Origin of the sequence: Streptomyces sp. NBC_00503, assembly GCF_036346895.1 — a bacterium.
GTDB lineage: Bacteria > Actinomycetota > Actinomycetes > Streptomycetales > Streptomycetaceae > Streptomyces.
The window spans coordinates 341,291-398,961 of the sequence record NZ_CP107855.1 but is presented as its reverse complement, the minus strand read 5'-3'; the positions used below and the strand labels follow the sequence as shown (position 1 = coordinate 398,961).

Below are 57,671 nucleotides of genomic sequence, written 5' to 3'. Positions count from 1 at the left end.
TACGGTCCTCCAGCTCTGCCCGCCGCCGGTGTTCGCCACGGCGAAGCTGCCGATCGGGGCGTTCGTGCGGCTGTCGAGCCGGACCTCGATCAGCCCGCTGACCCCGCCCGCGGCGCCGCTCGCGACACGCCCGTAGAACTGGGTGGCCGGTCCGCCGGAGCCGAAGTCCACGCCCTTGTACAGGGCCCAGTCGCCGTTGCCGAGGGCGGTCAGGTCCTGGCCGCCGCCGGTGTCCGTGGTGGTCTCCTTGGCGGTCCCGGCCTGGCCGTCGTACGACTCGGCCTGGATGGCGGCGTACGCGCCCCGGCCACCGGTCGGCGGGGTGGTGGGGGGCGTCGTCGGAGGCGTGGTGGGCGGGGTGGTCGGGGGAGTCGTGGGAGGAGTGGTCGGCGGGGTGCTCGTACCGCCCGTGGACTGCAGTACGGAGACGTAGTCGACGACCATCGGGTGGCCCGGCTGGGTCCCGGCGTCGGGCCCGCCGCCGAAGGCCGCCGGGAAGGCCCCGCCCATGGCCACGTTGAGGATGATGAAGTACCCGTGGTTGGTGGCGTTGGTCCAGGTCGCGGCGTCCACCTGGTTCGCCCGTACGGTGTGGAAGACCGCCCCGTCGAGGTAGAAGCGCATCTCCTCCACGGCGGTGGACCGGTCCCACTCCACCGCGTAGGTGTGGAAGCCGCCCTGGCAGGTGGTGCCGGTGCAGACGCGCTGGCCGCCGATGCCGGTCGTCTCGTTGCACGGGCCGCCGGGGCTCGTGCCGCAGTGCATCGTGGCCCACTCGTTGTTGATGCCCTGGACGTTCTCCATGATGTCGAGCTCGCCGATGCCCGGCCAGTTCCACCAGTTGCCGCGGTAGGGCGCGCCCAGCATCCAGAACGCCGGCCAGTACCCCTTGGCCGCGTCGCCCGTGACCTCGGGCATCTGGATACGGGCCTCCGTGCGCAGCTTGCCGCCCGCCGGGGGCTGGAAGTCGGCGCGCTTGGTCTCGATGCGCCCGGAGGTCCAGTTGCCGGCCGCGTCGCGGCGCGGGGTGATGCGCAGGTTGCCCGCGCCGTCGAGGGAGACGTTGGCGGGGTCCGCGGTCATCGTCTCGACCTCGCCGGTGCCGAAGCCGCCCGGTCCGCCGGGGTAGCTGGTGCCGGTGGTGTACAGCCAGTTCGCGGCGTTCACCGCCGAGCCCGAGGCCCCGTTGAAATCGTCGAGGAAGACCTGGGACCAGCCCGCCGGGACGGCCGGAGCGGCGAGGGCGGCGGGGGAGGCCGGGGCGGTGGCTCCCGCGGGCAGGGTGACGGCCGCGGCGGCCGCGGCCGCCATCGCCATGGTGCTCAGGGCGGCGATGAAGGCCCGCCGGACGGGCCGCCGTCCTCTGCCGGAGGCCGCAGGGCCGGAGATCGCAGGGCCGGAGGCCGCGGGGGTGGATCGCGTGGGAGGCGTGGGGCGCATGGGTGCCCTCTCTGAGGCGGTGTGGGGGAGGCGCGGTACGTGGGGGATGCGGGAGTGAGGAATTCCGGTACGGGGCGGGGCCCGCTTGAGAGCGCTCTCAAAGCCCGCGGTGGTCACTGTGCTCCCCGGCCAACGGGCCGTCAAGGGATCGGGCCGGGAAACCCTTCGGGGCCGGTCCGACTAGTGCCCGGAGACGCGGTGACGCAAGGCCGATTACGGCCGTTCCGTCGATCGTTCCCAACTAGGCAGGCCCTCTTGTGAGTTGGGTCCCAGGTCCCAACAATGCGCATGACAACCGGAGGATCTTCGGTTGCATCGTCATCAGAGGGGAACCCCCACAATGAACAAGCCTCTCGCCGGCGCCGCGTTCGCTCTGCTCCTCACCGGAGCGGCGGCGGCCCCGGCCGTAGCCCAGGCACCCCGGGACACCACGGTCGCGCAGGCCGTCACGGTCAACTACGCCGGCACGGTCGCGCTCAGCAACTGCTCGGGCTCCGTCGTGCGCGTGCCCAACTCGCTGCCCACCGACCCCGCGCTCGTCCTTTCCAACGGCCACTGTCTTGAGTCGGGCATGCCGGCCGCGGGCGAGGTCGTCAAGGACAAGGCGTCCAGCCGCTCCTTCTCGCTGCTGAACGCCTCGGGCACCAAGGTGGCGACGCTGCGCGCGAGCAAGATCGCGTACGCGACGATGACCGACACCGACATCTCGATCTACCAACTGACCAAGACGTACGCGCAGATCAGCAGCCAGTACGGCATCAACGCACTCACCCTGAACGATGCCCACCCGGTGCAGGGCGCCGCGATCAAGGTGGTGTCCGGGTACTGGAAGCGCACGTACAGCTGCAACGTGGACGGGTTCAGCTACCGCCTCAAGGAGGGCGAGTGGACCTGGAAGGACTCGCTGCGCTACACCTCGGCCTGCAACACCATCGGAGGGACCTCCGGCTCGCCGGTGATCGACACGGCGACGGGCAAGGTCGTCGCCGTGAACAACACCGGCAACGAGGACGGTGAGCGCTGCACGGTGAACAACCCGTGCGAGGTCGACCAGAACGGTGTGGTGACGGTCCGCCAGGGCATCAACTACGCGGAGCAGACCTACATCATCGTCCCCTGCGTGGGACCCGGCAACAAGATCGACCTGGCCCTCGCCGGCTGCACCCTCCCGAAGCCGTAGCGGCCCGGGCCCCCGCGCCCGAGGCCTCGTACGCGCAAAAGGCGTCGGGGCCCGCCCGGAGAACCGGACGGGCCCCGACGCCGAGGTCTGCGCAACCGCGCGGTACCGCCGGTGCGTCAGCCCTTGGGGACGACGACGACCACGGTGGCGCACACCTTGTCGGCGAAGGTCTGCTTCTTCACATCCCACAGCGGGAACAGCCAGCCGATGTAGCAGGCGGCGGAGTCCAGGATGTGCGCCAGCCGGCGAACGAAGGCCATGCCGAAACCGAGGACGGCCCCGTCGGACTCGCGGCGCAGGCTGATGCCGACGACGCCCTTGCCGATCGTCTGCCCGGTCGAGCCCTCCTTGTACAGCTGGAAGATGGCCATGCCGATGGCGTAGAGCATGGCGACCAGGCTGAGGATCACGAGGAAGGCAGCCGGGTTCTCGTCGCCGCCCGTGAGGAGGCTCGCGAGGATCATCGGGCCGGCGATGATCAGGACGTCGAGGATGAGGGCGGCGGCGCGCAGGCCCCAGTGCGCCAGCGGCGGCATCCCGGCGCCCGGCATGCCCGGCGCGCCGGCCGGCGGGTACGCGCCGTAGGGCTGCTGGGGAGGCATGCCCATGGGCGGCTGCTGCTGCGGGTAGCCGTACTGCTGGGGGACACCCTGCGGAGCCTGCTGGGGGTAACCGGGCTGTCCCTGCGGGGGGTAGCCGGGCTGACCCTGCGGGGGCTGCTGGCCGTAGGGGTTGTTCGGGTCGCCGAAGCTCATGGCGAAGTTTCTCCAGGGTGTGACGGGGACGGGCGGTCCGTGCGGAAGGGCGCCGAGGAACGAGCGGTCGGTCCCTGCGCATCCGCGAACCTGCGGCCCATCGTGTTAGTAACATCGGTCACTTGTCCAATCCGTCGCCTCGCCTTCCTGCGCCGTCACACCAGAGGGCCCGCAACGGCACGGAGTCCCGGACCCCGACTTCGGGTCCGGGACTCCCGGGGCCACTTCGCTGACCGCCACCTACAACGACCGGACGGCTCCGGGGTCACCGCCGCGCGGGGACCCCGTACCATCGGGCGTCCTGCGGCTACTTCGGCATCAGGACGGTGTCCACGATGTACACGGTGGCGTTGGCGGTCGGGACGTTGCCGCACACGACGGCTGCGGTGCCGTTGACCTTGTAGGAGTCACCCGAGCCGGCCGTGGTCACCTTGCCGGTCTCCAGCGTGGTGTAGGAGCCCTTCTCCAGCTGCTTCGGCGTCAGCTTCTGGCCGACCACGTGGTACGTGAGGATCTTGGTCAGCGTGGCCTTGTCGGCCAGGACCTTGTCCAGGTCGGCCTTCGGAATCTTGGCGAAGGCGGCGTTGGTCGGCGCGAACACCGTGATGTCCTTGGCGTTGTTGAGGGTGTCGACCAGACCGGCCTGCTTGACGGCGGCGACCAGGGTGGAGAGCGCCGGGTTGTTGGACGCGGCGGTGGCGACGGGGTCCTTGGCCATGCCGTCGAAGCTGCCCGCGCCTTCCTTCGGCACACCGGCGCACGCCGGGCCGAAGGGCTGGTCCATGGCCATCGCGGCCGAGGGGTCGGCGGCCGGGGCCGAGGCCTGCGTGCCCACCGCGGCGGCCGGTCCGGCGGCGGAGTCCTCGCCGGATTCGGAGCAGGCGGCCAGCGCGAAGGGCAGTACGGCGGCCGTCGCGACGGCGAGGGCGGTACGGCGGAAACGAAGGGTGCTCATGGTGTTCTCCAGTGAAGGGGACGGGTTGGATCTCGGAAGGGGTAAGGGAGCCGGTCAAGTGGTGACCGGTGGCCCGCTGTTGACGGCCGGATGGCGCGTCGGGCCGCGGGTGGTCAGCCGGCGGTGACGAAAACGCTGTGCCAGCCGCTCGCGCCGTCGGGGATGGTGCGGGTCCGCCGCTCGGTCTGGACCTCGCCGGTGCCGTCCGTGGCGCGGACGGTCAGGTGGTGGCCGCCGGACGTGGTCGGCCAGGGGAACGACCACTGCCGCCAGGTGTCGGAGGTGGCCTGCTCGGCGAGGCGGGCCTCCTGCCACGGCCCGTCGTCCACGCGGACTTCGACCCGCCGGATGCCGCGGTGCTGGGCCCACGCCACCCCGGCCACCGTCACGGTCCCGGCCGGGACCCGGCCGAAGGGCTTGGGCGTGTCGATCCGCGCCTGCGTCTTGACCGGGGCCCGGCGCGCCCAGCCGCGCTTGACCCAGTACGGGTCGTAGGCATCGAAGGTGGTCAGCTCGATGTCCTGGATCCACTTGCAGGCGGAGACGTATCCGTAGAGGCCGGGGACGACCATCCGGACCGGGAAGCCGTGTTCGAAGGGGAGGGGCTCTCCGTTCATGCCGAGCGCGAGCATCGCGTCGCGGCCGTCCAAGACCTCCTCGACCGGGGTGCCGAGCGTCATCCCGTCCACCGAGCGGGCGATCAGCTGATCGGCCCGCCCGCCGTCCGACGGCGCTCTGGCGCCCGCCTCCCGCAACAGGTCCGACAGGCGTACGCCGAGCCAGCGCGCGGAGCCCGCGTAGGGGCCGCCCACCTCGTTCGACACACAGGTGAGGGTGATGTCCCGCTCGATCAGCGGTCGTTGGAGGAGATCGGCGAAGCTGTAGGCGCGCGGGCGGGAGATGCCCTTGCCGTGGATCCGCAGACTCCAGGTGTCCGCGTCGATCCTGGGGACGACGAGGGCGGTGTCGACACGGTAGAAGTCCTGGTTCGGTGTGGTGAAGGAGCTGACCCCGGGGATCGGGAGCCCCGCCCCGGAGGGGATCGCCGCCGCCGCGGAGGCCGGGGCGGGCAGTCGCACGGCGGCCCGCGAGGCCACCGCGCCCCGGCCCCGGCGGCCGGTCAGGGACCGGCCCAGGGCGCCCGCCCCGGTGGCGGCGAGGGCCGTGGTGACGGCCGCGACCAGGAAGCCGCGGCGGTTCCAGGGTCCGGGCGGGCGGGGGGAGGCGTCGGCGCCGTCGTCGATGCCGTCGCCGTCGCCGTCGCCGACGGAGAGCTGGCCGGGGACCTCGGTGGGAGCCTCGGCGGGAAGGCCGCTCACCCTCCCCACCAGCAGGAACAGCACCAGGGATCCGGCCACGGCGCCCACCAGGGACGGCAGGACGTCGCCCGCACCGGCCGAGTCGGGCCGGCCGAGCGCCGCCCCCGCCCCCAGGAGGCCGAAGGCCAGGATCCCGGCCGCCCCCGTACGGCGGTGGCGCAGGGCCGTCATCCCCAGCGCGGCGGCCAGCAGGCCCACGGTGGCGAGGATGCCGAGCTGGAGGACCAGCTTGTCGTTCTCGCCGAAGGTCCGGATCGCGAAGTCCTTGAGCGCCGGGGGAGTCCGGTCGATGGCCGCCCCGCCGATCACCGTGACCGGTCCGGCCTGCGGCCGTACCAGCGAGGCGGTCAGCTCGGCGGCCGCCAGCGCCGCGTACCCGGCCAGCAGGCCGCTCAGCGCGCCGAGTGCGAGGCGCTTGACGGTCCTTCGGTTGATGCTCACAACGGTCATTCGGCGCGGTGGCCGCGCCGGATGGGTCGGTCATCCGATCAAGCGAAGAGAGGTCTTCGGGTTGACCTGTCCCCTCCGACGCGGGCGGCGGCGCCGACGGCCACCGCCCGCGTCGGATCCCGGTTGGTCATCGGGCCCGGATTTCCCCGAATGGACGCCCCTTCGCGCGTACGTGGGCCAATCCGAGCGGGCCCCGGCTCCGAAGAGACAGCGAGAGACCGAGACGGCCAGAGACCAGGACCTTGCGTACGCCTGCCCCGAAGGATCGTTCATGCGATGGATGGACCGACGCGACCCCCTCCCGGCCCCGGCGTGCGCGCCCGGGTCCACCCGCACCCGGGGGCCGCTGAGGTGAACCCCGAGAACCTGCGCTTCCTCGGCCAGGGCCAGGGCCAGGGCGCCTGCCCCGTACCGCCTCCGGGCCAGGGCCCCGGCCCCGGCGCCGCCAGGGCAGCCCTCGTCGAGCTGATGGCCCGCGTGGCGCACGGAGACCAGGACGCCTTCTCCGCGCTCTACGACGCCGTCGCCGGAACCGTCTTCGGCATCGTGGTCAAGGTCGTGCGCGACCGCGCCCAGTCGGAGGAGGTCGCCCAGGAGGTGATGATCGACGTGTGGCGCCAGGCCGCCCGCTTCCGCCCCGACCGGGGCAGCGTCATGACCTGGGTCGCCACGATCGCCCACCGCAGGGCCGTGGACCGGGTCCGCTCCGCGCAGGCCGCGGCCAACCGCGAGCACGACGCGGGCGTCCGCGAACGGGGCCGGCCCTTCGACGAGGTGAGTGAACAGGTGGAGGACCGCCTGGAGCGCGACCAGGTCAAACGGTGCCTGCGCGGGCTGACCGAGCTCCAGCGCGAGGCCGTCACGCTCGCCTACTACCAGGGGCTGACCTACCGGGAGGTCGCTGAGACCCTCCAGACCCCGCTTCCCACGATCAAGACCCGGATGCGCGACGGACTGATCCGGCTGCGCGACTGCATGGGGGTGACCACATGAAGCACGAACACGAAGACGAACTGCACACCCTCACCGCGGCCTACGTACTCGACGCCCTCGGCCGGGACGAACACGAGGCGTTCTCCCGGCACCTGGCCCACTGCGCGCCGTGCTCCGGGGACGTCGCCGGGTTCTCCGCCACGGCCGGACGGCTGGCCGCCGCCGTCGCCCTCGCGCCTCCGCCGCACCTGAAGGCGGCCGTGCTCGCCCGCATCGAGACCGTACGCAGGCTGCCTCCCGAAGTCGGAGTCGGCAGAGCGGCCGGTTTCCTCGACCGGCTCCCGCGCAAGGCCGGTGCCTTCGTGGTCGCCGCCTCCCTCGCCGGGGCCGCGCTCTTCGGCGGCGCCGCCGTCCGGCAGAGCGGCCGGGCGGACCAGGCCCGGCAGGAGGCGGGCCGGCTGACCGCGCGGAGCCAGGAGCTGAGTGCCGTCGTCACGGCCCCGGACGCCCGGACCGTCCACGGCCGCACCAGCTCGGGAGCCGCCGCCACCGTGATCACCTCGGCGGCCCGCGACAAGGCGGTGTTCCTCACCGACCGGCTGCCCGCCGCGGGCGCGGGCAGGACGTACCAGCTGTGGCTGGCGGACCACGGCAGGATGCGCCCGGCCGGGTTCCTCACCGGCGACGGGGCGGCGGTGCTGGACGGCGGACTCGGGACGGCCTCGGCGGTCGGCCTGACCCTGGAGCCGACGGGCGGATCCCCGCAGCCCACCACCCGCCCCCTGGTGCTGCTCAACCTCCCCGCGTAGGCGACCCGCCGGGGCCCACGAGGGGACCACGAGGGTTCACCACCACGGCCCTCCCGGGTCTGGTCTCCGGCCCGGGCCGAGAGGATCATGAGGGGGCGCCGGTGCGAAGGGGCCCCGGCGCCCGCCACCGAACCCAGGGGGTCCATGTGCCGTCCGTCGAGTCGAGCTACGCGTCCGGGGCGTGCGGGGTGCCGCTGCTGGGGGACACCATCGGCGAGAACCTCGACCGCACGGTCCGCAGGTTCCCGGGACGGGACGCCCTCGTCGAGATGGCGACCGGGCGCCGGTGGACCTACGCGGAGTTCGCCGCCGACGTGGACGCCCTCGCGCTCGGGCTGCTGGACCTCGGCATCGTCAAGGGGGACCGGGTCGGGATCTGGGCCCCGAACCGCGCCGAGTGGACGCTCGTTCAGTACGCCACGGCCAAGATCGGCGCGATCCTCGTCACCGTGAACCCGGCCTACCGCTCCCACGAGCTGGAGTACGTGCTGCGCCAGTCCGGGATCCGGCTGCTGGTGGCCGCGGACCGCTTCAAGAGCTCCGACTACGCGGCCATGATCGAGGAGGTCCGGCCGCGCTGCGCGACGCTGGAGTTCACCGCCCTGCTCGACGGCCCGCTCTGGCGCTCCCTGCTGGAACGCGGCCGCCGGGGCGACCCGGCGGACCTGCTCCGCGCCCAGGCCGCGCTGAGCCCCGACGACCCGGTGAACATCCAGTACACCTCGGGGACCACCGGGTTCCCCAAGGGGGCGACGCTCTCCCACCACAACATCCTGAACAACGCCTTCTTCGTGGGCGAGCTGTGCCACTACACCGAGCGGGACCGGGTCTGCATCCCGGTGCCCTTCTACCACTGCTTCGGCATGGTCATGGGCAATCTCGCCTGCACCAGCCACGGCGCGGCCATGGTCATTCCCGCCCCCGCGTTCGAGCCGGGCGCGACCCTGGCCGCCGTCCAGGACGAGTCCTGCACCTCGCTCTACGGGGTCCCCACCATGTTCATCGCGGAGCTGGCCCATCCGGACTTCGGCTCCTACGACCTCTCCAGCCTGCGCACGGGCATCATGGCGGGCTCGCCCTGCCCGGTGGAGGTGATGAAGGAGGTCATCGACCGCATGGGCATGCGCGAGGTCTCCATCTGCTACGGAATGACGGAGACCTCGCCGGTCTCGACCCAGACCCGGGTGGACGACTCGGTCGAGCGCCGGGTCTCCACCGTGGGGCGCGTCGGACCGCACCTGGAGGTCAAGGTCGTCGACCCGGCCTCCGGCCGGACCGTCCCGCGCGGCGAGCCGGGCGAACTGTGCACCCGCGGCTACTCGGTCATGCTCGGCTACTGGGACCAGCCCGAGCGCACCGCCGAGGCCGTGGACGCGGCGCGCTGGATGCACACCGGGGACCTCGCGGTCATGGACGAGGACGGCTATCTGAGCATCACCGGCCGGATCAAGGACATGGTGATCCGCGGCGGCGAGAACCTGTACCCGCGCGAGATCGAGGAGTTCCTGCACGCGCATCCGGACGTCATGGACGTCCAGGTGATCGGGGTGCCCGACCCGAAGTACGGCGAGGAGCTCATGGCGTGGGTGCGGATGCGCGAGGGTGCCGAGCCGCTGACCGCGGCGGCCGTGCGCGCCTACTGCGAGGGGCGGCTGGCCCATTTCAAGATCCCGCGCTACGTGCACGTGGTGGACGAGTTCCCGATGACGGTGACGGGCAAGATCCGCAAGATCGAGATGCGGGAGATGGCGGTGCGGCTGCTCGACCCGAGGGACGAGTCGTGAACATCTGGCGAGCAATTGTCATGAACATCTATGGAAGCGGTTACGAAACGGTCCGCACTCTGCGGAATCCCTCATTCCTGTACTAGGAACTCTTCCGGAGATCGTGTTCCGCGATCCGAAGACACATGGGGGACCACGAATGAGCCGTTTCGGCATCCGCGCCAACACCGCCGCCGCGATCGGGCTGGCCGCGGTGGGCGCGCTCACCCTGACCGCGTGCAACGACGACGACCCGGGTGCGGCGAAGACCTCGCCCCCGGCGGCCTCCTCGTCGGCGTCGGCCTCGGCCTCGCCGAGCGCCGCACCCGCGAGCTCCGCTCCGGCGACCGGCGGGGCGACCGGTGGGGCGGGCGGCGGCGAGACCGCGAAGGCGGGGCAGAGCTTCAAGATCGGGCAGCCCGCGCAGTTCCCGTTCACCTCGGGCAGCACCAAGGGCACCATCGCGCTCACCGTCACCTCGATCGAGGAGGGGGTCCCCGCGGACCTGGCCCCCTTCAAGCTCGGGGACAAGGTGAACGGCATGGTGCCCTTCTACGTCCGCTACTCGGTCAAGAACACCGGCTCCACGGACCTGTCCTTCGCCTCCGTGGGCCACATCAAGGGGCTGCTCCCGGACGGCACCGAGGCCCAGGACCTCATGGTGATCGGGAAGTTCGAGAAGTGCCCGAACGACTCGCTGCCCAAGGGGTTCACCAACGGCCAGAGCGCGACCGGATGCGCGGTCGCGCTGGCTCCCTCCACCTCGGTGAAGGTCACCGGCGCCGAGTACTGGGGCGACCCCTTCACCCTGGGCAAGGGCAAGTCCCTCACCTGGAAGTAGGCGCCGACGGCCGACGTCCGTCCCGTCCCGCCTCGGCAGGACGGGACGGACGCCGGCCGGTTGCCGCCGCCGGTCAGTTGCCGGCCGGGGCGCCCTTGCCCGCTACGGTGTTGCTCGTGACCGCGCCGTCGGCGCCGGCCAGGGTCACCGCGTGCCGGACCCCGTCGGAGCCCAGGACCACCACGCGCCACGCGCTGCCGCCGCCCTCCTGGGCGACCACGCGCAGGGCCTCGGCCTTGCCGCCGGGCACGGCGGCCTCCGCCTTCTGAAGGGCCTGCGCGGCCGGGAGCCCGGGCAGCGGCACGGGCGCGTTGTCCGGCCGGTCCACGACCACGCCCTCCTCGCGACCCGCCTTGCCGCCCCGCTCCGAGCCGTCCTTGCCGCCCTGCTCGAACCTCCCGCCCTTCCCGTCCTTCAGGCCCTTCTCGCCCTTCGGGCCGGGCCGGCCGGGCGCCGGCGCCATCCGCGGGCCGTCGCCCCTGCTCTCCACGTCGAACCGGTCCCACGCCCGCTCCGCGTGCGTGCGTCCGTGGTCGTGCTCCACCACCGCCGCGGCGACCCCCGCGGTGCCGGCCGCTGCCGCCACCACCAGTCCGAGGGCCACCCAACGGGCCCGGCCCTCACGGGTGAACCGGACGAACCGGGCACCTCGCCCCGGGGCCTTGCCGGTCGCCCCGGCAAAGGTGTCGGCGGTGCCCTCGCCCTGGCCCGCCGGGTATTCGGGCGGCTGGGGAGTGGACTGAGTCATCTGGATGCTCCTCGCGTTCTCCGGGCAACCCGCCCGGCTCGGCCGATCCTGCGAGCAAGACGCTGAAGCTCCGCTGAAGCGAGCTGAAGAACCCTTCAGCAAGCCGGCGGCCCGACCTGAGAACCTTGCCTCATGCGCGTACTGGTGGTCGAGGACGAGCGGCGGCTGGCCGCGGCTCTGCAACGGGGTCTACGGGCCGAGGGCTTCACTGTGGACACGGCCCACGACGGACCGCAAGGCCTGTGGATGGCCGGTGAGCACGACTACGACGCCATCGTGCTCGACATCATGCTGCCCGGCCTCAACGGCTACCGGGTCTGCGCCCGGCTGCGCGCGGCCGGCTGCGAGTCCGGCATCCTCATGCTCACCGCGAAGGACGGCGAGTACGACGAGGCCGAGGCCCTGGACACCGGAGCCGACGACTTCCTCTCCAAGCCCTTCTCCTACGTGGTCCTCGTGGCCCGGCTGCGCGCCCTGATCCGGCGCACCGGCCGCCGCAGCCCGCAGGTCATGGAGTTCGGCGACCTCCTCGTCGACCCCGCCCGACGGATCTGCACCCGGGGCGGCGTCGAAGCCCGGCTGACCTCGCGCGAGTTCGCCGTCCTGGTGCACCTGGCACGCCGGGCCGGGGAGGTAGTGCCCAAGCGGGACATTCTCGACAATGTCTGGGACACCGCCTACGAGGGCGACCTCAACGTGGTCGAGGTCCACGTCAGCGCCCTGCGCCGGAAGATAGACGCGCCGTTCGGCCGGGCCGCCGTGGAGACCGTCCGGGGCGCCGGCTACCGGCTGGCGGCCGACGGTGGCTGAGTCCCACGGGCGCCGGCCGCGCGAAGCTGCGTACCGGCCGCGCGAAGCTGCGTACCGACCGCGCGAAGCGGCGTACCGACCGCGCGAAGCGGCGTACCGCCTGCCCGAGGCGGCGTACCGGCTGCGCGAAGCGGCGTACCGCCTGCGCGAGGCCGCGTACCGGCTGCGCCCGAGGTCCGTCCGCGCCCAGGCCACCCTCGGCGCCTCCGCCGTGGTGGCCCTCGCCCTCGGCGCGGCCTCCTTCGCCCTGATCGGGGCGCTGGAGACGAATCTGACGGAGAGCGCCCAGGCCGACGCCGAACGCCAGGCCGTCACGATCGCGGCCCTGGCGGCCGCGGGCCGGCTGGACTCCGTACCGCCCCCGGCCCGCGGAACCGACTTCCTCCAGGTCGTCGACGCACAGGGCCGGGTCCTGGCGTCCAGCCCCAACCTGGCCGGCCGCCCAGCCCTGGCCCCCGCCCCGCCCCGGGCCCCCGGCACCGTCCGGGACACCTGGAAGGGCGGCCGGGTGCGCGAAGAACACCGCCAACGCGTCGTCCAGGTCACCACCGACACCGCGAAGGGCCTCGTCACCGTCTACGCCGGGACCTCGCTCAGGGACGCCGACGCCGCCGACGAGACAATCGTGGCGGCACTGTTCATCGCGGTACCGCTGCTCGTCCTGGTCGTGGCCGCGATCACCTGGCGGGTCACGGGCTGGGCGCTGCGCCCGGTCGAGGCGATCCGCGCCGAAGTCGCCGAGATCGGCGACCGCGAACTCCACCGCCGGGTGCCCGTGCCGCACACCCGCGACGAGGTGGCCCGGCTGGCCGTCACCATGAACGCCACCCTGGACCGGCTGGAGGCCTCCGGGATCCGCCAGCGCCGTTTCATCGCGGACGCCTCCCACGAACTGCGCAGCCCGATCACGGTCCTGCGCACCCAGCTGGAGGTCGCACAGGCCCACCCTGACCCCGCCCTGTGGGGCGAACTGGTCAGCGGCGCGCTGGAGGACACCGTACGGCTCCAGGACCTCGCGGCCGACCTGCTCCTGCTGGCCCGCCTCGACACCTCGGAGCCGCCGCCCGCCGCGGCCGTCGACCTCACGGAGGTGGTCCGGGACGCCGCCCGCACGCGCAAGGGCGACCGGGTCCCCGTACGGGCGGACATCGCCCCCGGGCTCGCGGTGTGCGGCAGCACCATCTGGCTGTCCCGGCTGGTGACGAACCTGCTGGACAACGCCCAACGGCACGCCGAGGGAGAGGTCTCGCTCACCCTGCGCGCGGACTGGGGCCACGACGAAGCCGTGCTGGAGGTCACCGACGACGGCGCGGGCATCGAGCCCGCCGATCGCGAACGGGTCTTCGAGCGCTTCACCCGGCTCGACGACGCCCGCGCCCGCGACGAGGGCGGCTCCGGCCTGGGCCTGGCCATCGCCCGCGACATCGCGCTGCGGCTGGGCGGCACCCTCGCGGTCCGGGACTCCCCGAAGGGCGCCCGGCTGGTGGCCAGGTTGCCGCTCGGCCCCTGAGTCCGTCGGCCCGTCGGCCCGGCCCGACCAGTGGCCGGGCCCGGCCGGACCCGATCAGCAGTCGGGCCGCCGCCCCGCGTCCCGGGCGGCCTGCACGGCCGCCGCGACGGGCGCCGGCAGCCCCGGTACCGGATCGGACGGGGTCAGCATCAGGACCTCCCGGTCGGGCGCGAGGTAGGGCGAGTCCTTCGTCATCACCCGGCCCGTGGAGACGGCCTTCAGGACGCCCATGGCGGCGACGTACGCGGGAAAGCTGTCCAAGTCGCGCCGGTGGCGGGCCGGCGCCCGGAACCCGCCGAGCGCCGGATAGCCGTCCTGTCCGATCCACGTGTACGAGGTGGTCACCACCCGGTACGTGGCCTCCGGACGCAGCGCGGCCCCGTCGATGAAGACGTCGCCCGGAGCGACCCGGCCGCCGACGGGCCCGGCAGGATCGAAGGAGTACCGGACGTTGGCGGACACCGCGAGCGGCGCGTACGTCACCAGGCCGAAGTTCTTGCTCCACTGCTGCTCCAGCGCGTCGTGCAACTGCTGCCCGCTCACCTCGGCGCTGACCAGCGGACATCCGTAGCCGACGGCCCGCCAGGCCCGTTCGAAAGCGATCGGGTCGTCCAGGGCGGGACCGGCGAGCAGGTCCGTGTTGATCACGCTGCGCCCGATGCGCGGGGCGAGCGCGATCAGGGCGAGGTCCGCGCCCGCCCGGTCCGGCCGGGGGCTGGTGTCGGAGGATTCGGGCGGCTGGGCGGCGGCCCACAGCGCCCAGTCGGCCACCAGGTTGCCCATGGTGCTCTCCCCGGTCGGGGACAACTCGCGGCGGAAGGAGGCGCGCTGGCGCCCGATGACCTTGGCCCCGTGCTGCTTCGCATAGCCGGCCCAGTAGTCGACGACCTCCTGGAGCGCCGGATCGGGGGCCACGTCACGTGTGTTGGGATGGTTGACGGAGGTGGTGAGCGCGCGGTGGACCTTTCCGGTGTCGCGATCCAACCGGAGGGTGATCTCGTTGATGATCTGCCCGTGGCAGCCGGCCTCGACGAAGGGCCGCAGCCGCCCGTCGGGCCCCGGGAGCATCATGTTGAAGGCGCTGTGCCAGTGACCGGTGACGATCGCGTCGATGTCGGAGGACACGCGCAGCGCCAGCTCGTACGCCGGACCGCTGGGCGCGGTGCCGGAGTCGAACTCGGACCCCGCCACCGCCCCGTCGTGCATGCTGAGCACGATGGCGCCGACCCCGAGCGCCTTGAGCCGCGCGGCGCAGAGGTTGGCGGCGGACAGCTGGTCGAGCGTGGTGAGGCCGGGCTGGTAGGAGGTACTGCCGGACTCGGTGCCCAGGACCGTCAGATGGATGAAGCCGATCGGCAGCCGCTTGCCGCCCGGCGCGTCCACATACTCGATGTTGTACGGGGGAAGCAAGGTCGCCCCGCCCGCCCCTGACACGGTGTTGGCGCTGTAGTAGCGGAAGTCGGCGCCGTGGAAGCGCGCGCCGCCCGAGTCGGGGAACGCGTTGGTCTGCCCCGCCCCCTCGTAGGGGAGCCCCTGCTCCATGTGCTGGCGCAGGAAGCCCGGCGTACGGTCGAACTCGTGGTTCCCGGCCGTCGCGAAGTCCAGCCCGAGCCGGTTCAGCGCCTCGATGGTCGGCTCGTCGGCGAGGGTGGCCGCGGGGAAGTCCCAGCCGGAGAAGAGGTCGCCGGGAGCGAAGAAGAACGAGTTGGCCCGGCCGGCCCGCAGCCGCGCCAGGTGGGTGGCCATGTACGCGACCCCGCCCACGGCGTACTTGCGGCCGCCCGTGCCGGTGATGACGGAATCCCCGGCCGGGGGAGCGGCCAGATAACCGTGCAGATCGGTGATGTTGAGCAATTGCACGTCCACGTACCCGGCGACGCTCCGCCGGTCGTGCGCGGCGCGGGTGGCCGCGGCCGCGGTGCCGGTGAGGGTCTTGATGCCGAAGGCTCCGGCGGTCGCCGCGGTCGCCGCGGTCGTCAGGAATCGGCGTCGGCCGAACTCGTCCATCAGGGCTCCCCATATCCGCAGGTGGGGCCAACTCGGGCCCGTCCACGAGAAGTTTGCGCATCGGGGGTGTCCGTCCGTTTCGTGTCGTACGTCCGGTGGGCGAAAGTCCGGGAAACTTCATCCTGTGGAGCGCCCCCGGCGCGAGCGCAGGGCGTGCAAGGCATTTCCCCCGCGCTCCGTCGGGATCCGGCCGTTCTCGTCTCCCGGCCGCCCCACGGCCGTCCGCGCCGCGCGCCTCGCGCGCCTGTTCCCCACGGCCCGCGATGAAGGCCGGTTCTGGTTACTCCGCCCCGCGGGCTCGGATGTACTCCGTCACTCGGTGGTCCACCGGAGCGGTGGACCACCGCTGTTCGACGACGACGTGAAGGAGCTGCACGTGGCTGAGAAGACGGCACCGAGGACCCGGACCAAACAGGCCGGACCCACTCCGCCCGTGCCGGGCGACCCGCCCGAGTTCACGTTCACCGGGGGAGCGCACAGCGCGGCCATGGAGAACCTCTCGCTGCGCAGGATGGCCGCTCGGCTGCCCGCCGCGCTCGCGCAGACCGCCCGGATGGCCTGGCGCATCGACCCCGCTTCCGTGACCTGGCTGCTGGCCGGCCAGATCCTCGCCGGAGCCTGTACGGCCGCCACACTCGCCGGGGTCGCCGACGCGATGGGACCGCTGCTCTCCGGAGGACCGGCGGGGGAGCGGATCGCGGCCGCCGCCTGGCCGCTGGCGATCGCGGCGGCCGCGGCCGGAGCGGGCACGACGGCCCAGATCGTCGCGGGCTCCGCCGCCCGCCGGCTCACCCCCAGGCTGGCCACGACCGCCGACCTGGAGATGGTCGACGCCCACATGGACGTGGAGGTCTCCGCCTACGACGAGCCCGCGTTCTCCGACCGCTCCGAGGCCGCCGAGATCGGCGCGGCCCGCTCCTCCATGCTCGTCAAGGACGCGATGGCCTTCACCAACGGCCTGATCAACCTCGTCGCCGTCGCCGGTGTCCTCGCCGTCGTCCACCCCGTCCTGATGCCGCTGCTGCTGCTCTCCGTCGTACCCCGCGGCATGGGCGCCGTCATCGCCGCCCGGCTCGACTACGCCCTCCACAACGAGACGATCTCCTCCCGCAACATCCGCGGCATGATGCGCTGGTACCTGACCACCCACAAGCTCGGCGACGAGCTGCGCTGCAACTCCATGCGCCCCTACGCACACGCCTGGTACGCCGCCGTCTGCGCCCGCATCGACGCCAAGCTCGTCGGCTCCGCCCCGCGGTACCTGCGCGTCTCGCTCCTCGCCGCCGCCCTCGGCGGTCTCTTCCAGCTCGGCACGTGGGCCGCGCTCGCCGCGCTGGTCCTGGCCGGCTCCATGGCCCTCGCGGCGGCCGGCACCGCGATCGTCGCCATGCGGACCTCCGCCGCCGCCCTGTCGAGCCTCGTGGTCTACGGGGCCGCCATGTTCCAGCACGCCCTCTACCTGGAGGACTACCGGCTCTTCCTGGACCAGGCCCGCGCCCTGGCCGTCACCCGGGGCACCGTGGAAGCCGGGCCGCCCGAGAAGGTCAGCCTGGAGAACGCCTCGTACACCTACCCGGGCAAGGACACCCCGGCGCTCGGCCCGGTCAGCCTGTCCCTGTCGCGCGGCGAGATCATCGCGGTGGTCGGCGAGAACGGCGCCGGGAAGTCCACCCTCATCCGGCTCCTGACCGGGCTCACGGTGCCGAGCGAAGGGGAGGCGTACTGGGACGGCACCCCGACCCGGGCCCACGACCAGCACACCCTGTGGACCCACGTGGGCCTCGTCGCCCAGTCCTTCGCGTACTGGCCCTTCACGGCCCGCGAGAACGTCACCCTCGGCCAGCCCGGCCCGCGCGGCGAGGAGGCGGTGTGGGAAGCGCTCGACGCGGTCGGCATGCGCCAGGCCGTCGAGGGCTACCCGCAGGCCCTCGACACGCTCCTGGCCCGCTCGCTGTGGGGCGGCCACGAGCCCTCCGGAGGCCAGTGGCAACGCCTGGCCTGTGCCCGGGCCTTCCACCGCAGGCCCCGGCTCCTGATCATGGACGAACCGACCTCGGCGATGGACGCGCGCGGAGAGCACCGGATCTTCACCGGACTCCAGGAGATGAAGGAGGACCGGATCACCATGATCGTCACGCACCGGATGGAGAACTGCCGACTGGCCGACCGCATCATCGTCCTGGACAAGGGCCGCGTCACCGAAACCGGCACCTTCGCCGAACTCACCGCCCTCGGCGGCACCTTCGCCGAGCTCTACGGCCTCTCCCAGGACCGCTGACCCGGTGACCCCGGCTCCGTACCGTCCGGACACGGGCGGTACGGAGCCCACCGGTCGGCGGCGGCTCTCCGTGGGCGGTGGGCCTGAGCGGTGCCCCTACGAGGTGGCGTACCGGGCCAGGAACAGGTCCACGCCCGAGGTGACGACACGGGTGAGCTCGGCGGGGTCGAGCTCGACGGCCGGCGCGAAGGTGTGCACCAGCTGCGGGACGCCGACGGTGGCGGCGACGAGCTGCTGGACGGCGAGCACGGGGTCGGGGGTGTCCAGCCTCCCGAGCCGGTTGAGCTCGGTGACGGCTTCGATGAGGGGCTTGTTGTTCATGTCGTAGGTGACCCTGTACCAGAGCTGGCCGAGCTGCGGGAAGCGGTCGATCTCCCCGATCACCAGGCGGCGCAGCGTCATGATGTCGGGGCGCAGGAGCAGGGCGGCCCAGTCGCCGGCGAGGCCGATCAGGGCGGCGCGCAGGTCGGGGGCCTCGGCGAGGGTGGAGTTGCGGGGTTCGAGCCCGGCGTAGGTCCGGGGCAGTATGCCGCCGATGACGGCGAGGAACAGCCGCTCCTTGCTGCCGAAGTGCTTGTAGATCGTCGCCTTGGACACGCCGGAGCGGCTGGTGATCGCATCCATGGAGGCGGCCGAGTAGCCCTCGGCCAGGAACTCCGCGGCGGCCGCGTCGATGATGGCCTGCCGTTTGCGCTGGGCGGCGTCGGAGGGCCCGGGGATGACCGGCATGCCGTACTCGTCCGTGGCGTTCGCCGTCTCGGCTTCCATGGGGGGTGTCCTTCGTCTGTCCGTGCGGTGACGCCTGCGGGCCGGGTGGGTGTCGCCCGTGGTCCCAGTATATGAACTGAACCGTTCGGTCCGTGCCCATGCGCTCCGTGGACCTGCTCTTTTGCTCCCCCGGGGCGCCGACCGGCCAGTTGCCTGCGGCCGACCGGCCGGCACCCGTACGCCTCAGCCCTTGGCCGCGCCGCCGTTCTTCACCATGTCGGTGATGTCCGCCGTGTCGGCGGCCGGCGGGGCGGCTATGTCCTTCGCGACGCCGAAGGACAGGAAGTCCACATTGATGGTCGAGCCGCCGAAGGTCTGGTTCAGCCGCGAGGGCATCCCCTTCTCGTCGACCCAGATGTCCGCGACCAGCTCGGTGACCCCGCTGCCCGCCACCGCTCCGAAGGTCGCGGCCGCGTCGCCCATCTTCGACGTGGGCACCGTGGCGTGGTAGTGCACGGACTTCTTGCCGTTCACGTCCTCCGTGCCGACCTTGGTGACGTCGCTGGCCCACTTGAGCGACTTCAGGCCGGCCGTCGGGTCGTTGTTGCCCGAGTTCATGGCCGCGGCGCCCTTTTCGCCCAGGACGGCCGAGGCGTCGAGCTTCAGCCAGGACTTCCCCTTGAAGGGGCCGTCCGGCGCCGGGTCGATGCCGTAGTAGTACGCGCCCTGGACGAGCCGGTAGGTGATCGTGCCGTCGGCGACCAGGTCCTCCATCTCGAGGTCCTTGGCCGGCATCTCGGCCTCCATCGCGAGGCCGTTGCCCCACGAGTAGACGCCGTTCATCTGGACCGGCTTGCCGCCGTTCTCCGGCATCGTCACGGTCATCTTGACCTCGGCCGAACCCGCCTTGGAGGCCTCATCGGAGGCCTTCGTGAGCGTCGCGACCAGCGTCTGCGCGGAGTCGGCGGCCTGCTTGCCCACCGAGGATCCGATCGAGCACCCGCTCGCGCCGGCCGCCACGATCAGTGCCGCGGCGATTCCCGCGGCCGTTTTCGCCGTCTTCATTCCCCACCCCTTTGTCTGTTGTCTGTTGGTCCGTGACCTGATGAGTGCTGCGCCCCGTCCCCCCGGACAGGGCCACCATGGTCCCACGTACGTCATGCAGTCGGGCCTTCGGAGGGCGCACCGGACCGGCCGCCCCCGCGACGGTGTTCCCCGCGCGACGCCCCGGAAATCCCCTCGGGCCGCTCCGGTCTGCGTGTATATCCTCGGCGACATGCTGCGACTCGAGCGCCTGCGGGCCGACCACGAGACCGCCCTGCTGGCCTTCGAGCGGGAGAACCGGGAGTACTTCGCGCGGTCCGTACCGGACCGCGGGGACGCGTACTTCGCCGAATTCCCCGCCCGCCACCTCGCACTGCTCGCCGAACAGGCCGCAGGAACCTGCCATTTCCACCTCGTGGTGGACGAGGCCGGGGAGCTGGCCGGCCGCATCAACCTGGTGGACGCCGAGGACGGCACCGCCGATCTCGGCTACCGCATCGGCGAACGCGCGGCGGGCCGGGGCGCGGCCACGGCCGCCGTCGGGGAAGTGTGCCGTCTCGCCGCCTCGGAATACGGGCTGCACACCCTCACGGCAGCCACCACCCTCGACAACGCGGCCTCCGCGGCGGTCCTGCGCCGGACCGGCTTCACGGTGGTGGGGGACACCGTCCTGAACGGTCGTCCCGCGATTCAGTACCGCCGCGCGCTCGACGGGCCGCCTACAGGACGGTGATGACCTGCTCGGCGGTGAGCCGCGGCAGCCGGTCGCGCCAGGCATCGGGGGCCGGGTGGCCGATGTTGACCACGACGAGGGACCGGCAGCGCCCGTCGGGGAAGAACTCCGCGTCCACCGCGGCCGCGTCGAAGCCGGTCATCGGGCCCGCGGCCAGACCGGCGGCGCGGATGCCGAGGATCGTGTAGCCCACCTGGATCAGCGCGTTGGTGCGCGCGGACTCGGCGCGCATCGCGTCGTCCGAGCCGAACAGGTCCTTGGCGCCGGGGAAGTGCGCGAAGAGCACCGGCAGGTGCTCGTGGAAGCCGGTGTCGGCGGCCAGCACCACGGTCAGCGGCGCGCTCTCGGTCTTCTTCCGGTTTCCCTCGTTCATCAGCGGCACCAGGCGCGAGCGGGCCTCGCCGCAGGACAGGGCGAGGATGCGCAGCGGCTGCTGGTTCATGGCGGTGGGCGCGTACTTGACGAGGTCGTGGACCGCCGCGAGCTGCTCGGTGCTCACCGGCTCGTCGGTGAAGGTGTTGGCGGTGCGGGCCTCGCGGAAGAGGAGGTCCTGGGCGGCGCCGTCGAGGCTGAGGGGGTGCATCTGTCGTTCTCCCGGAGGGTGTCTGCCGCAGAAGTATCTGCCGGTGCAGACAAAGCTACCGGGGGCCCCGGGCCCGGCCCCGGGGCCCAAGGTCACGAGCGGCCGGGCCGTACGGCCCCAGGTCGTGCAGGGCGAGGCCCTGCTGCCCCGGATCAGGGGCAGGGCACCGCGTTGAGCCCGTCCAGCCGGTCCAGTACGCCGTGCAGCATCCGCCGCTCCTCCACGGAGAGGGGATCCAGAAGGTTCGTGCGCAGCCCGGGGGCGTGCGCCGCGAGACCCGCCCCCAGCAACGCGTGGCCGCGCTCGGTGACCGTCACCCGTACAGCCCGCCGGTCGTCGGGATCGGGCGAGCGGGAGAGCAGGCCGTCGCGCTCCATCCGGTCGACGAACCGGGTGAACCCTCCCGAAGAGAAGGACATCTCGCCCGCCAGCACATTGATCCGCGCCGTCCGCCCCGGATGCCGGGCCAGCCGCAGCAGCACCTCGAACCGGTCGCCGCCGAGCCCGGTGGCCTCCGCGATGTCGGCATGGGCCCGGCTGTTGACCAGATGGGTGACGCGGAGCAGCTTCCCGAGGAGCAGCACCCCCTCGTCGTCGAGCAGTCCGTCGTAGTCAGCAGCAGCCATGCGGACATGCTCACACGCGGCCCGCCCCGGCCGGCCGCCGGGCGACGGGTGTCGGGGCGTGAGCGGAGCCCGGCTGGGCCGTCTCTTTCGGATCTTGCCGGGCCCGCGCCGCCCGGCACGGCACCGGACCACGCGGACCTGACCGACAAGATCCGAAAGAGACGACCTGGCCCCGTCACCCCATCGGTGCCCCCGGCGCGCGCGGGCGGCGTTGATCACCGAGGGTGTTGATCACTGGCAGCGCGTGCTGCTCGCCGGCCCCTGCACCGAGGAGTCCTCGACCCCATGGCTGTTGTCGCCGTCATCGCCGTCATCGGTGCGCGCAGGCACGCTCGGCCGCAACAGCCGCTTCGGCATCACCACAGGCACCCCCGGCCGGGTGGAGCGGGCCGTGCCGCCGGCCCCGACCACCGCCGCGCACACGGTCAACGCCAGCCGGTGGCACCCGCAGTTGCGCGTCGAGCGCCGCGCGCGGACAGCCCCGCCGCGCCGCCGCGCTGAACCGGTCCTGTCCTCCGACCCCTCGCCCCTCCGACCCCTCGCCCCTCCGCCCCTCGCCCCGAACCCTTGGAGCAAGCCGATGGTCCCCGCTTCGCCGCCGCCCCCGGGCTGCCCCCACGCCGGACCCGCCCGCCGGACCGTGGTCCAAGCGGCGGCCTTCGCCGCCGTCGGCATCGCCTCCGCGGCCGTCCCCGGACTCACCCGGACAGCCTGGGCCGCGGAGCCCGCGCAGCCGGCCGGGCCGGCCACGGCCGGGAGGGCCGCAGCCGCCGGGGCCGCGCTGCCGCTGCGCGCCGACCGCGACAGCCAGGGCGACATCCTGGCCGGATTCCGCAAGGACCACGCCTGCCTGCTCTTCCTCCACTTCGGCAACGCCGTCACGGCCCGCCAGTGGCTCCGTCGGCTGCTGCCCTCCATCTCCACGACCGAGGAAGTGGCCCGCTTCAACCAGGCCTTCAGCCGGGCCCGCAGGCGCAGCGGAGGCATCGACCCCGCCTCCATGTCCGGACTGTGGACCGGGCTGAGCCTCACCCATCCGGGACTGCGCCTGTTCGCGGGCAAGGAGCCCTTCCCCGCCGCCCCGCCCGGATCCAGCGCCGAGGCCTTCACCCAGGGCGCCGCCGCCCGTGCGCAGCTGCTCGGCGACACCGGCCCCAGCGCCCCGGATTCCTGGCTGTTCGGCGCCGAGCAGCCCGGCCTCGCCGTGCACGCGGTGCTCACCCTGGCCGCCGACAACCCCGACCGGCTCGCCGAAGCCGTGGCCGAACAGCACGCGGGCGCGGGCGTGGCCGGAGCCAGGGTCCTCTTCCAGCAGGACGGGGCCACCCTCCCCGACGAACTGCGCGGACACGAGCACTTCGGCTTCGCCGACTGCATCAGCCAGCCCGGCGTACGGGGCTTCGACGAGCCCGACCCTGCCACCGGCACCACCGTGCTCGGCAAGCCCGGCACCCGGCTGATCCCGGCCGGAGAGTTCCTGGTGGGCCCCGAGCGGGTCGGGCAGCGTCCCAACGGCCTGCCCGCCTGGGCCACCGGCGGAGCCTTCCAGGTGGTACGCCGCCTCGCGCAGGACGTGCCCGGCTGGTGGACGCAGGTCGCCCTGCGCCTCGCCGAGCTCCAGAAGGCCGGTTCGGCTCCCGCCGACGCGGGCAAGGAGTGGCTGGGGGCCCGCCTGATGGGCCGCTGGCCGAACGGCATGCCCGTCGCCGTCTGTCCCGCCGCGCAGCAGCCGCGCGAGGCCGGGGTGGATCCCGATGCCAAGCTCGACTACGGAGCGGACCCGAACGGCTGGGGGATGCCGCTCTTCGCGCACATCCGCAAGGGCAACCCGCGCGGCGGCCTCGTCCTCACCCCGGGCCGGCCTCCGCTGGCCCCGGCAGAGCTCGACGGACGCCGGCTGATGCGGCGCGGAATCCCGTACGGCCCCGTCTACAAGCCGGAACTGGGCGACGAACACGGTCCGGAGGCCTCGCGCGGCCTGCTGTTCGTCTGCCACCAGGCCGACCTGGTGGGGCAGTTCGAGCTCGTGGCGCGCAAGTGGGTGAACGAGCCGGACTTCCCGGCCGGCCGCAACCCCCGTACCGGCTGCGACCCGGTGCTCGGCCCGGACTCCCCGCTGGCCTTCGAAACGCAGTCGGCGAGCGGGAGTCGCGCCGACACCCTCTACTTCAGCAGGTTCGTGCGCACCGAGGGCTCCGTCTACGCCTTCAGCCCCTCGCTGTCGGTCCTGCGCTCCCTGGCCGGCGGGCAGCTCGACGACTCCATCGAGTTCCACACCGGTTCCGTCCTGCGGCCCGGCGACGTCCTCGACGCGGGCAAGGTCCGCCTGACCCTCGACACCACCGGCGACCTCGCGCTCCTGGACGCCCAGGGCCGCCGCCTGTGGCACTCCGACACCGGCGGCTCCGGCCACGACGCTGTCCTGACCTCCGGAGGCGAACTGGTGGTGCGGACCTCCGACGGCCGCCCGGCCTGGTCCAGCGCGACCGCCGGCCACCAGGGGGCGAGGCTGCTGCTGCGCCCCACCGGAGAGCTCGTGATCCTGGACGGAGAGCAGGTGCTGTGGAGGGCGTCCGCCTCGTAGGGTGAGCGCATGGCTGCGATCACCGAATCCGCGACAGGGACGGGCAACACCCGACTGCTCTACGGCTGCATGGCGCTGGGCGGCAGTTGGGACCGCAGCCCGTACGGGGCCGCCGACATCGACGCCGCCGAGGCGGCGGTGGAAGCGGCCCTCGACAGCGGCATCACCATGTTCGACCACGCCGACATCTACCGGCACGGCAAGGCCGAAGCGGTCTTCGGCGAGGTGCTGGCCCGCGCCCCCGGTCTGCGGACACGCATCACGCTCCAGACCAAGTGCGGGATCCGCCTCGCCGAAGGCGACCGGCCCGGCATCTACGACCTGCGCGGGGCCACCGTCACCCGCCACGTCGAGGAGAGCCTCACCCGGCTGCGCACTGACGTCATCGACGTCCTGCTCCTGCACCGGCCCGACCCCCTGGCCGACCCGCGGGAGACCGCCGAGGCCCTCACCTCACTGCGACGGCAGGGCCTCGTCAGGGAGTTCGGCGTCTCCAACATGAACGCCGCGCAGACCGCGCGGCTCCAGAGCCACCTGGACTTCCCCCTGGTCGCCAACCAGCTGGAGATGAGCCTGGACCGGCGGGACTGGCTGGAGGACGGGGTCCTCGTCAACACCCCGGCCTCGGCGGCCGTCGGCTTCCCGGCCGGAACCGTCGAGTACTGCGTGGCCAACGGGGTCCGCATCCAGGCCTGGGGCGCCCTCGCCCAGGGCCGGTTCACCGGACGGCAGGAGACCGCGGCCGAGCACGCGACCGCCGAGCTCCTGCGCACCCTCGCCAAGGCGAAGGACACCACACCGGAGACCATCCTGCTGTGGTGGCTGCAACGCCACCCGGCCCGGATCGCCCCCATCCTGGGCACCGGCCGCCCGGAGCGCATCCGGGCCTGCCGCGACGCGGCGCTGCGCGCCCCCGACCTCAGCCACGAGGAGTGGTACTCCCTGTGGCTGACGGCCCGGGGCGCGCCGCTTCCGTAGCCCGCGGCCGGTCGGCTCAGCCGGGCGAGCCGACCGCGCACACCAGGATCGGGGTGGCGCGGCGCGGGTCCAGCGCGTTGCGCACCATGTGCCAGACGTTGAGGTCGTAGGCCTCGCCGATGTGGCCCACCGGGTCGAGGGGACAGAAGTCCTGCACGTACTGGTTCCTGACCCCCGGCTCGCGCACGAAGGCCGTCTCCGTCGGGGTCACCAGCTCGTCGTAGCGCGAGGAGATGATGGTGTACGAGATCCCGGGCTGGGCCACCGGACCGTCGTTCAGCGCGTTGATGGCGGCGCCCCCGGGGAACTCGTCGGACAGCACGGGGAATCCGAGGGTGGCCGCGATCCCGTCCAGGGTGCCCCGGCCGAGGACCTTGTCGCCCAGGTCCACGAGCCGGGAGGCATCGGTGCCGTGCGTCGGCGGCGCGATGGCCACGACCGCCTTGATGTGCGGCTGGATGCCCTGCATCTTCGCGAGGTACAGCGACTGGAGCCCGCCCTCGGAGTGGCCGACCACGGAGACCTGCGCGGCGCCGGTGGCCGCGCGCACCTTCTCCACGTACTCCTTGATCTCCACGTTGGAGACGGCCACCGGCTTCAGGCCGCCGACCAGCGGGAAGCCCTCGTAGGCGCCGTAGGTCAGGGCGAAGGTGCAGTAGCCGCGCGCGGCCAGGTCGGCCTGGAGGTAGTTGAGGTCCTCGTACCAGGTGGCGAAGGTGCCGTGCAGCAGGACCACCGGCTCGGGGTGCGCGGAGCTCGGCCGGCAGGAGAAGTCGTTGATCCCGCCCGATCCGCCCTCGGCCGCGGCGTGCGCCGGGAAGGCGGCGCCGAGGAGCAGGGCCAGCGGGAGACCGGCCCTGGCGAGCCATCTGCGGGTGCGGGACGCGCGGGTGCTGGTTGGCATGCGACATCTCCTGACGGGGGTGGGGTTCTGGTCGGACTGCACAGAATGCTCCGGCGCACCGCCCGTGTCCCCTGGCGGTACGCGCAGAATGCTTCCTCCCGCGTTTGTGCACGGTGACAATGCGGGAATGGACGACACCGAGCACGCACCCGGGTTCGCCGCCTCCCTGATGCCCCGGATCCCCGAACTGGCCGCCGCGACCGTGGCCCGCCTGACCGAGGAGATCCCCGCCTACCGGCTGCTCCCCGACAGCGTCCTCGGCGGCGATCTCGTCGCGAACACCGAAGCCGTACTGGAGCTGTTCCTCACCACCCTCGCCGAAGGCCGCCCGCCCGCCGAGCACGAACTCGCGGCGCCCGTGGCCTGGGGGGCCGAACGGGCCAGGGACGGAGTCCCCCTGGAAGCGGTGCTACGGGTCTACCCGCTCGGCGCCCGCCAGGCCTGGGAGCTCGCGATGGCCGGACCCGAGCCCGCCGCGGACCCGTACGCCCTGGTCACCGGCCTGCTGGCATTCCTCGGCGAGGTCATGCCCAAGGTGGCCGAGGCCTACCTCAGGGAACAGGCCGACCTCGACTGGGAACAGCGCGAGCACGGCCGCAACCTCGCCGGAGTGCTGCTCGCCGGCCGCCCCGCACGGCGCGCGGCGGAGCGGTACGGCCGCGTCCTCGCCGAGCGGTACGAGGTGGTGGTGCTGCGGCTCCCCGACCCGACCGGCGGCGCCACCACCCGCATCCTGCGCGCCGTCCGCTCCGAACTGGACCGCAACCCCGAGGTGCTGGCCACCTTCAAGGGCGACGGCGGAGTCCTGCTCGTCCCCGAGGGGCAGGACGGTGGGACCCGGCGGCTGCTCGCCCGCCTCGACGCGGCGGCGGCCCTGCGCTGCACGGCGGCCGCAGCCACCGCCGAGGACCACGCCGCGATCCCGCAGGCGCAGCTCGAAGCCTCCGAAGTCCTCTCCCTGGCCGAGGACCTGGGGCGGGCTCCGGGGATCTACCGGCTGGCCGACCTCGCGGTCGAGTACCAGCTCGTCCAGCCGGGACCCGCCCGCGAGGCCCTGGCCCGCACCCTCGCTCCCCTCGACGGGCAGCCCCATCTCATCGCCACCCTGCGGGAGTTCATCGCCGCCGGGTACCGGCGCGCCGAGGCCGCCGAGGCCCTCACCGTCCACCGCAACACCCTGACCTACCGGTTGGGCCGGATCCGGCTCCTGACCGGCCACGACGCCACCGACCCCACCGAGGCCGGCCGGCTGGCGGCCGCCCTCACCGCCTACGACGCGGTCCGCCGGAGCCGCCAGCGGTGAGGGCCGGGCGATTCGCCCCGGGCGATTCCCGTCAGGGGCGCGGGAGTTCCTCGCGCACGGTACGGGCCGCCGCGACCAGGTGTGCCAAGGAGGCACGGGTCTCGGGCCAACCGCGGGTCTTGAGGCCGCAGTCCGGGTTGACCCACAGCCGCTCGGCCGGGATCGCGGCCAGCCCCTTGCGCAGCAGGGCCGCGGCCTCCTCGGCCGACGGGATCCGGGGCGAGTGGATGTCCCAGACGCCGGGACCCACCTCCCGCGGATATCCGGCGGTGGCCAGTTCACCGGCGACCTGCATGTGCGAGCGGGCCGCCTCCAGGCTGATGACGTCGGCGTCGAGATCGTCGATGGCCCGGATGATGTCGCCGAACTCGGCGTAGCACATGTGCGTATGGATCTGCGTGTCCGGCCGGACCCCGGAGACCGTCAGCCGGAAGGACTCGGTGGCCCACGCCAGATAGGCGCGGTGTCCGGCCGCGCGCAGCGGCAGTGTCTCGCGCAGCGCGGGCTCGTCCACCTGGATCACCGAAGTCCCCGCCGCCTCAAGGTCGTTCACCTCGTCGCGCAGGGCGAGGGCCACCTGCCGGGCGGTGTCCCCGAGGGGCTGGTCATCGCGTACGAAGGACCAGGCGAGCATCGTGACCGGGCCGGTCAGCATGCCCTTGACGGGCTTGGCCGTCTGCGCCTGGGCGTACGAGGTCCAGCGCACGGTCATCGGATCCGGCCGGGAGATGTCCCCGGCGAGCACCGGCGGGCGGACGTAGCGGGTGCCGTACGACTGGACCCAGCCGTGCCGGGTGGCGAGGTAGCCGGTCAGCTGCTCGGCGAAGTACTGCACCATGTCGCTCCGTTCGGGTTCGCCGTGCACCAGGACGTCGATGCCCGCCTTCTCCTGGAAGGCGATCACCTCGCGGATCTCGTCCTTGATCCGCTCCTCGTAGCCGTCCGCGTCGATGACCCCGGCGCGCAGGTCGGCGCGGGCCGTGCGCAGTTCGCCCGTCTGCGGGAAGGAGCCGATCGTCGTGGTGGGCAGCAGCGGGAGCCCCAGCCGGGCGCGCTGGGCCGGCACGCGCTCGGCGTAGGACGGGGAGCGCCGGGTGTCGGCTTCGGTGACGGCCGCCGCGCGGGCCCGTACCGCCGGGTCGTGGGTGAGCGGGGAGTTGGCCCGGGAGGCCAGATCGGCCCGGTTGGCGGCGAGTTCGGCCTGGATGGCACCGGTGCCCTGGGCGAGCCCGCGGGCCAGGGTGGTGATCTCGGCGGTCTTCTGCCGGGCGAAGGCCAGCCAGCGCCGGATCTGCGGGTCGGTGTCCCGCTCGGCGGCGGCGTCCAGCGGAACGTGCAGCAGGGAGCAGGACGCGGCGACGTCCACGCGCCCGGCGAGACCCAGCAGCGTCCCGAGGGTGGCCAGCGACTTCTGGTGGTCGTTGATCCAGATGTTGCGGCCGTTGACCACGCCGGCGACCAGCCGCTTGCCCGGCAGCCCGCCCACCGCCGCCAGATCCGCGAGGTTCCCGGCGGCGGCCCCGGTGAAGTCGAGGGCGAGCCCTTCGACGGGGGCCTTCGCGAGGACCGGGAGGGCCTCTCCGAGCCGGTCGAAGTAGGAGGCGACGAGCAGCTTGGGCCGTTCGGTGAGCGCGCCCAGCTCGCGGTAGGTACGGGCGGCGGCGTTCAGTTCGGCCGGGGTGCGGTCCTGCACCAGGGCGGGCTCGTCGAGCTGCACCCACTCGGCCCCGGCGGCGCGGAGCGCTGCCAGCACCTCGGCGTAGACGGGCAGCAGCCGGTCGAGCAGGGTCAGCGGCTCGAAGCCGTCCGCGACGCCCGGCGCGGGCTTGGCCAGCAGCAGATAGGTCACCGGGCCCACCAGCACGGGCCGGGCGCGGTGCCCGAGCGCGAGGGCTTCCCCGAGCTCCGAGACCTGCTTGGCGGGGTCGGCGGTGAACACCGTATCGGGCCCCAACTCGGGCACGAGGTAGTGGTAGTTCGTGTCGAACCACTTGGTCATCTCCAGCGGCGCCACGTCCTGCGTGCCGCGGGCCATCGCGAAATAGCCGTCGAGCGCGTCGGCCGCCACGGCGGCGCGGTGCCGGGCGGGCACGGCGCCGACCATCACGCTGGTGTCCAGCACGTGGTCGTAGTACGAGAAGTCACCCGTCGGAACCTCGTCGATACCGGCGTCGGCCAGCTGCCGCCAGACCTCCCGGCGCAGCTCCGCGGCGGTCTCCCGCAGCGCGTCGGCGGCGACGCGGCCCTTCCAGTAGCCCTCTACGGCCTTCTTCAGTTCCCGGTTCGGGCCCTGGCGGGGATAGCCGTACACGGTGGCGTGCACGTCGGCGGCCGCGTTGTTCGAGGTGGTCACAGAACTCTCCTTCGCGAGTGTGTCCTAGGACGGACCCCGGTGGACCCGACAGGGCACGCGGACGCGAAGGGATGGCAGAAATGACGCCGACCCGCCCGAGAGGTCACCGGAATCTCCGCGCGAGGACGGTCGTCCTCACGGCGGGCAACGGGCAGGTCTTCGGACTCGCGGGCGCGCCTGCCCCCAGGGCTGACACCTACTGGCCGTCGCTTCCCAGATCCGTCCGGATCCAGTGCGTGTGACGGCGGTCGTTCCCACTCACCGCTGCGGGGCAGTCCCGGATTCCCACCGGGTTCCCTCTTACGACGCCTCCCGCCTGGAGGGCGGGGGCGAACCAGCTGCATGGGCCACACTAGACGAATAAGTCCGATGTGTTCAGTGATCGAATGCGACCGGCGACCGCATGGTCGGGGCGCCGGTCTTGTGGTTGCGCCAGATCGCGGCGTCCATGGCGAGGATGCGATGGGCGACGCGGACGCCTTGGGAGGCGGAGCTCGCGCCCGCGCTTCCCTGCGCACTGTTCGCCCTCCGCCCGATGCGGAGGACGATGGAGGGCATGGGTGAGCACGACTGTCACCTGCACGCCGACGACCGAGGCTGAGGGCACCCAGGCGATGCCGTTGTTTCCCCCGCCTGCTCCCTAGCCTCGGCCGCACCCACGTCGAACTGGTGGGCGGCCCGCTGGACGGCCTTATCAGCCCTTCCCGGATCGGAGAGCCGTGTGGGCGTAGGCCGAACGCCAGGGACGTCGCGCTACGGCCGCAGATTCTCACAGCCGCCTCGAGGGACGGTACGTCAGACCACCACCGTGGCACGGAAGACGGTGCCGGTTTGGGACAGTTCAACCTTTTCGCCCGCCGGTACGAACACCGACTCCCCCGGGGCCAGTGCCAGTTCCCCGGAGACCGGGGAGGTGGCCTTCGGGGAGCCTGCCGTGCACAGAAGGATCTGCGGGGCGGTGTCGGGGAGCACCCGGGGGGCGCCGCCGGGGGCCAGGACGAAGCGGGAGAGGCGGAATTCGTCGATGGGGGTCTCGTAGACCTCTTCGCCGTTGCCCTCGGGGCGCATCACTCCGGGGTCGCTGGGTGCGAAGACGACCACCTTCAGCAGCTCCGGGTTCTCGGGGAGCCGATCGCGATCCCGCACGCCAAGACGGACGCGGTGACCGCCTGACGGTGGGCTGCGCGCGGTCCGACGAGGGCATCGAGTGGGCGCGCTGGACGGGACGAACGCCCGGCCGATGTTCATGATATTGGTGTCGGAAGCGGCCGCCGGGCATGAGCGCGGGCCGTTGTCATGAGGGCCGCCAGGTGGGCCCCACAGCAGATGTGATCCAGTCGACACAGGAAACGTGCATCCATTGCCGGATACCAGTCGTCTGAGTGCACGTTCGACGTGGTCTTTCGGTATCCAGGAGGGGGGGGAGGCAATGATTTATCGGCATCTGAGGCGCCGCAGCGTGCTAGCCGGTGCGGCCGTGACGGTAGTCGGCGGCGCGTTGGGGGCCAGCCTGATGGGAACCTCCCGCGGGCCGTCCGGCTCAGGGCTGCAGACGGACCTGGTCAAGCGGGATCCGCTGGCCACCCCGACGGCGCGGGCTGTTTACGGTCTGCTCGCCGGGCTGGAAGCGGACGCGCGGGCCGGCCGGAGCCGCGGGACGCTCATCGGACAGCATGTCGAGCTGCACAACGAGCTCTACAACGCCCAGTACGGCGACCACCCGGGACTCAAGGTGGCGGGCTACTACTACCGCAAGCCCCAGGACATCTCGGGGAAGCTGCCCGCGTTCCTGGAAGTGGACCTCGGCCCCGGCTACCAGGAGGAGGGCTGGGGTGTGGGAGAGCCGCGGGACTACTCGCGGGCAGCCTGGCCCGCCCGCCGTGAGCACTGGACTTACACCAACGACGCCGTGGACCTCGCCCTGGGCGTGTGGCGCGGCCTGCCCAGGGCAGCCGACGGTTCGTACAACCCCGGCGGGACCGAGCAGCTGTGGAACGGGACAAAGGCCGCGCTGCCCGGCAACGGGGGCAAGCCTGCGGGCTTCGTCGGCATGTCGTTCCATCAGCCCTGGCCGGGCAGCCCGGTGAAGAGCTTCGAGCAGACGATGCGCCGCAACTCGCCGGCCGCCAAGGACCCGAAGTGGATCGACCGGATCCTCAAAGCGGGTACCGACGAACACCGGGCGCTACTGCTCGACCTCTCGTTCCTGGCAGACCATCTGGGATATCTGGCGCGGTTCGGAGTGCCGGTCCTCCTGCGCCCGTACCACGAGATGAATGCCCTGGGGGAGGAGCGCGGATTCTGGTGGTCCGGTCTTGAACCCGAGCAGTACAAGGCTCTCTGGCGCACTCTCTACGACTACTTGGTGGGGTCCCGGGGGCTGCACCATCTCATCTTCGTGTGGGCACCCTCCGCTTGGGACGGTGTGCATGGAAGTGACCCGTGGGACTTCTATCCTGGCGCGGAATACGTCGATGTGGTCGGGGTCGACGACTACAGCGGATCCCCGCAGCAGCCGTTCGGCAAGGGCCCCTGGACCGTGAAGTGGCATCGCGACCTGGAGGGTTACGGCAAGCCTCGCATCATCGCGGAGTCGTTTCACGTACCGGTCAACATGGCCCAGCGCGAAACGCTGACGCAGGCCCCCTGGGTGCTGTGGACGGTCTGGGGCGACGGGCTGACGGCCAGGAACTCCGAGGTCGACGTGAAGATGACGTACGACGATGTGCGGGTGCTCACGGGCGGGCCGGTCCAGCGGGCCCCTGGGGTGGATTGGGCCGGATTGCAAGGAAGCTCACACAACTAGCCTCCAGACTTGGGCCTTCCGTAACATTTTCTTTATGAAGATCTGAAATGCTGAATGAGTCTGACCAGTCGTGATCAGCTGGCCCGGGCGCTAATTGGGGAATTTAAAAGGAGGGTGGGGGAAGTTGACCGACGAGACGCCAAGAGCTCATCGTATTGCCGCATATGTCGCATTCGGGTGGGCGATAGTCCTGCTGCTGTGGGCCATCTACAACTGTTTCTGGCAGGTCGGCTTCGGTGAGTTCATGCAGGGGCTCGTCTACTACGGCGTCGGTGACGGCTCCGGAGCCTCTGAAACCTTCAACCTGAACTGGGCCCTTGTCTATACGGCCGGCGGTGTACTGGTTCTGCGCGGCAACACCCTGGGCCGCGGCATCGTCATCGGCGGTGCCGCCATCGAGGGGTACAACCGTCTGCGCAGCTTGACCGGCGCACTCTTCGATGAGAAGCAGAACGACTGGTTCACCTCCACCACTCAGGGCATCCTCAAGCTCGCCACGTTCGGCCTCGGCTTCGTGGTGACGGCCGCTCTGATCATCCTGCTCCTGCGGAACTTCACCGTCTACGAGCCCTGGCAGCCTCCGGTCAACCCCTGGACCCAGCAAGCCCAGGCTGTCCGGCAGGCCAACCAGCAGCAGGCGCCCGTCCAGCAGCCGTACGCTGCCCCCCAGCAGCAGCAGGCGCCCGTCCAGCAGCCGTACGCTGCCCCCCAGCAGCAGCCGTACCCGGCGAACCCGTACGCACAGCCTCAGCCGCACCAGCAGGGATACGGCTACCCGCAGCAGGCCCCGCACGGTTTCCCGCCGCAGGGCTATCAGCCCCAGCCGCCCCAGCAGTAGAGCCGCGTCGCGCCCGGTGAACGATCACCGTGTTGTCGCTGCGGCCAACCTTCAACGACCCAGAGAGCCTGACCACTTCTCATGTCTTCATCGGCCCTTCAGACCTCCAGCACCGGCACCCGGCGGGACGCCAAGATCGTGAAACGGCACGCGGACTGGAAGCCGAGCATCATGGCTTTCCTGCTGCCGTTCGTGGGTCTCCTCAGCTTCGGTCTCTGGGTCTACCAGCCGAACCCCAGCCCGCTCGGGTGGGCGCTCTCGGTGATCTGGTCGCTGCCCGCCATCGGCGTCATGGTCGGCTTCCAGGGCGTGCTGCTCATCCGGCGCCGGCTACGACGTGCACACGAAATGACTCCGGCCGCCCCGGTCGAGGAGGATGTCCTCATCGTGCTGGTGCCGACGATCGGCCGACACGACACCTACCCGGCCCTGGAACGGTCGGTGCTCAGCTATGTCGAGCACCTTCCGGCGTTCTTCCCACACATACGAGTCGACGTGCTCACCGAGGAGGGCTGTGAGGCAGCCGCCAGGATCGACGCGCTGGCGGACACCAGCCCGCTGATCCGCGTTGTGACGGTCCCCAAGGCCTATGAGACCGCCAACGGCACCCGGTTCAAGGCACGGGCAAACCACTACGCGCACGAGCTGCGGATCGAAGAGGGCGAGGCCCTCGACGACGTCTGGGTCCTGCACATGGACGACGACACCGGCGTCGGCCCGGACACGGCCGCCGCCGCCGCTCAGTTCATCAACCGTCAGCGCCGGGCCGGCGACGAAGCCAAGCACATGGCCCAGGGAATCCTGGCCTACCCGCGCGAGAACGCGGTGAACATGTTCACCTGGCTCGCCGACGCCGTCCGGCCCGCTGACGACATCGCCCGCTTCCGGGCCTTCACCGGCCTCGGCACCCCGGTCGCAGGCGTCCACGGCGAGCTGCTGCTGCTGCGTGCCTCCATCGAAGCGACCATCGGCTGGGACTTCGGCCCCAAGGCCATCGTCGAGGACGCCCAGCTCGCGCTGACCTTCTGCCGCAAGTATCCCGGCCGCAGCGACTGGTTCAACGGCCGATGCTACGGTGCCTCCCCTGCCAATTCCAGGGACTTCATCAAGCAGCGCGAGCGGTGGGCCTGGGGCCTGGTCGCCCTCTGCTTCAACCGCACCGTTCCATTCCGTTACCGCTGGTTCCTCATGCTCTGCATGGTCAGCTGGGTACTCGGGCCGCTCCAGCACGTCTCGACCGTCCTCCTCGTGGCCTGGCTGATCGGCGACTTCAACACCTCCCCGGTGACCCAGTCCGTGGTCGTGATGTGGTCGCTCAGCTTCGCGTACGTCATCTGGACCTACTGGGAGGGGCTGCGGCTGAACGCCTTGGTCTCGCTTGACGGCAAGCGCCGCTGGTGGGAGCCGCTCGCAGTGCTCGCACTCATCCCGGTGTTCTCCGTGATGGAGGGACTCGGCGGCCTTCGCGGGCTGATCAAGTTCATCAAGCGCGAGGAGAACAAGTTCGTCGTCATTGCCAAGCCCGCGTGAGTAACCGGAAGCACCCCTGATGAAAAAGAACAAGCGTTCCAAGGTCCCCTTGCTGGCTGTCCTCCCAGTGACGGTGACATCCCTGGTCATAGCCCTGCCACTGGTGATCGGCAATCATCCGCTGCGCTGGGAGTCCGGATCCCTCAAACCTCTCCTCGTCATGGGCGACTCCGCCTCGGGTAAGGGCGAGCGCCGGGGCAGCGGGAACACCGTGCTCGCCGACCCCAAGGGCCCGGAGCCGGACGCCAAGCCCCAGGCTGCGCTCAAGGTCTCCAAGCAATGGCAGCCCGGCATGCCCGAATGGGGTGTGCAGGTCTTCTGGGAGGACAAGAAGGAGCACAGCGACGAGTACATCGAGAAGAAGGCCCGCGAACAGGCCGACTACCTCGTAGGCCTCAACGCCAACTCCGCCGCCGTCTCCTTCCCCTTCTACACCGAGGGACGCACCTCGACGAAGCTCATGGCGGGCAAGAACACCCCCACCCCCGAGCACCTGTCGATCGTCCTGCGGGTCTTCCACGACGCCGGACTGCGCACCACCGTCCGGCCGATCATGGACGAGGCCGCCCTGACCCCGCCGGAGGGCTGGCGCGGCAACATCAAGCCCGCCGACAAGACGGCCTGGTTCACCTCCTACGAGATGCTCCTGACGCCGTATCTTGACGCCGCGCAGAAGGAGCAGGCCTCGACCTTCGTGGTCGGAACCGAGCTCAACTCGATGGAGAGCGCCCCCGGTTGGAAGCCCCTCATCGCCTCAGCGGAAAAGCTCTTCAAGGGCGAGGTCGCCTACGACGCCAACTGGGACAACTACGTCCGGGGTCGTATCGACGTACCCATCAACCGGCTCGGTGTCGATGCGTACTTCCCGGTGAAGGTGCCCGACGAGGCGAGCGTCGACCAGCTCGTGGCGGGCTGGAACACCTGGCTGGACAAGAAGACCAAGGGCCCGCTGCCGCGCATCATCCTTTCCGAGGCCGGCATCGCAGCGATGGACGGCGCCTACCAGTTGCCCGGCGACTTCTACACCAAGCGCAAGACCAACCCCGCCGTGCAGGCCAACTGGTACACCGCCGTCTGCAAGGTGGTCGAGCAGCGCAAGATGGCCGGCGTGTACTGGTGGTCGATCTACTTCGACTCCGACCCCAAGGCAGCCCCCACCGACACGGCCTCCGGACTTGACTTCGCGGGTCGGCCCGCTACCGAAGCAGCCATCCGCTCCTGCTTCGGGTCCTCCTACGCCGGTCCGGGTACCGCCCCCTCCCCGTGACCGACACAGACACATCGAAAGGGTCACTCATGACCGAAGCGATCCTTCTCGTGGGCGGCAAAGGGACCCGGCTGCGGCCGCTGACCACCCACACGCCCAAACCGCTCCTGAGGGTGGCAGGCGTTCCCTTCCTGACCCACCAACTGGCGCGCGCCGCCGAGGCGGGGGTCACCCGGCTCGTGCTGGCGACCTCCTATCTCGCAGAGCTCTTCGAGGCGGAGTACGGCGACGGCTCCACGCTCGGTTTGGAGCTGGTGTACGCCACCGAACCGGTGCCGCTCGGCACAGGCGGGGCGATCCGCAACGCCGCCTCTCTTCTCACCTGCGGCCCGGACGACCCGGTCTTCGTCTTCAATGGCGACATCCTCTCCGGCGTGGACCTGACAGCCCTGCGCGAGGCCCATACCCGGGCGGGGGCGGCCGTGACCCTGCACCTGACCCGGGTTCTGGACCCCCGCGCCTTCGGCCTGGTGCCGACGGACGGAGACGGCCGGGTACAGGCGTTCAAGGAGAAGCCCCAGACCAAGGCGGAGATCGTCACCGACCAGATCAACGCCGGCTGCTACGTCTTCACTCGCTCCGTCATCAACAGCATCCCGGTCGGCCGGGAGGTGTCCGTGGAACGGGAGACTTTCCCCGGTCTGCTCGACTCCGGGGCCCTGGTCCGCGGGTTCGTCGACGGCAGCTACTGGCTGGACCTGGGTACCCCCCAGGCATACGTCCGCGGTTCCGCCGACCTCGTCCGGGGTCTGGTCTCCTCGCCCGCGCTGCCCGGCCCGGTCGGCGAAGCGATTGTCCTGCCCGGGGCGACTGTGCACCCGCAGGCCGTCCTCACCGGGGGAACGGTGGTCTGCGAGGGCGCCGTCGTAGAGGCGGGCGCCATCGTCGACGGCAGCATCGTCCTGCCCGCCGCCCGGATCGCCGAGCGGGCGCGGGTCAGCGGCTCAGTGGTGGGGGCCAACGCCGCTGTGGGGGCCGGCACCACCCTCCAGTCGACAGTGATCGGCGACACCGCCACCATCGGCCCCGACAACGAGCTGACAGCTGGGTTGCGCATCGACTGCGGCGTACGGCTGCCCGCCCAAGCCGTACGAGCCTCCGCGGCCCCCTCGGTACTCGCATCCTGACGCCGTCACCCCAAAGGGCCCCGCACTCAAGCTGTGAAAACGAAGGTGCGGGGCCGGCGGCCTCCGCGGAGCCCGATGAAATCGGGCAGTTCTAGCGGTCGGCGGTACGGGCGGTCGGCCACCGGGCCGGAGCGGCGACCGGGACCGCGATCACATCTCGGTCCCGGCCGGATCCCCCTGCGGCCGGTGGTCCCTGGCTCTTTGCAGCCTCTCAGGCGATGGTCGCCGGGGTGTCCCGCAGGGTGACGTTGGCGTGGCTCTCCTGGAAGCTCTGGTCGGAGACCAGGGTCAGCCGGGCGGTGGACTGGAACGTCCCGAGAGTGGTGGAGCCACAGGACACCATCGTGGTCCTGAGTTTGGCGATGGTCAGGGCAAGCCCCTCGTTGAGGTCGCCGGCGTAGGGGACGTAGCCGTCGACGCCTTCCTCGAAGATCAGGCCCTGGCCGCCCTGGCCGTAGCGCTGCCAGTTGCGGGCCCGGTTCGAGCCTTCGCCCCAGTACTCCTTCACGAAGCCGTCGCGGGTGGGGAGCTTGGATCCGGCGGCCTGGTCGAAGCGGGCGAAGTAGCGTCCCATCATGACGAAGTCGGCGCCCATCGCCAGTGCCAGGGCCACGTGGTAGTCGTGCACCAGTCCGCCGTCGGAGCAGATCGGCACGTACTCGCCGGTGCGGTCACGGAAGGCGTCCCGGGCCGCGGCCACGTCCAGTACGGCGCTGGCCTGGCCGCGGCCGATGCCCTTCTGGTCGCGGGTGATGCAGATGGACCCGCCGCCCACGCCCACCTTGACGAAGTCCGCGCCGGCCTCGGCGAGGAAGGTGAACGCTTCGCCGTCGACCACGTTGCCGCCGCCGACCGGGATCTCCGGGTAGTGCTTCTTCACCCAGGTCAGGGCCTGGGCCTGCCAGTCGCTGTAGCCGTCGGAGGAGTCGAAGCACAGTGCGTCCGCGCCCGCCTCGAGCAGGGCGGGGACGCGCTCCTGGTAGTCGTGGGTGTTGATGCCCGCGCCCACGCGCAGGCGCTTCGCGCTGTCCACGGCCTGGTTCGGGAAGCGCTTGTTGTCCGCGTAGTCGGATCGGAACACCAGGTATTGCAGATGACCCTCGGTGTCCAGCACCGGGAGGCAGTCCAGCCGCTGGTCCCACAGCAGCGCGTTGGCCTCGGAGAGCGTGGTGTCGGCGCCCGTGTGCGGTAGGTCGGCGATGGCGGTCATCCGACCGCTCACCGGCCCGTCGAGGTCGTGGCGCTGGGGATGGAAGTCGCGAGAGGTCACCAGGCCGAGCAGGCGGCCGGCGGCGGTGCCGTCGTGGGTGACCGCGGCGGTGCTGTGACCGGTGCGTCGCATGACAGCGACCAGGTGGCTCAGGCTGTCGTCCGGGCGGACGTTGGTGTCGCTGGTGACGAACCCGGCCTTGAAGTTCTTCACTTGACGGACGGCTGCGGCCTGGTCGTGGATCGACTGGTTGTGGTGCAGGAAGCTCAGTCCGCCGTTGCGGGCGAGGGCGATCGCGAGTTCCGGCGTGCTCACGGCCTGCATGATCGCGGAGGTGAACGGGGAGCCGAGTTCGATCGCCGACCGCTCGCCCACGACGTGCCGAACCAGAGGCGTGGAGAGGTCGACCGTTGCGGACGAGCAGTCGGTCCGGGTTCGGTTCGGCAGGAGCAGGAATTCGTTGAACGTTCTTGAGACCTCGGCGATGATCTGTGCCACTTGTTTCTCCTGACCCCGTCGGCCGGGTCCCGTCCGCCCGGCCGTGAAGACCGCCCCAAGTCCCGGGCAGGCAGGTGTCGTCATGGCAGCCGTTGAGGTGCCGCGCACTACGGCAGAGCTCTGACCAGCCCGTGTCGAACCGGGTGCGGTTGATCGTGCACCCTATCGACTGCCCCCGCTGCCACACGAATCGGCTCCCTTTCACGGCGAAGAGCAGGCGGGGGCAAGGTGATTGCGTGCCCTCTCAGGTCAGCGGCCGCAGCCGGGACGGCCCGTGCACCGACGCGAGCTGCGTGCCCGATGCGCCCGACGTACCCGGTGCGGTTGCGCCGGCCGGGACGGCCGAACCGGGGGAGCCCGCCGGGGCGGCCGCCGCGTGCGCGGCGAGCGGGGACTTCGCGGCGGCGCCCAGGGCGCTGCCCGCCTGCCACGCCGCCCAGTCCAGGTTCCAGTCGCCGAAGCCGTTGTCGAAGGGGGCCATCGGCTCGCCGCCGCTGTTGCGCACCTCCACCACGTCGCCCTCCCGCACGGTGTCGAAGAACCAGGCCGCGTCCGCCGTGCTCATGCCCGTACAGCCGTGGCTGACGTTCTCCTCGCCCTGCGCGTCCACCGACCAGGGCGCGGCGTGCACGTACTCGCCGCTCCAGGTCACCCGGGTCGCGTAGAGGACGGGCAGGTCGTAGAACTCGCTCGTGCCCTTCTTGATCCCCACGGTGTCCCCGCGCATCCGGACCTTCTGCTCCTTGCCCAGGACGACCTTGATGCCGCTGCGCGTCAGGAATCCGGCCTTGCCGGTGGTCACCGGGATCGTCCGCACGGTCGTGCCGTTGCGCCGTACGGTCATCTCGTGGGCGGCGGCGTCGGTGATCGCCTCGATCCGGTCCGCGACGGTGAACCGCAGGGACTCCGAGGGCCCGCCGTACTGCCGCTCGCCGACCTCCACCCCGTCGAGCCCGCTGACCGCGTTCACCACGGCGTGCGCGGGCCAGTACGTACGGGGCCGGTAGTGCAGTGTCGATTCGTCGACCCAGTGCCAGGACCCTTCGACCGCCGGCTCCGAGGTCACCTGCAGGGCCCGCTCCAACCTGGCCCGCGCGGCCGGGTCGGAGGCGGGGACCGGGTGGCTGAGCGAGGCCGTGACGATCTGCCCCGCCCCGTACGTACCGGGCCTGGGTCCGAACTCGACGGTGAGCCTGCCGTCCTCGGGCGGGGGAGCGGTCCGGAACGCCATGGTCACACCCACCGGCGTACCCGCCGGGTCCTGGGCGCCGACCCGGACGGTGTAGGTCTCGCCGGCCCGCAACGGCTCGGTGTTGGACCAGCGGTGCCCCCGGGCGCCGAGTGCACCGCCCACGTAGCGCCCGTGCCCGTCGTGGACGGTGACGTACGTGAGCAGACCCGGTCCGGCGAGGGTGATGTCGAGGGGGCCGGCGGCGTCGGTGGGCAGCACGACCGTGTGCGCGGCGGCTCGGGCCGCACCCCGGGAAGAGGGATCGCGCACCACGGAACCGGCCCCGCGCGCGGTGGCCCGCACCAGCTTCTGTTCGAGCCCGCCGCACAGCTCGGCACGCATGGTCTCCACCGCACACCGCCGGGCACCCTCGTCCAGCACCCGGCCGACCAGCAGCTCCACCGAAGCCGCGGGATCGGCGTCCGCCCGGCTCCCGCCGTCGGGCTGCGGCGCGGCGGCGACCACGAGCAGCGCCCCGGCCGCCACCCCGGCCATGCTCCAGGTCCTGCCCCGTCTCCGCAGTCGTACTCGGTGTGTCGATGGCATCGTCGTCACGCAGCCCTCCCAGATAGCCCACGGCCGGATGACAGCATCAAAACGATTTCCGGGCAGACTGATGATCATGTGCTCGGCCGGTGGGGCCGAACGGGGACCGAAGAGAACTCGTACGGAGCACAGCCCGACGCGGTCCGGCTGGGGCCGGGCCGGGAAAGGGCGGGCCCGGAGAGGGCGGACGGCGCCCCAGGTCGGGACCTTCGCCGCCCCCGCCGCCGGACCCGGGATGTTTCGATGGCCAGTGGACCCGAGCGAGAGGACGCGACGGAGCGTTCCCCCACCGTCTCCCGTCCCCGTCCGGGCTCCCCGCCCCGGATCCGCGGGACACACCGGCCGCCGGTTCACCGGGAACCGCGGAGCCCGAGCCCGAGGGGTGCGCAGGATGATCGAGGGAAAGCGTGGCTTCTGCACGCTCTGCAAGTCGCGCTGCGGTGCGGTGTACACGATCGAGGACGGCCGGCTCACGGGCGTACGGCCCGACGGCGACCATCCGACGGGCGCCGCGATGTGCCCCAAGGGCCGCTCCGCCCCGGAGATCGCGCACAGCACCCGCCGACTGACCTCCCCGCTGCGCCGCACCCGCCCCAAGACGGACCCGGACCCCGGCTGGGAGGAGATCGGCTGGGACGAGGCGATGGCCGAGATCGCCGCCCGGATGACCTCGATCGCGGCCGAGAGCGGCCCCGAGGCCGTCGCCTTCGCCCTGACCTCGCCGTCCGCCACCGCACTGGCCGACTCCCTGGAGTGGATCGAGCGCCTGATCCGCCACTTCGGCAGCCCGAACACCTGCTACAGCACCGAGATCTGCAACTGGCACAAGGACGGCGCCCACGTCTTCACCTTCGGCGCCCCGCTGCCCCCACCCGACTACGCCAACGCAGACCTGGCCGTCCTGTGGGGCTTCAACCCCGCCAAGACCTGGCTCGCGCAGTCGGCCGCCATCGCCGGGGCCCATGCGCGCGGCATGAAGCTGGCCGTCGTCGACCCCCGCCGCTCCACCAGCGCCCTCGACGCCGACCAATGGCTCCGCGTGCGCCCCGGAACCGATGCCGCCCTTGCCCTGGGCCTGGCCAACCTGCTCATCGAACAGGGCCGGTACGACGAGGAGTTCGTCCGGGCCTGGACCAACGGCCCACTGCTCGTCCGCGAGGACACCGGCCGCTTCCTGCGCGCCGCCGAACTGGACCCGGCCGTGGACGCCGAGGGCTTCGCCGTCTGGGACGAGAGCGCCGCCGCCCCCGCCCCCTACGACACCGCGCGGGCGGCCGAGCACCCCGAACGGTTCGCGTTGCGCGGAGAGTTCCAGGTGGACACCCCGGACGGGCGCGTCGCCTGCCGCCCCGCCTTCGCGCACTACGCCGACGCCTGTGCGGCCTGGCCCGCCGACCGCACGGCCCGCACCACCTGGATCCCCGAACGGGAGATCCGCGCCCTCGCCGACACGATCGCGGCAGCCTCCAGCGTGGCGTACTACGGCTGGACCGGAGTCGGCCAGCACGCGGGCGCCACCCAGATCGACCGGGCCATGTCCACCCTCTACGCGCTGACCGGCAGCTACGACACACCCGGCGGCAACGTCCCGCTCACCAGCCCGCCCTTCAACGGCGCCTCCCACCCCGGCCAGTTCGACCCCGGGCAGCGCGCCAAGGCCCTCGGACTCGACAAGCACCCGCTGGGCCCGCAGGCCATGGGCTGGATCAACACCGGCGACCTGCGGCGCGCGATCGAGCACGCGGACCCGTACCGGGTAAGGGCGTTGATCGGATTCGGCGCCAACCTCGTGGTCTCACAACCCGGTTCCGACCACACCGCACGCGCCCTGGCCGCCCTGGACTTCCAGGTCCACATCGACATGTTCCACAACCCGACCAGCAGCACCGCCGACATCGTGCTGCCCGTCAACAGCGCCTGGGAACACGAAGCCCTGCGCTTCGGCTTCGAGGTCGACCAGCGCGCCGCCGAACACGTGCAGCTGCGCCCCCGCATGGTCGAGCCCCGGCAGGGCACCCGCTCCGACATGGAGATCGTGTTCGACCTGGCCCAACGCCTGGGATTCGGCGAGCAGTTCTTCGACGGGGACATCGAAGCCGCCTGGAACCACCAGCTGGCACCCACGGGCCTGACCACCGACCGGCTCCGCGAGGAACAGGGCGGCATCCGGATCCCGCAGCCCGCCCGCCACCGCAAGTACGCGCAAGCCACCGGGAACGACGCGGCCGTACGGGGCTTCGCGACTCCCACCCGCCGCGTCGAGCTGTACTCGGAGCGGCTGGCCGAGCACGGCTACCCGGCGGTTCCCGAACACAGCGAACCGGCCGCCCCGGGACCGGACCACCCCCTGGTGCTCTCCTGCGCGAAGAACGGCTACTTCGTCCACAGCCAGCACCGCGGCATCACCTCGCTGCGCCGCCGCTCACCCGAACCCGGCGTGGACATCAGCCCCGAGACCGCCCGGGCCCGGGGCATCGCCGAGGGCCAGTGGGTCGACCTCTCGACCCCGCGCGGCAGCATCCGGATGCGGGCCCGCTTCGATGCCTCGCTCCATCCGGCCGTCGTGGTGGCCGAGTTCGGCTGGTGGCAGGACGCCCCCGACCTGGCCCTGCCCGGCGCCGACCCGGTCAGCGGGGCGGGCAGCAACTTCAACCTCCTCATCGACCACACCGTCACCGACCCCGTCAGCGGATCGGTACCGCTGCGCTCCTCGGTGTGCGAGATCACCCCGGCGCCGACGGACGGCGCCTGGGCCGGCACCCGCCCCTTCACCGTCACCGCCGCCGAGCCCCAGGGCGACGGCGTGCGCACCCTGCGCCTGGTGCCCGCCGACGGCGGATCCCTCCCCGACTTCCGGCCCGGCCAGCACCTGACGGTCCGCGCCGAGGACGAGACCGGCGCCGTCACGGACGCGCCGGACGGGCGCAGCTACTCCCTGACCGGACCGGCCGTCGACCCGGAGCGCCGGGCGTACCACCTCGCCGTCCGCCACGTCCCCGACGGAACCTTCTCCACGTACGTCCACCAGCGGCTGCAGGTCGGCGACCGGCTCCATCTGGCCACCCCCGGCGGCGGGTTCGCCCTCCCCACCCACACCGACGCCCCCGTCGTGCTGATGGCGGGCGGCATCGGGATCACCCCCTTCATGAGCTACCTGGAGACCCTCGCGGCCACCGGCGGAACCGTCCCGGAAGTGGTCCTGCACTACGGGAACGCGAACTCCGCCGACCACCCCTTCCGGGACCGGATCCGCGAGCTCGCCGCGCGGATCCCCGTCCTGCGCATCGTCACGCACTACGCGAACCCACTGCCGACGGACCTGGCCGGGCAGGACTACGACCGGGCCGGATTCATCACCGTCGACGACATCGACCCCGGGCTCGTGGAGCGCCGCGCCCGCTTCTACTTCTGTGGCCCGCCGCCCATGATCGACGCCCTCACCACCGCCCTGAAGGAACGCGGGGTACCCCGCTTCGAGATCTTCAGCGAGAAGTTCCAGGCGGCCACCTGCGAGGTCGCCGTCCCCGACGACGCCGAGTTCACCGTCCGCTTCGCCCGCTCCGGCAGGGAACTCACCTGGCGCAAGGGCGACGGCACCCTCCTGGCGGCCGCCGAGAAGGCCGAGGTGGAACTCCCCAGCGGCTGCCGGGTCGGCCAGTGCGAGAGCTGCGCCCTCCCGGTCCTGGACGGGGCCGTCACCCACCTGGTCACCCCGTCCGAGGACCTCCCCGAGGACAACTGCCTGACCTGCCAGTCCGTCCCGGCCGCCGACCTCGTCCTGGACGCCTGACCCTGCTGCCCTGCTGCCCTGCTACCCGGTTGTCCGGCTACCCGGCCGCCGGCGCGAACTCCAGCGCCCGGCGGACCCACTCCGGGCCGCGGACCCGGGTGCCGAACACCACCAGCTCGCAGCCGCCCGCCACGCGGCAGTCGACGGCCCGGCCGTCGATGCTGGTGAAGGCCGCCGACAGGAAGACCTGCTCGTCGAGCCGTCCGCCGTCATCGGTCGCCGGCGGCCTGCTGCGGGGGCGGCAGCCGAGGGTGTCGGTGGAGCCGGCGGCGCACTCCATGACCAGGGAGTGGTACTGCGGCTCGTAGCCCGCGCCCGTCGCGCGTACCGTCTGGCCGTCCACCAGCGCACTGTCCGGACTCACGCGCAGGGTGGGCGGGGCCTCCGGGCCGCCGTGCGGGCGGAAACGCAGCGGGACGCTGGTGAGCACGACCCCGTCGTTGTCGGTGAGGGCCAGCGAGCACGGCCGGCCCGCCGCGGCCGCCCGGCAGTCGAAGGACCCGGCCGGTGTCTCGAGCCGGGCGTACAGCTTCTTCGGCGAGAGCTCGTAGGTGCCGTCCGGGTACACCCGGAACTGGCGGCCGGTGGCATCGTCACAGGTGGCCGCCGTCGCTGCCGTGGTCGAGGGGGCGCACTGCTTGACCCAGACGTACGCCTTGGCCGGGCCGCCCGCGATCGAGAACTTGACGACGTCCCCGTCCAGCAGCCCGGTGGTCCGCCTGACGTCCAGCCGCGGACTCGACGCGGCTCCCGCGGCCACCTGCTGCACCTGCTGCACCTGCTGCGCCGGATTCGGCTGGATCCGGCCCACGGCCGGGACGCTCCAGCCGCCGCCCGTGCCGCCGCCCTGGACCGTACGGCAGAACGCGCCGCGGCCGGCGAACCCCACCTCCAGGGAGCCCGCCGCGTTCTCGACGGCGCCGAGGGTACGGTGCCGCGCGCCTGCGGTCTCCTCACGCGCGAGCACTTCACCCACCGGCACGTCACGCGAGGGCGCCCCACCCACCGGCACTTCACCCACCGGCACCGCGCTCACCCGCCGCCACGGCCCGTACGCGGTGTCCGGCGCGTCCTGCTCGCGCTGCCAGACGAAGGGCAGGCCCCCCGTGGCCGTGGCGTCGTAGAAGAGCTGCACCTGGCTGATGCGCCCGTCGGCGCGGTCCACGGATACCAGACTCTCCGGCACCGCCCGGCTCGCCAGCCCCTTCGCGCCGTCATCCGCACCGCATACGGCAGGTGCCGGCCCCGCCGCCCGCGCCGCCGCCACTGGTCCCACCGCGACCCCGGCGCAGGCCAGCGCCAGTGTGACCGCTGCCCGCGCGAGCCCTCCGGCCCGCCTGCCCAGCAGCCCCTCGTGCCCTGACCCCATCGGCTCCCCGCCCTTCCGATCGCCCGTCCGGCCGAGGGCATCCTCACGCCACGCGATGCCCCCGGCCAGGGCGCGTATTCGGCCAACGGGCTCGGACCGCCACCGGATCCGGATCACCGGATCACATGAGACTCGCCGCCCGCGCGACGAGGGCGATCTCCTCGTCCACCGCCCGGACTTCCCCGGGGCGGTCCAGGAGCACCAACTGCTTCCGGTACTCGATCAGCGACTCGACGAGCAGCCCGGCCCGTTCCGGTTCCATCGCGTACAACTGCTTTGCCGCCACGACGGATTCGACGTGCAGGGCCAGTACCCTCTCGGGCTGGTCCGAGAACTCCTGACGGCTGTAGGCCCAGAGCGCCACGACGAGTCGGGGCAGATAGGCGAGCGGACTGACGTGGACGAGCACCCGGTAGGCCGCGACTTCCTCCTTGGCCGGCAGCGTCCCCGATGCGAGAAGAGCCACTCGGGCTCGGAGTACGGCGTCGTGATTGATGTTCACCGAGGAATTCATAACGGTGATTCTCAAATCTCAACGGGGCCTTGAACAAGGGAAATCGGATGTGCCCTCCGTCCTACAAAAACAGCCTCTGACCTGTCATGATGGAAACGTATTAACCTTTGCGCCCGGCCATCGGCCCACACAATTCGCCGATTCGGTGGCCCCGGTCAGGCTCAGGTCAGGCCCCGTCAGGCCCCGCCCCCGAGGTGCTGCCACAGGAACGTGTGGGTCAGCGCTTCGACCCGGGCGGTCTGTTCGTTGTCGGTGGATCCGGCGTGCCCGCCCGCGGTGGTCTCGTGGAAGAGGACCCGGTGCCCGAGTTCCCGCAGCCGGGCAGCCGCCTTGCGGGCGTGCCCGGGGTGTACGCGGTCGTCGCTGGTCGCGGTGATGACGAGGATCGGCGGGTACGCCCGGTCCGCGCGGAAGCCGTGGTACGGGGAGAGGGCTTCGAGGTGCGGGAGGTCCGCCGGGTCCTCGGGGTCGCCGTACTCGGCGGTCCAGGAGGCGCCCGCGAGCAGCAGGTGGAACCGCAGGAGGTCCAGGAGCGGGAAGCCGATGACCACGGCCCCGAAAAGGTGGGGGTATCGGACGGTCACCGCGCCCATGAGGAGTCCGCCGTTGCTGCGCCCTTCGATGCCGAGCCGGCCGGGGGTGGTGATCTTGCGGTCCACCAGGTCCTGGGCGACGGCGGCGAAGTCCTCGAAGGCCCGTTCCCGCTCGGCCTTGAGCGCCGCGTGGTGCCAGCCCGGGCCGTACTCCCCGCCGCCCCGGATCCCGGCGACCACGTAGGTGCCGCCGCGGGCCAGCCAGGCCCGACCGCGGACCGCGTCGTACCCGGGGGTCAAGGTGATCTCGAAGCCCCCGTACCCGTAGAGCAGGGTCGGTCCCGGTTCGGTCCGGTCGGGTCCGACCACGAAGTAGGGGACGCGGGTGCCGTCCGCGGAGGTGGCGAAGTGCTGCCGTACGGACAGGCCTTCGGTGTCGAAGAGCGCGGACGCCCGCTTGACCGCCTCGGTCTCCCCGCCGATCTCGCCCCGGAACAGGGTGGGAGGCTGGAGGAATCCGGAGACGCCGAGGAAGTACTCGTCGCTCTCGTGGGGGTCGGTGCCGGTGAGGGTGGCGGTGGCCAGCGGCGGAACCTCCGCGAGCGGGCGGCGGGCCCAGGGCCCCTCGGCCTCGGGGGTGAGGACCTCGATGCGGGTCGCGACGTGGTGGAGGGTCTTGAGGATCAGGTGGTTGCGGGTCCAGGAGTGTCCCGCGAGCGCCGTCGCCGCGTCCGGAGTGAAGAGCACGGCGGCCGCTTCCCGACTGCCGCCGAGGAAGGCCTCGAAGTCGAACGCCAGCAGGGAGCCCGCCGGATGGCCCGACCAGGGGGTCTTCGGAACGACCATCAGCCACTGCCGGTGGACGTACTTCTCGGCGTCGTCCGGCACGTCCACCTTCGTCAGCCGGTTTCCGTCCGTGAGGAGGAACAGCTCGCAGCGCCAGAAGTCCCTCTGCACGGACACGAAATGACGGCCGTACCCTTCCGTCGGGTCGAACCAGCCCGCCACGGAGAGGTCTTCGGCCGCGGCCTCGAAGACCGGCTCCGATTCCGTGAGCGGGGTGCCGCGCCGCCATCGCCGTACGGTGCGCGGGTAGCCGGAGACGGTGAGGGAGCCGGGACCGAGGTCGGGGCCGACATAGACGTGATCGGCGTCGATCCAGCCGATCTCGGTCCTGGCCTCGTCCACCCGGAAGCCGTCCTCGACGAACCGCAGGGCCTCCAGATCGAACTCGCGCACCGTCACGGCATCCTTCCCGCCGAGGGAGAGGCGCACCAGTGCCAGGCGGTGCCCGGGGTTCAGTACCTCGGCCCCCGCCCAGACCCACTCCCGGCCCTCCAGCGCGGCCAGGGCGTCGAGGTCCAGCACGGTCTCCCAGGCGGGCTGCTCGAGCCGGTACTCCTCGAGGACCGTCCGGCGCCAGACGCCCCGGACGTGCGCGGCGTCCTGCCGGAAGTCGTAGAGGTACTTCCCGCGCCGGCGGACGTAGGGGATCCGTCCCTCGTCGTCCAGGACCTCCCGCAACTCGGCCGCCAGCGGCGGGAATCCAGGATCCTTCGTGAGCCGCTCGGCGGTCTCGGCATTTCGCTCCCGCACCCAGGCGAGGGCTTCCTCGCCGTGCAGGTCTTCCAGCCACAGGTTCGGGTCACCATCGATCATTCCTCCAGTGTGCAGAGCGGACGGACCCGGTGGGAGCGTTCGCCGTACTTGCCGGAGCTCAGCCGATGTCGACCACGCGCGCCCATGCGGGCGGCTCGTCCGGCACGTAGGAGGGATCGTCCTCGCTCCACGACCTGCGCGACCGGGGGAACAGCCCCACCACCGTCCGGCACGACGGCCGTGCGCTCGGCCACGGCGTCTGCCCGTCGGTCAGGATCACGATGACGTCGGGCCTGGCCTGGGCACGCAGCGCCTTCGCGAAACCCGTCCGCAGATCCGTACCGCCGCCACCGATCAGCGGAATCCCCTCGGCACGGCACAGCGAATGCGCGATCTCGGCCGACGCGTCGCACGGCAGTACGGTGATCAGGTCGCGGCGCCCGCCCACGGCCCGGGAGATCGCGGCGACCTCGTGGAGCGCGCTGCCCAGCTCGGCGTCGCTCACCGACGCGGAGGTGTCGATGATCACGGAGACCCGGGGCGGCCTGCGGCGCAGGCTCGGCAGGACCACGCCGGGCAGCCCGGCCGAGCGCCGCGAGGGCCGGCCGTAGCTGTAGTCCTCGCCCGCGCCGGAGCCGGAGGTGGCCGAACGCACCGCCGCGCCCAGCAACTCCCGCCACTGCTGCGGCGGATGGAAGGCCTCCTCGGCCCACCGCTTCCACCCCTGCGGGGTGCTCCCGGGGCGGCCCGTGATGCCCTGCGCCACCCGGAACCGTACGGCGTCCCGTTCCTGCTCGCTGAGACCGTTCGCGCCGTCCGGTCCCAGGTCCCACTCCCTCTCCAGGCCGTCGGCGCCGCTCCCGCAGTCGAGCCAGGCCATGTGCTGGGTGCGCGGCCCGAGTCCGAACAGCCCCAGGTAGTCCTCCATCAGACGGCCCCGGGGCAGCCCGATCGCACCCGGATCGATGGCTCCCGAGGGCCGGGCGAGCCCGTCGCCGTACACGTCGTCGTTGATTTCGAAGTCCGCCGCGATGTTCATCCGCAGCCGTTCCCCCGGGCCGGTCAGCCCCTTCTCCCGCGCGACCCGGTCACCGCGGCCGTGGTGGTCGCGCAGCAGGTGCGAGACCTCGTGCACCCAGACCCCGGCCAGTTCCTCCAGCGGAGTCCGGTCCACGAACCCCGGCGAGACGTAGCAGCGCCAGTGCCGGTCGACGGCCATCGTCGGCACCCGCCGGGACTCCACGGTGTTCAGGGCGAACAGGGCCGTCGCCAGGTAGGGCCGGACCCGGGCGGCCTGCAGCCGGGCGGCGAAGAGCTTGTCGAGGTCCAGCGAACCCGCCGAGCCGGGGGCCGGTGTCCCGGCCGAGCGGCGGTCCCGTACCCCGGCCGAGCCGCGGTCCCGTACCCCCGCCGAGCCGCGGTCCCGTACCCCCGCCGAGCCGGGGTCCACCGCCCCCGCCGTGTCGCGGGCCATCAGCCGGCCTGCGAGGAGGCCGCCATGACCCGGGCCGTCGCCCGGTCCGCCCGCCGGGACAGGGTGACCACCCCGGCGAGCCGTTCGATGGACTCCGGAACGTCCCAGTCCGCACGGCGCAGCGCGGCGAGCGCGGTCGCGGGGACGACCACCAGGTCGGGGGCCCCGGTCTCCAGTGCCCGGACCAACAGGGCCCACGCCGCGTCCCAGCGGGACTTCTCGGGGCGGTTGCGGACCGCCTGGACCACCCCGTCGAGCACGGCCTGGCGCAGGTCGCCGCGCTCGGGCAGGTCGGCGCCCGCCGGGTCGGCGAGCAGCGCCTCGGGATCGGGGAGGTCCATCCGGTCCAGGCTCGCCAGCAGCTCCAGCCCCGGGCCGTCCCCGACCGCGCCCCTGACCAGCAGGGACAGCACGTCCCGGGAGGAGCCGGCCGCCGTCGCGAAGGCGATCAGGCGCAGGGTCGTCTCCCAGCTGCGGGGCGACGGCCAGGGTCCGCCCCGGCGGGCCTCGCCACTGGGCAGCCGGTGTACGAGCCCGGGGCGGGCGGAGAGGAGACCGCACACCGCGCGCCGGGCGAAGTCCACGGCTCCCGGCAGCCTCCCGGGATCGAGGCGGGGCAGGGTCGCCCGGGGCCAGGTCCCGCCGAGGCCCCGTACGACGACCTCGTGGTCGTGGATCCACTGGAGGTGGACGAACCGGTTGGCCAGCGGCGGACTCAGCTCCCAGCCGTCGGCCGCCGAGGACCTCGGGTTGGCGGCGGCCACGATCCGTACCCCGGGCGGCAGTTGGAGGGAGCCGACGCGGCGTTCGAGGACGAGTCGGAGCAGGGCCGCCTGGACGGCGGGCGGTGCGGTGGACAGCTCGTCCAGGAACAGCAGCCCCCGGCCCGCCCGCACCAGGCGGACCGCCCAGTCCGGCGGGGCCATCGGGACCCCCTGCACCGCGGGATCGTCTCCGACCACGGGCAGGCCGGAGAAGTCGGACGGCTCGTGGACGCTGGCGATCACCGTGGTCAGCGGGAGGTCCAGGGACGCGGCGAGCTGGGTCAGCGCCGCGGTCTTGCCGATGCCCGGTTCGCCCCACAGGAGTACGGGCAGGTCGGCGGCGACGGCCAGGGTCAGGGCCTCCAACTGGTCGTCGGCACGGGGTTCGGTGGTCGAGTCGCGCAGCAGGGCCAGCAGCTCGCCGGCGACGTCGAGTTGGGAGGAGGGGGAGGTGGCGTCGGGAGCTTCGGCCGTGGCGGACGTACTGAATTCGGGCATGCTTGATCACCTTTGGTCTGAGGAGGGCACGGAAGCCGGGGAAACAGGGAAGGGCGGAGGGAGGGCGGTCAGCGGGCGGTCGTGTGCCGGGGGTGCGAGCGCAGGCCACGGGGACGTGGAGACCTCGGAGGCAGCCGGTCGGGCCCCCGTCCGGCGAGGCCCGCCCTGAACAGTCCGTACGCGATCCGCCGCTGCGCGGCCGCCGCCAACTCGTCCAGCAGGGCTCCGGTGCGCAGCACCGCCTCGGGGCCCAGCAGACCTTCTACGACGGCCAGCGCACCGGCGGTGTCGCCGTGGGCGAGGCGTTCGCGGACGCCGGTGAGGCAGTCCGGACGACGGTGGGCCGCGTCGATGGCCTGGAGGCAGGGCAGCGGAGTGCCGGTCAGCGCGACCAGCAGCTCCTCCCGCCGGATCTCGGCCGGATCGTGGTCCAGCGGCACCAGAACCCCGTCGGCCAGCCCGATCCGGTGCACGGCGCCCCGGCACTCCACGAGGTGCGGCACCCCTGCCCGGTCGCCGGCCGGCGCCGGGCCGGCCGGTGCATGGTCCGAGACCAGGGCCCGTGCGACCAGCGGATGCAGCCGCTCGGCGTGGATCAGCCCGTTGCGGAGCAGTTCCAGGTCGGGCGGCACCCAGGTCGCCGCGTCGGGCAGCACCGGCAGCGGAGCGGCCCGGGCATCGGGGGCGGCGGCCGTGATCCGCAGCTCCGGCGGCCCGGAGCCGTCCCCGGCCGGGACCAGGTGCAGGTCCAGCCGGTGCCGGGTCCCGACCCGTACGGTGACGATCCCGTCGGGCCGTCCGTCGGGCCGTCCGTCGGGCGGTCCCTCGGGTCGCCTCCGGGTGTGTCCCCCGGTGCGTCCCTCGGCGCGGAGCACGATCCCCGCCTCGGCCGCCCACCGGCCGACGGCACAGTGCAGCTCCGGCGGAACCAGCCCCTCGGGGTCGGGATCCGGGCGCGGATCGGGGTCCGGACCGGCCCCGGACCGGATCCGGAGCTCATCGGTCCTGCGCGCGTCCCACAGGTGGCGGTGCAGGTCCAGGCGGAACCGCCGGTCGGGACGGGCGTGCGGATGGTGGCCGGCGCCCGTCTCGTGGAGGGAGCGGGATCCGTCCCACAGCGCCAGGCTGATCCGCTGACCGGCGTCCGCCCAGGCCGGGGGAGTCCGGGCGACGAGGTGCACCGGCGGTTCGCCTTCGCGTCGCGTGCCCTCGTACCGGGCCAGGGTGATGGTCAGACCCGGGCGCAGCAATCCGTCGGGAGCGATCCTCGGCATGTGCCAGCGCAGCAGGTCGGGAGCCAGGTGGCGGAGATCGGCGCGGAGCCGGGCCGCCAGTTCCCGGCCGTGTGCGCGTGCGACGAAACGCAGATTGAAATCGATGTCGACGGCTGCGGCGGCGCACGCCCCCGCCCAGTCGCCGGCAAGGCGGCGGGCGGTTGCAGCCCCGATCATGGCCGGCGGCACGGCGAACTCGCGCACGCGCAGCCAGAAGGAAAGGCGGGAATCCTCGTACACGGTCTGAGTGAGCATCAGCACTCACCTTGCGTGGACGGGACCCCCGATCTCATTGCGGAGTAGGTGTTCATCGCGGTGATCGTAACGCCCGGCCTTCGGCCCTGCCAGGGCCTTTCGCCGTGCGACCGGCGTGGTCCGCCGAGTGCTTCAGGAGCGGTCTGCGGTCTGCGGTCAGCGGTCAGCGGACGGTGACGGTCACGGAGGGCGAGGTCGAGTCGCCGGCCATCACGCGCAGCTCTTCCTTGCCCTTGTTCTTGAAGGTGTTGTCGAAGGAGAAGCTGGAGCCCTGCTTGATCAGGGTGTTGGCGTGCAGGGTGGTCCACTTGGAGCCGTTCTTGTGCTGCAGGACCACCTTCGTGCCGATCGGCAGGCCCTTGGTCCGGCCGGTGAAGGTGACCTTCTCGCCGGCCTTCACCTCCGTCGGCGTGGCCTTGAGGCTGATCTCCCCGGCGGCCGACTTCGAGGCCGACGGACTCGGTGTCGCAGCGGCGGTGGAGCCGGCCGCGGTCGCGAGGCCGCCACCGATCAGCAGGGCTGCGGACAGGGTGCCGGCGGCGAGGAAACGGGCGATGCGGCGTTGTGTGGCCATCAGGTCGGACTCCCGTCAGGAACGGATTCCCCCACACGGCTCGAACCGTTCCGATGCTAACGGCGCCCTTCCCGGACGGGCGGCTCGATCAAGAGAAACTCCTGGTCGGCCAAGGGGAACCCCGGTCGGTCGGGGTGTCGGGGTGCCGGAGTCCACCGTTCCCGGCTCGGCTACTCTCGGCGCCACCCATGATCGATTTCCGATCCGGGGCACGCCGCAGCCGCATCACCACGTCATCACTACGGGAGGCACCACCCCATGAATACACCGCCGTCGGCATCCGGACCGGAGCGAACTGACGGGTCGTCCGTCCGGATCGGCGCTCTCGTACCGCTGACCCGGCCCGGCTGGGTCGGGGCGGGCCAACACCTGCTCGCCGGACTCGAGTTGGCCGTGAGTGAAGTCAACGAGGCGGGCGGGATCGGCGGAAGACCGCTCGAGCTGCTGGTCCGGGACACCGCGGCCGATCCGCAGAAGGCCGCGGCGGCCGTGGACGAATTGGCCGCGCTGGGCGTGGCCGCCCTGGCGGGGGAGTACCACAGCGTCGTCGCCCGCGCCGCCGCCGCCCGGGCCGACGCCCTCGGCCTGCCGTTCCTCTGCTCGTCGGCGGTTCTCGACGCCCTCACCGAAGAGCCGACGCAATGGGTCGCGCGCCTCGCCCCGGCGCAGTCCCACGGCTGGCGGATCTACGCGGACTTCCTCCTCGGCGCGGGCCACAGCCGCATCGCCGTAGTCGCCGATGCGAGCGTCTACTGGGCATCCGGGGCCCGGATCCTGCGGGAACACCTCGCTCCGCGCGGGGGCACCGTCATCGAGCTGGCCACGAGCGAGCTGTCGCCCGCGCAGGTGTGCGACGCGCTCGTCGACAACGGCGCGACGGCCCTCCTCCTCCTGACCGGCTTCCCGGAGCCGGCCGTGCCGATCGTCAGGTCCGTCCGCCGCGACCCGCGCCTCGCCGAGATCATGATGGGCGCTCCGGCCGGGCAGCCGGAGTTCGCCGAATGGGCGGAACTGCTGGGCGAGGACGGCGCCGCGATCCCGTTCCTGCGCTATCTGCCCGAGCACCTCGGCCCCCTCGGCGCACGAGTCGAGGCGGCCCTGCGCGAGCGGCTGACCGAAGCGCCCTCCTTCGTCGCCTTCGAGGGCTACGACACGATCACCGTCCTCGCCGACCTGCTGCGTTCGCACGGCACGGACCGGGCGGGCGCGGCCGGATCCTGGCCGAGCGTCGAGGTCGAAGGCACTCGCGGGCAGATCCGGTTCTCCCGCACGCCGGGCATCAGCGTGTGGCAGTGGGCGTGGACGCCGGTCCAGGTCGTCGACAGGGACCCGTCGCACCCCGAGCAGTTCCGGATCCTCCACACGGGCTGAGCCCCGCCGCCCGGCCACCCGACTCCCTGCCCCTGCCCCTGCCCCTGCCCCCGCCTCACCCCGGACACCCGGAAGCGGAACGGCCGGGGACGGTATGTAATCGCTGCTCCACCTGGGGTAATGCCTTGACGTGCGTGTCGAACAAGCTATCGAATACGGTCTACGCTGGAGAGACCGGACGGGGAGTCGGGTGTCGACGATCGGGGGCTGACAGGGAGCTGGAGGTGGTGGTGCGATGTTCGCGCACCTGCACGTCGCCTCCGGCTACTCGGCGCGCTACGGCGCGGCGCTGCCCGGCGGCCTGGTCGAGAGGGCGGCGCAGCAGGGTCTGCGGGAGCTGGCGCTGACCGACCGGGACACCGTGGCCGGTGCGGTCCGGTTCGCACAGGCCTGTGCGAAGGCCGGGATCCGGCCGCTGTTCGGTGCGGACCTCGCGGTTCCGGACCTCGCGGTCCCGACTCGCGCGGTCCGGGCTCGCGCGGTCCCGGACCTGGCGGTCCCGTCTCTCGATCCGATCGGCCGGGCGCCGTCGAAGGGCCGTGTTCCGGCCCGGGGCGGTGCGTTCGTCGCCGACTCCGCGCCGCGGGCCACCCTGCTGGCCCGCGACGGCGCCGGCTGGGCCAACCTGTGCGCGCTGATCACCGCCGCCTGGGCCGCCCGGCAGCAGGCCGGTGGTGGGCAGCCGGTCGTCCCCTGGTCCGCGATCCAGCAGCACGCCGAAGGGCTGACCGTACTGCTGGGACCGGCGTCCGAGCCGGTACGGGCACTCGTCGCAGGCCGTACGGACCGGGCGGCCGAGCTGCTCGCGCCGTGGCGGGAGGTGTTCGGGCAGTACCTCCGGCTGGAGGCGGTGCACCACCGCCGCACCGGCACCGGACCGGGCTCGCTCCGGCTGGCCGCCCGCACCCTGGGACTGGCCGCCGACCTCGACCTGCTCGCCGTCCTGACCAACGCGGTCCGCTACGCGGACCGGGACCAGGCGCCGGTCGCCGACGTGCTGGACTCGGCCCGCCTGCTCACCCCGATCCGGCCCGGCCGCACCTGCAACGGCGAGCGGTCGCTGAAGGGCGCCGCCGAGATGGCCGAGCTCGCCGAAGAAGTCGCCCGGGCGGCCGGACAGGAGAACGGCGGGGCCGTACACCTGCTGGCCACCACCGCCCGCACCGCCTCCGAGTGCCGTCTCGACCCGTACGCGGACCTCGGGATCGGCCGCGTGCACTTCCCCGAGGAGCGCGTCATCGGCGTGGCCCCCGGCACGTCCGCCCGGACGCTGCGCGAGCGGTGCGAGGCGGCGATGGTCCGCCACGGTTACGACCGCTCCGCGACCATGCGGACCCGCCTGGACGAGGAGCTCCGGGTGCTGAACACGCTCGGCTGGCCTTCGTACGCCCTGACCGTGGCCCAAGTCGTCGATGACATCCGGGAGATGGGCATCCGGGTGCAGGCCCGGGGTTCCGGCGCCGGCTCCTTGGTGGTGCACCTGCTCGGCATCTCCTTCGCCAACCCGCTGGAACACGGACTGCTGATGGAGCGATTCATCAACCTGCGCCGCCGCACGCTGCCGGACATAGACATCGACGTGGAGTCCGCCCGGCGCCTGGACGTCTACCGCCGGATCATCGACCGGTTCGGCACCGAGCGGGTCTGCACCCTCAGCATGCCGGAGACCTACCGGGTGCGGTGGGCGATCCGCGACGCCGGACTGGCACTCGGCCTGCCCCCGGACGAGGTCGGACGCCTGGCCAAGGCCTTCCCGCACATCGCCGCCCGCTCGGCCCGCACCGCGCTGCGCGAACTCCCGGAACTGCGGCAGGTCGCCGCCCACGCGGACCGGTACGGGCGGCTGTGGGACCTGGTCGAGGGACTGGACTCGCTGCCCCGGGGCAGCGCCATGCACCCGTGCGGTGTCATCCTCTCCGACGCCACCCTGCTGCGGCGCACCCCCGTCGTCCCCACCGCCACCGAAGGTTTCCCCGCCACCGTCTTCGACAAGGAGGACGTGGAGGGCGACGGCCTCGGACTCCTCAAGCTCGACGTCCTGGGCGTGCGGATGCAGAGCTCGATGGCGTACGCGGTGCGCGAGGTCGAACGCACCACCGGCGAGCGGATCGACCTGGACGACCGCACCAGGGTGCCACTGGACGACCCGGCCGCCTACGAGCTGCTGCGCGAGGGCGAGTCGCTGGGCGTCTTCCAGCTGGAATCCCCAGGACAGAAGGACCTCCTCGGCCGGCTCCAGCCGGAGACCTTCGCCGATCTGGTCGCCGAGATCTCCCTGTTCCGCCCGGGCCCGGTGCAGGCGGACATGATCCGTCCGTTCCTCCTCGGCCGGCACGGCAAGAAGACCGTCACCTACCCCCACCCGGACCTGGAGCGGTGGCTGAGCTCCACCTACGGGGTGGTCATCTACAACGAGCAGGTGGCGGGCCTGTTCGCCACCATGACCCGGAGCGACCTGGCCATGGGTGAGGAAGCCCGCCGCGCCCTGGCCAAGCCGGAACGCCTGCCGAAGCTCCAGACCTGGTACCGGCAGAGCGCCGCCGCGGCCGGCTACCGGCCGGAGGTGATCGACTCGGTGTGGCGGATGCTCGAGAACATGGGGGCCTACGGCTTCGCGAAGAGCCACGCGACCGCCTTCGCGCTGCCCACCCTCCAGTCCGCCTGGCTGAAGGCGCACTTCGCGGCGCCGTTCTACGCCGGGCTGCTGGAGCACGACCCCGGCATGTACCCGAAGCGGCTGGTGCTGTCCGACGCCCGCCGCCGCGGCGTCCCGATCCTGCCGCTGGACGTCCAGCACTCCGCCACCCGCTACCGCACCGAACGGCTTCCGGACGGCCGCCTGGGCCTGCGGGTCTCGCTGGCCGACGTCCGCGGCATCACCGACGAGCAGGCCGCCCGGATCGAAGCGGGCCGGCCGTACACGGACCTCGCCGACTTCTGGGCCCGGGCCCGGCCGGCCCATCCGGTCGCCGACCGCCTCGCGCGGATC

Annotated in this window: 41 protein-coding genes, 2 pseudogenes and 1 riboswitch (2 of these 44 running past the window's edge); of the genes and pseudogenes, 20 read left to right on the top strand and 23 right to left on the bottom strand. The window is 72.2% G+C overall.

Translation table 11 applies throughout. The features are described 5' to 3' along the window. Positions 1-1,440, bottom strand: partial view of a glycoside hydrolase family 16 protein gene (locus tag OG490_RS01930; protein ID WP_330294515.1) — the 5' portion only. 108 nt of this gene lie to the left of the window's left edge; the window shows 1,440 of its 1,548 coding nt (coding positions 1-1,440); the start codon lies at positions 1,438-1,440; its stop codon lies beyond the left edge, outside the window. A gap of 340 nt (positions 1,441-1,780) precedes the next feature. On the opposite strand from OG490_RS01930, the gene OG490_RS01925 reads away from it, so the two are divergent. Beyond that, positions 1,781-2,620 (top strand): S1 family peptidase, encoded by an 840-nt coding sequence (locus tag OG490_RS01925; RefSeq protein WP_330294514.1) that lies wholly within the window; start codon positions 1,781-1,783, stop codon positions 2,618-2,620. Between the two features lie 116 nt (positions 2,621-2,736). Here OG490_RS01925 and OG490_RS01920 read toward each other — a convergent pair whose 3' ends face one another. The 3 genes from OG490_RS01920 to OG490_RS01910 form a co-directional block, all read right to left on the bottom strand. Then, the gene (locus OG490_RS01920; protein ID WP_330294513.1) at positions 2,737-3,375 is read right to left on the bottom strand and encodes an RDD family protein; all 639 of its coding nucleotides are present in this window, start codon (positions 3,373-3,375) and stop codon (positions 2,737-2,739) included. A gap of 307 nt (positions 3,376-3,682) precedes the next feature. Then, positions 3,683-4,330 carry a fasciclin domain-containing protein gene (locus OG490_RS01915; protein WP_330294512.1) on the bottom strand — a complete coding sequence of 216 codons (648 nt, stop codon included), beginning with the start codon at positions 4,328-4,330 and terminating at the stop codon, positions 3,683-3,685. Positions 4,331-4,443: 113 nt separating this feature from the next. After that, positions 4,444-6,099: a molybdopterin-dependent oxidoreductase gene (locus tag OG490_RS01910; RefSeq protein WP_330294511.1), complete on the bottom strand. Its 1,656-nt coding sequence runs from the start codon at positions 6,097-6,099 to the stop codon at positions 4,444-4,446. Between the two features lie 276 nt (positions 6,100-6,375). Here OG490_RS01910 and sigK point away from each other — a divergent pair, with 276 nt between their 5' ends. The 4 genes from sigK to OG490_RS01890 all read left to right on the top strand — a co-directional run bounded on the left by sigK (position 6,376) and on the right by OG490_RS01890 (position 10,445). After that, positions 6,376-7,092, top strand: coding sequence for an ECF RNA polymerase sigma factor SigK (gene sigK, locus OG490_RS01905; RefSeq protein WP_443065734.1), 717 nt, complete (start codon positions 6,376-6,378; stop codon positions 7,090-7,092). After that, entirely contained in the window at positions 7,089-7,841 is a 753-nt protein-coding gene (locus OG490_RS01900) for an anti-sigma factor (RefSeq protein WP_330294510.1), read from the top strand. Before sigK ends, OG490_RS01900 begins: the two co-directional genes overlap by 4 nt. Positions 7,842-7,987: 146 nt before the next feature. Next, the gene (locus tag OG490_RS01895; RefSeq protein WP_330294509.1) at positions 7,988-9,625 is read left to right on the top strand and encodes an AMP-binding protein; all 1,638 of its coding nucleotides are present in this window, start codon (positions 7,988-7,990) and stop codon (positions 9,623-9,625) included. Between the two features lie 139 nt (positions 9,626-9,764). Then, on the top strand, positions 9,765-10,445 hold the full coding sequence (locus tag OG490_RS01890) for a hypothetical protein (RefSeq protein ID WP_330294508.1): 681 nt from the start codon (positions 9,765-9,767) through the stop codon (positions 10,443-10,445). Between the two features lie 73 nt (positions 10,446-10,518). On the opposite strand, the gene OG490_RS01885 is transcribed toward OG490_RS01890, so the two are convergent. Next, positions 10,519-11,193, bottom strand: a complete 675-nt coding sequence (locus OG490_RS01885; protein ID WP_330294507.1) for a PepSY domain-containing protein — start codon at positions 11,191-11,193, stop codon at positions 10,519-10,521. Positions 11,194-11,325: 132 nt separating this feature from the next. On the opposite strand from OG490_RS01885, the gene OG490_RS01880 reads away from it, so the two are divergent. Together OG490_RS01880 and OG490_RS01875 are read left to right on the top strand one after the other, a co-directional pair. After that, complete coding sequence (locus tag OG490_RS01880) at positions 11,326-12,003, top strand: response regulator transcription factor (protein ID WP_330294506.1); 678 nt, start codon at positions 11,326-11,328, stop codon at positions 12,001-12,003. Positions 12,004-12,166: 163 nt separating this feature from the next. After that, complete coding sequence (locus OG490_RS01875) at positions 12,167-13,513, top strand: sensor histidine kinase (protein ID WP_330300735.1); 1,347 nt, start codon at positions 12,167-12,169, stop codon at positions 13,511-13,513. A gap of 54 nt (positions 13,514-13,567) precedes the next feature. Here OG490_RS01875 and OG490_RS01870 read toward each other — a convergent pair whose 3' ends face one another. Further along, complete coding sequence (locus OG490_RS01870; RefSeq protein ID WP_330294505.1) at positions 13,568-15,520, bottom strand: bifunctional metallophosphatase/5'-nucleotidase; 1,953 nt, start codon at positions 15,518-15,520, stop codon at positions 13,568-13,570. Between the two features lie 376 nt (positions 15,521-15,896). On the opposite strand from OG490_RS01870, the gene OG490_RS01865 reads away from it, so the two are divergent. Next, positions 15,897-17,798 (top strand): ABC transporter ATP-binding protein, encoded by a 1,902-nt coding sequence (locus OG490_RS01865; RefSeq protein WP_330294504.1) that lies wholly within the window; start codon positions 15,897-15,899, stop codon positions 17,796-17,798. Between the two features lie 96 nt (positions 17,799-17,894). Here the strand turns inward: OG490_RS01865 and OG490_RS01860 are convergent, their stop codons facing one another. Together OG490_RS01860 and OG490_RS01855 are read right to left on the bottom strand one after the other, a co-directional pair. Next, positions 17,895-18,566, bottom strand: a complete 672-nt coding sequence (locus tag OG490_RS01860) for a TetR/AcrR family transcriptional regulator (protein ID WP_330294503.1) — start codon at positions 18,564-18,566, stop codon at positions 17,895-17,897. Between the two features lie 183 nt (positions 18,567-18,749). Next, the gene (locus tag OG490_RS01855; RefSeq protein ID WP_330294502.1) at positions 18,750-19,571 is read right to left on the bottom strand and encodes a hypothetical protein; all 822 of its coding nucleotides are present in this window, start codon (positions 19,569-19,571) and stop codon (positions 18,750-18,752) included. Between the two features lie 211 nt (positions 19,572-19,782). Here OG490_RS01855 and OG490_RS01850 point away from each other — a divergent pair, with 211 nt between their 5' ends. Further along, entirely contained in the window at positions 19,783-20,283 is a 501-nt protein-coding gene (locus tag OG490_RS01850; protein WP_330294501.1) for a GNAT family N-acetyltransferase, read from the top strand. Here OG490_RS01850 and OG490_RS01845 read toward each other — a convergent pair. Together OG490_RS01845 and OG490_RS01840 are read right to left on the bottom strand one after the other, a co-directional pair. Continuing rightward, positions 20,270-20,866: a malonic semialdehyde reductase gene (locus OG490_RS01845; RefSeq protein ID WP_330294500.1), complete on the bottom strand. Its 597-nt coding sequence runs from the start codon at positions 20,864-20,866 to the stop codon at positions 20,270-20,272. The two genes, OG490_RS01850 and OG490_RS01845, sit on opposite strands and share 14 nt — an antisense overlap. 152 nt (positions 20,867-21,018) lie before the next feature. Continuing rightward, positions 21,019-21,492, bottom strand: coding sequence for a MarR family winged helix-turn-helix transcriptional regulator (locus OG490_RS01840; protein WP_330294499.1), 474 nt, complete (start codon positions 21,490-21,492; stop codon positions 21,019-21,021). A 316-nt stretch (positions 21,493-21,808) separates the two neighbouring features. Here OG490_RS01840 and OG490_RS01835 point away from each other — a divergent pair, with 316 nt between their 5' ends. Beyond that, positions 21,809-24,076, top strand: a complete 2,268-nt coding sequence (locus OG490_RS01835) for a peroxidase (protein WP_330294498.1) — start codon at positions 21,809-21,811, stop codon at positions 24,074-24,076. Between the two features lie 9 nt (positions 24,077-24,085). Next, positions 24,086-25,054, top strand: coding sequence for an aldo/keto reductase (locus tag OG490_RS01830; RefSeq protein ID WP_330294497.1), 969 nt, complete (start codon positions 24,086-24,088; stop codon positions 25,052-25,054). A 16-nt stretch (positions 25,055-25,070) separates the two neighbouring features. On the opposite strand, the gene OG490_RS01825 is transcribed toward OG490_RS01830, so the two are convergent. Next, positions 25,071-25,958, bottom strand: coding sequence for an esterase/lipase family protein (locus tag OG490_RS01825; protein WP_330294496.1), 888 nt, complete (start codon positions 25,956-25,958; stop codon positions 25,071-25,073). A gap of 127 nt (positions 25,959-26,085) precedes the next feature. Here OG490_RS01825 and OG490_RS01820 point away from each other — a divergent pair, with 127 nt between their 5' ends. Further along, on the top strand, positions 26,086-27,261 hold the full coding sequence (locus OG490_RS01820) for a PucR family transcriptional regulator (protein WP_330294495.1): 1,176 nt from the start codon (positions 26,086-26,088) through the stop codon (positions 27,259-27,261). A gap of 31 nt (positions 27,262-27,292) precedes the next feature. Here OG490_RS01820 and metE read toward each other — a convergent pair whose 3' ends face one another. The 3 genes and pseudogenes from metE to OG490_RS01805 all read right to left on the bottom strand — a co-directional run. After that, positions 27,293-29,614 (bottom strand): 5-methyltetrahydropteroyltriglutamate--homocysteine S-methyltransferase, encoded by a 2,322-nt coding sequence (gene metE, locus OG490_RS01815; RefSeq protein WP_330294494.1) that lies wholly within the window; start codon positions 29,612-29,614, stop codon positions 27,293-27,295. Between the two features lie 133 nt (positions 29,615-29,747). Then, a riboswitch (cobalamin riboswitch) is annotated at positions 29,748-29,968 on the bottom strand. A gap of 21 nt (positions 29,969-29,989) precedes the next feature. Further along, a pseudogene (locus tag OG490_RS39080) lies at positions 29,990-30,094 on the bottom strand (IS982 family transposase); the annotation flags it as partial. 315 nt (positions 30,095-30,409) lie between these two features. Further along, positions 30,410-30,730: pseudogene (locus OG490_RS01805) on the bottom strand (mannose-6-phosphate isomerase, class I); the annotation flags it as partial. Positions 30,731-31,127: 397 nt separating this feature from the next. Between OG490_RS01805 and OG490_RS01800 the strand changes: the two are divergent. The 5 genes from OG490_RS01800 to OG490_RS01780 all read left to right on the top strand — a co-directional run bounded on the left by OG490_RS01800 (position 31,128) and on the right by OG490_RS01780 (position 37,182). After that, positions 31,128-32,420 (top strand): glycoside hydrolase family 26 protein, encoded by a 1,293-nt coding sequence (locus tag OG490_RS01800; RefSeq protein WP_330294492.1) that lies wholly within the window; start codon positions 31,128-31,130, stop codon positions 32,418-32,420. Between the two features lie 124 nt (positions 32,421-32,544). Further along, positions 32,545-33,258 (top strand): hypothetical protein, encoded by a 714-nt coding sequence (locus OG490_RS01795; protein WP_330294491.1) that lies wholly within the window; start codon positions 32,545-32,547, stop codon positions 33,256-33,258. An 81-nt stretch (positions 33,259-33,339) separates the two neighbouring features. Continuing rightward, entirely contained in the window at positions 33,340-34,788 is a 1,449-nt protein-coding gene (locus OG490_RS01790; protein WP_330294490.1) for a glycosyltransferase family 2 protein, read from the top strand. A 67-nt stretch (positions 34,789-34,855) separates the two neighbouring features. After that, positions 34,856-36,055, top strand: a complete 1,200-nt coding sequence (locus OG490_RS01785) for a glycoside hydrolase family 113 (protein WP_330294489.1) — start codon at positions 34,856-34,858, stop codon at positions 36,053-36,055. 29 nt (positions 36,056-36,084) lie between these two features. Next, a complete protein-coding gene (locus OG490_RS01780) occupies positions 36,085-37,182 on the top strand; it encodes an NDP-sugar synthase (RefSeq protein WP_330294488.1) in 1,098 nt (365 codons plus the stop codon). A 211-nt stretch (positions 37,183-37,393) separates the two neighbouring features. Here OG490_RS01780 and OG490_RS01775 read toward each other — a convergent pair whose 3' ends face one another. Continuing rightward, positions 37,394-38,890 (bottom strand): IMP dehydrogenase, encoded by a 1,497-nt coding sequence (locus tag OG490_RS01775; protein WP_330294487.1) that lies wholly within the window; start codon positions 38,888-38,890, stop codon positions 37,394-37,396. Between the two features lie 244 nt (positions 38,891-39,134). Beyond that, the gene (locus OG490_RS01770; protein ID WP_330294486.1) at positions 39,135-40,616 is read right to left on the bottom strand and encodes a L,D-transpeptidase; all 1,482 of its coding nucleotides are present in this window, start codon (positions 40,614-40,616) and stop codon (positions 39,135-39,137) included. Between the two features lie 442 nt (positions 40,617-41,058). On the opposite strand from OG490_RS01770, the gene OG490_RS01765 reads away from it, so the two are divergent. Further along, positions 41,059-44,457, top strand: a complete 3,399-nt coding sequence (locus tag OG490_RS01765; RefSeq protein ID WP_330294485.1) for a molybdopterin-dependent oxidoreductase — start codon at positions 41,059-41,061, stop codon at positions 44,455-44,457. 37 nt (positions 44,458-44,494) lie between these two features. On the opposite strand, the gene OG490_RS01760 is transcribed toward OG490_RS01765, so the two are convergent. The 7 genes from OG490_RS01760 to OG490_RS01730 form a co-directional block, all read right to left on the bottom strand. After that, positions 44,495-45,622 carry a neocarzinostatin apoprotein domain-containing protein gene (locus OG490_RS01760; protein WP_330294484.1) on the bottom strand — a complete coding sequence of 376 codons (1,128 nt, stop codon included), beginning with the start codon at positions 45,620-45,622 and terminating at the stop codon, positions 44,495-44,497. A gap of 325 nt (positions 45,623-45,947) precedes the next feature. Beyond that, a complete protein-coding gene (locus OG490_RS01755; RefSeq protein WP_330294483.1) occupies positions 45,948-46,292 on the bottom strand; it encodes a hypothetical protein in 345 nt (114 codons plus the stop codon). A 224-nt stretch (positions 46,293-46,516) separates the two neighbouring features. Then, positions 46,517-48,532, bottom strand: coding sequence for a prolyl oligopeptidase family serine peptidase (locus OG490_RS01750; RefSeq protein WP_330294482.1), 2,016 nt, complete (start codon positions 48,530-48,532; stop codon positions 46,517-46,519). A gap of 58 nt (positions 48,533-48,590) precedes the next feature. Then, positions 48,591-49,946 carry a vWA domain-containing protein gene (locus OG490_RS01745; protein ID WP_330294481.1) on the bottom strand — a complete coding sequence of 452 codons (1,356 nt, stop codon included), beginning with the start codon at positions 49,944-49,946 and terminating at the stop codon, positions 48,591-48,593. Continuing rightward, positions 49,946-51,208, bottom strand: coding sequence for an AAA family ATPase (locus OG490_RS01740; RefSeq protein WP_330294480.1), 1,263 nt, complete (start codon positions 51,206-51,208; stop codon positions 49,946-49,948). Before OG490_RS01740 ends, OG490_RS01745 begins: the two co-directional genes overlap by 1 nt. Positions 51,209-51,276: 68 nt before the next feature. After that, entirely contained in the window at positions 51,277-52,737 is a 1,461-nt protein-coding gene (locus OG490_RS01735) for a hypothetical protein (protein WP_330294479.1), read from the bottom strand. A 163-nt stretch (positions 52,738-52,900) separates the two neighbouring features. Continuing rightward, a complete protein-coding gene (locus tag OG490_RS01730; RefSeq protein WP_330294478.1) occupies positions 52,901-53,311 on the bottom strand; it encodes a hypothetical protein in 411 nt (136 codons plus the stop codon). A 258-nt stretch (positions 53,312-53,569) separates the two neighbouring features. On the opposite strand from OG490_RS01730, the gene OG490_RS01725 reads away from it, so the two are divergent. Together OG490_RS01725 and OG490_RS01720 are read left to right on the top strand one after the other, a co-directional pair. Further along, positions 53,570-54,682, top strand: coding sequence for an ABC transporter substrate-binding protein (locus OG490_RS01725; RefSeq protein WP_330294477.1), 1,113 nt, complete (start codon positions 53,570-53,572; stop codon positions 54,680-54,682). Between the two features lie 235 nt (positions 54,683-54,917). Next, on the top strand, positions 54,918-57,671 hold the 5' portion of the coding sequence (locus OG490_RS01720) for a DNA polymerase III subunit alpha (protein ID WP_330294476.1). Its footprint extends 714 nt past the window's final position; 2,754 of the gene's 3,468 nt are visible here — the first part of the coding sequence; its start codon is at positions 54,918-54,920; the stop codon falls past the right edge of the window.

Excerpts from the sequence above, each read along its gene's own strand:
- OG490_RS01850 (WP_330294501.1), top strand. The coding sequence starts at position 19,783 with ATGCTGCGACTCGAGCGCCTGCGGGCCGACCACGAGACCGCCCTGCTG.
- OG490_RS01790 (WP_330294490.1), top strand. The coding sequence starts at position 33,340 with ATGTCTTCATCGGCCCTTCAGACCTCCAGCACCGGCACCCGGCGGGAC.
- OG490_RS01860 (WP_330294503.1), bottom strand. The coding sequence starts at position 18,566 with ATGGAAGCCGAGACGGCGAACGCCACGGACGAGTACGGCATGCCGGTC.
- OG490_RS01880 (WP_330294506.1), top strand. The coding sequence starts at position 11,326 with ATGCGCGTACTGGTGGTCGAGGACGAGCGGCGGCTGGCCGCGGCTCTG.
- OG490_RS01800 (WP_330294492.1), top strand. The coding sequence starts at position 31,128 with ATGGGAACCTCCCGCGGGCCGTCCGGCTCAGGGCTGCAGACGGACCTG.
- OG490_RS01920 (WP_330294513.1), bottom strand. The coding sequence starts at position 3,375 with ATGAGCTTCGGCGACCCGAACAACCCCTACGGCCAGCAGCCCCCGCAG.
- OG490_RS01735 (WP_330294479.1), bottom strand. The coding sequence starts at position 52,737 with ATGCTCACTCAGACCGTGTACGAGGATTCCCGCCTTTCCTTCTGGCTG.
- OG490_RS01910 (WP_330294511.1), bottom strand. The coding sequence starts at position 6,099 with ATGACCGTTGTGAGCATCAACCGAAGGACCGTCAAGCGCCTCGCACTC.
- OG490_RS01825 (WP_330294496.1), bottom strand. The coding sequence starts at position 25,958 with ATGCCAACCAGCACCCGCGCGTCCCGCACCCGCAGATGGCTCGCCAGG.
- sigK (WP_443065734.1), top strand. The coding sequence starts at position 6,376 with ATGGATGGACCGACGCGACCCCCTCCCGGCCCCGGCGTGCGCGCCCGG.
- OG490_RS01870 (WP_330294505.1), bottom strand. The coding sequence starts at position 15,520 with ATGGACGAGTTCGGCCGACGCCGATTCCTGACGACCGCGGCGACCGCG.
- OG490_RS01890 (WP_330294508.1), top strand. The coding sequence starts at position 9,765 with ATGAGCCGTTTCGGCATCCGCGCCAACACCGCCGCCGCGATCGGGCTG.
- OG490_RS01745 (WP_330294481.1), bottom strand. The coding sequence starts at position 49,946 with ATGGCCCGCGACACGGCGGGGGCGGTGGACCCCGGCTCGGCGGGGGTA.
- OG490_RS01830 (WP_330294497.1), top strand. The coding sequence starts at position 24,086 with ATGGCTGCGATCACCGAATCCGCGACAGGGACGGGCAACACCCGACTG.
- OG490_RS01750 (WP_330294482.1), bottom strand. The coding sequence starts at position 48,532 with ATGATCGATGGTGACCCGAACCTGTGGCTGGAAGACCTGCACGGCGAG.
- OG490_RS01730 (WP_330294478.1), bottom strand. The coding sequence starts at position 53,311 with ATGGCCACACAACGCCGCATCGCCCGTTTCCTCGCCGCCGGCACCCTG.
- OG490_RS01885 (WP_330294507.1), bottom strand. The coding sequence starts at position 11,193 with ATGACTCAGTCCACTCCCCAGCCGCCCGAATACCCGGCGGGCCAGGGC.
- OG490_RS01840 (WP_330294499.1), bottom strand. The coding sequence starts at position 21,492 with ATGGCTGCTGCTGACTACGACGGACTGCTCGACGACGAGGGGGTGCTG.
- OG490_RS01925 (WP_330294514.1), top strand. The coding sequence starts at position 1,781 with ATGAACAAGCCTCTCGCCGGCGCCGCGTTCGCTCTGCTCCTCACCGGA.
- OG490_RS01855 (WP_330294502.1), bottom strand. The coding sequence starts at position 19,571 with ATGAAGACGGCGAAAACGGCCGCGGGAATCGCCGCGGCACTGATCGTG.
- OG490_RS01915 (WP_330294512.1), bottom strand. The coding sequence starts at position 4,330 with ATGAGCACCCTTCGTTTCCGCCGTACCGCCCTCGCCGTCGCGACGGCC.
- OG490_RS01765 (WP_330294485.1), top strand. The coding sequence starts at position 41,059 with ATGATCGAGGGAAAGCGTGGCTTCTGCACGCTCTGCAAGTCGCGCTGC.
- OG490_RS01740 (WP_330294480.1), bottom strand. The coding sequence starts at position 51,208 with ATGCCCGAATTCAGTACGTCCGCCACGGCCGAAGCTCCCGACGCCACC.
- OG490_RS01820 (WP_330294495.1), top strand. The coding sequence starts at position 26,086 with ATGGACGACACCGAGCACGCACCCGGGTTCGCCGCCTCCCTGATGCCC.
- OG490_RS01845 (WP_330294500.1), bottom strand. The coding sequence starts at position 20,866 with ATGCACCCCCTCAGCCTCGACGGCGCCGCCCAGGACCTCCTCTTCCGC.
- OG490_RS01725 (WP_330294477.1), top strand. The coding sequence starts at position 53,570 with ATGAATACACCGCCGTCGGCATCCGGACCGGAGCGAACTGACGGGTCG.
- OG490_RS01770 (WP_330294486.1), bottom strand. The coding sequence starts at position 40,616 with ATGGCCGGGGTGGCGGCCGGGGCGCTGCTCGTGGTCGCCGCCGCGCCG.
- OG490_RS01900 (WP_330294510.1), top strand. The coding sequence starts at position 7,089 with ATGAAGCACGAACACGAAGACGAACTGCACACCCTCACCGCGGCCTAC.
- OG490_RS01780 (WP_330294488.1), top strand. The coding sequence starts at position 36,085 with ATGACCGAAGCGATCCTTCTCGTGGGCGGCAAAGGGACCCGGCTGCGG.